Source organism: Elusimicrobiota bacterium (genome assembly GCA_016722575.1).
Taxonomy (GTDB): Bacteria; Elusimicrobiota; Elusimicrobia; order FEN-1173; family FEN-1173; genus JADKIY01.
In genome coordinates this window covers 230687-288357 of the sequence record JADKIY010000006.1, presented here as the reverse complement: position 1 = coordinate 288357, position 57671 = coordinate 230687, and the positions used below count along the sequence as shown (strand labels likewise).

Below are 57671 nucleotides of genomic sequence, written 5' to 3'. Positions count from 1 at the left end.
TGGATGGTTTTGGGCGACGTCGGCGTGGCCAGGGGTTGCGACAGATAGGACGACCAGAGGGCGTGGATGACGGGCTTGGGCGTGCCGTCCCGGTAGCGGAGGCCGGTGTTGCCGTTGATGCGCCAAAGAAATTCCACCACGGAACCGGCCGCTCCTCCACCTCCGCTTTGGTAGAAGGCGTCGGACCAGGAGCAGGTGGTGTCCCCGGCGTTGGCGCAGGGGCAGGCGCCGGCCAGGGTTTTGTCCAGCTGGTCCCGGTTGGACCACCAGACCACCGCCTCGAATTCCTTGGCCTGGGCTTGGGCGAGCAGTTGGGTCATGTGGTTGGCCAGGTTCGCCTCTCCCGCCAGGGCGGGCGATGGGATGACGTTGACGCCGCAGGAGGAGGCGGGCGTCGCGTGGGCGTAGGCGTCGTAGACGTCCACCCCGGGCCAGCCGGTTTCGGAAATCCAAATCTTTTTATGGGTCGTGCGCTTCACCCGGGCGAAGGCGTCCTCGTAGGGGACCGTGGTGCTGTAATTGTCGGGCAGGGTGGGCGTGTACTTCCACAAATAGGGGTAGATGGAAAAGGCCATGCGGTCCCCGGGCAGTTGCGCCGCCTCCTCCAGGCGCTGTTGGAAGCAGGCGGCGATGGAGGCGTCGGTCCGGGTGCCGCCGCACCAGGCGGCGGGTTCGGCCAGGCCGTACATGTGCTCGAACTGGTAGGTCGGGAAGATGATGAGTTTGGGATTGGCCTTCTTGAGGGCGGCGTACACGTCGGAATACCAATTTTTGAAGGCGGCTTTTTGCAGGGGGCATTTGGTGAACTGGACGCTCATTTCGATGGCGGGCGTGAAGTAGGTGGGCCGAACCCGGTCGATCACGTATTGGCAGTAGCGAAGGTAGGCCTGTTTGTTGGCCTCGGCGTCGGGGTCCGTGGCGAAGGGGTAACAGCCGTCCGCGTCCACGGGGGCCCAGCCGCCCTGGGTGGTGCCGTTGGAAAGCACCCGATCCGTCAGGGTTTTCCGCCCCGCGAGCGGCGAGACGGACAGGTAAAGGATTTTGCCCGAAGCCGCGGCGCTGCTGGCCAGGGCCTCCCACTGGGCGGCCCAGGCGGCCGGGGGCGGAGCGCCGGTTTTGAAGGCGTCCCAGGGGACGCCGAGGAAATCGTCCACGTGGATGGACAGGAAATCCTTGTCGCCCAAATTTTCAAATTTGTATTGGAAGAGGTCGGCGAAGACCGACGTGCCCATGAGGAAGGGCCGCCGCTCCGCCCGGAGGGGCCCGAGAGGGAGGAGGAAGAGAAAAGCCGGAAGGAGTTTTCGAATCGGCGTTTTCACGCCGGGACCCGGGCTATTCCGTGACGTGGGGGGCGGCGGGGGTTTCGGGACCCGTGGGACCGCCCGCCGTCCTCGAGCTCTGCGAAAGGGCGGCGGGGGTTTCGGGACCCGTGGGACCGCCCGCCGTCCTCGAGCTCTGCGAAAGGGCGGCGGCAGTTTCCGTTTCGTCCGCGTCGTCCAACTCGAAAAGCCCCATCTTGAGCTTGGCTTCGTCGGAGGCCATTTTGCGGGGGTCCCAGGGCGGGATCCAGGCCAGGTCGACTTTCACGTCGGAAACGCCCGTCATGGCGGAGAGTTCCGAGTGAACTTTGCTTAAGATGGCGGGGCCGTAGGGGCAGGCGGGGGTGGTGAGGGTCATTTTGACGTTGATGCGGTCGCCCTTGTCGCCGTCTTTTTCCACGGCGATGTCGTAGATCAGGCCCAGATCGATCACGCTCAAATGGATTTCGGGATCGTAAACGGTCTTTAGGACGGTGCGGATTTCGGGAAGGGTGGGCACGGGGCTCTCCTTAAATCAGGCTTTCTTTTCCTGGTAGTCGGTCAATCCCTGGAGCAGGGTGTTCCAGGCCAGGAGCGCGCATTTCACCCGCACGGGGTATTTTTGCACGCCTTCCAGGGCCGCCAGGTCTTCCAAATCCTCGGGCAGGTCGTCGGCGGAGCCGTTTTGAAGCATCATCTTCTTAAAGGCCTGGGCCAGGGACTGGGAGGTGGACAAATCTTTCCCCTTGAGCGCCTCGGTCATCATGGAGGCCGAAGACTGGGAAATGGAACAGCCGTTCCCGGTCATCTTGATGTCCTCGATTTTGCCTTCCCGGACGATGAAGGTCAGCTCCAGGTTGTCGCCGCAAAGGGGGTTCACGCCCTGGACTTTGACGTCGGGCTGCGCCAGCGCCCCCTGGTTGCGGGGGTGCCGGAAGTGGTCCAAAATCAAATCGCGGTAAAGGTCGTCGGTCATTTCGTCTCCAGCGGGGAGCCCAGGGCCAGGTGGCGCATGTCGGGCCCTTCAAACCCGGCCGTGTACACGTTCAAAAAAACGGCCAGGGTGTTTTTAAAAACGTAGACGTCCTGCACCCGGTACCCGCCGGGGCAGGCGCCGCGGCTTCGGGGCAGGGCGGCGTCCTTTTGAAGCACCCGGACGTTCCCCGACGGGGAACCGGTCAGGGTCACCGTCAACAGGGCCGCCGGCTGGCCCCGCTCTTCGCAGACGGCGTTTTTCACCGGGGTCTCCTCCAACCGAAGCTCGTAGGGCTCGGAGGCGGAAGGGAGCCGGAATTTGGCCGTTCGGTCCTCCACGCCCAGGTCCGTGGTGGGATGGGACAGCAGATGGTCGCCCGTGTTTCCGACTTGAATGCCGAATTTCTGGAGCGACGCTTCGGCCGCTTTCCGGGCCCGGGCCCGCACGGCCTCCAGGGAATCGCCCTTCTCGTCTTCGACCCCCTGCGGGGGACCGGCCCAGGCGTTTTTGGCCGCGTCGACGAAGAGAAATTGGGAGTAGCCGAACCCGGAGCCGTCCTGAACGCCGAACTGCTCGTAGGCGAAGCGGGCGCCGTCCTCGGAAAAACCGATGAAGTTCAGCTCGGCCTCGTCCCCCGCCCGGAGGCCGCCGGCGACAAAAACCATCGCCGCGGCGAAAACAAACCGTCTCACGCTCGGGCCTTCTGGGCGAAGAGCTCTTCCACTTTTTCCAGGGATTTCACCAGGGCGTCCACTTCCTCCCGGGTGTTGTAGATGTAGAAGCTGGCCCGGGCCGTGCCCGAGACACCGAATTTTTTCATGAGCACCTGACAGCAGTGGTGCCCGGCGCGGATGGCCACGCCTTCCCGGTCGACGATGGTCCCCACGTCGTGGGGGTGGATGCCGGGGAGCTCGAAGCTCACGACCCCGCCCCGCTGGGCCGCGTCCGACGGGCCGTGGAGGACGATCTTGGGGAACCGGGCTTTGAGCGCCTTCAAGGCGTAGCCCGTGAGGTCCATCTCGTGGGCGCGGATCGTGTCCATGCCCACCTGGGTTAAATAATCCACCGCCGCGCCGAAGGCGATGGCGCCGGTGATGTTGGGCGTGCCCGCTTCAAATTTGTAGGGCAGTTCGTTCCAGGTGGAGTGGTCCTTCCACACCTGGGCGATCATGTCCCCCCCGCCCAAAAACGGGTCCATGGATTCCAACAGTTCCCGGGGGGCCCAAAGGACGCCCAGTCCCGTCGGGCCCAGCATCTTGTGGGCGGAGAAAACGAAAAAGTCGCACCCAAGCTTTTGAACGTCGATGGGCAGGTGGGGCGCCGATTGGGCGCCGTCCACCAGCACCTTGGCTCCCACGGCGTGGGCCTTCCGGGCCAAATCTTCGACGGGGTTCAGGGTGCCCAGGACGTTCGACATGTGGGTCAAGGCCAGCAGTTTGGTCTTGGTCGTGAGCAAATCGGAAATTTTCGACAGATCCAAATACCCGTCCCAGCCGGTCACGGGAATGAATTTGAGCACCGCGCCCGTCGCCTGGGCCGCCAACTGCCAGGGCACCAGGTTGGAGTGGTGCTCCATTTCCGTCAGCAATATTTCGTCGCCGGGTTTCAGGTGTTTCCGGGCCCAGGAATAGGCCACCAGGTTGATGGACTCCGTGGCGTTCCGGGTGAAGATCACGGTCGCCGGGTCCGGGGCGTTGATGAACTTGGCCACTTTCACCCGGGAATCTTCCATGAGGGAGGTGGCTTCCTGGGACAGGGTGTGCACGCCCCGGTGGACGTTGGCGTTGGTGCGCTCGTAATAGGCCGTCATGGACATGATGACCGACATGGGCTTTTGCGTCGTGGCGGCGTTGTCCAGGTAAACCAGGGGGTGGCCGTTGATTTTGCGGGACAAAATGGGGAAGTCCAGGCGGAGCCGGGCGACGTCCAAAGCAACGGGGGATTTCACTGGGGCCACTCCACTTGAATGTTTTTGCCGTCCACCCGCACGCGGTAGACGTGGACGGGCGCCACCGCCGGCATGGACAGCGCCGCGCCGGTGCGCACGCTGAAACGCGCGCCGTGGCGGGGGCACTCCACCTCGTCGCCCTTCAAAGTGCCTTCGCCCAGGGGGCCGTCGTCGTGGGTGCAGACGTCGTCGATGGCGTAAAAGGAGCCCTCCACCTGGCTGATGGCGATGCGCTTGCCCCGCACCCGGAACACCCGCAGGGTGCCCGGGGCGACTTGATCCACCGTGGTGACGGTGTGGTAATTACCCACGGGGGGCCTCGAGCTTCGCGTCCAACACGGCCCGCAGGCGGTCCGACATGCCGGGGACGGGGATGCGCTGGAGCACGTCTTCGAAAAATCCCTCCACGATGGCCCGCTCGGCTTCTTCCCGGGCCAGGCCCCGGCTCATCAGGTAAAACCGCTGATCGTCGTCCAAACTGCCCACGGCCGCGCCGTGGCCGCACTTCACATCGTCGGCCAGGATTTCCAGCATGGGGATGGCGTTGGCCCGGGAGCCCTTGGAGAGCAAAACGTTTTTGGAGGCCTGGTAGGCGTTGGACTTCTGGGCTTCCTTGGCGATCTTGATCATCCCCGTGTAGATGGAGCGGGCGTTGTCCCGGAGGGCCGCTTTAAAGAGCAGGTCGCTCGTCGTGTGGGGAGCCCGGTGGTCCTGGTGGGTGTGGTGGGTGAAGCGCTGTTCCTCGTCGCCGAAGACCAGGCCGTAGAGGCGGCCCGAGGCGCCGGTCTCCAACAAATCCGAGCCGAAATCCGCCCGGCTGGTGCCGGCGCCCGTGGCGATGACCATGGAATTCATCTCGCCGTCCCGCCGGACCCAGGCGTTTTGTTTGGAGAAGTGCCACCAGTTCTTGGGCCAGCGTTGCAAATGGACGTAATTCAGTTTGGCCCCGGCGCCCACGACGAACTCCATCACGCCGTTGGAAAGGTTTTCCCCCTCGGCGGCGCGGGCGGTGTGGTCTTCGATGTAGGTGGCCTGGGCGCCCTCTTCCAGCACGACCAGCGTGCGCGGGAAAAAGGCCCGGCCCGTGGAGGACCCGAACCCGAAGGCCCCCAAAATCGGCTGGGACAGGACGACGCCCCGGGGCACGTAGAGGAAAATCCCGGAGGTGAATTGGGCGGCGTTCCAGGCGGCGAACTTGCCGGACTCCGGCGGGACCACCCGGCCCAGGTAGGGGAAAACCTTGTCGGGATAATGGGTCATGGCGGTGGCCAGGTCGCAGAAATGAACGCCCTGGGCCTCCAGCTCCTTGGACCAGCGGCGGAACATCCCGTTGCCGGAACAGATCATTTCCCCCAGGCGTTCCTCGGGGCGGTCGAAATCCAAAACGTCGGCGTGGTCGAAATCGGACAGTCCTTCCGGCGCGGCGGGGTCGAAACGGTCCGGGTCCAAAAAGCCCAGGTCGGTGCGGCGCCAGGCTTCGTCCTCGGTTTTGGGCCAGGGGAGGGCGGCGAAGAGCGTCGCCGCGCTCTCGCGCAGGGCGGTCAGGCCGGCCGATGTCGGTTCCAGGGCGGCGTTCACCCTAACCCACCGAACCTTCCATTTCGAGTTCGATCAGCCGGTTGAGCTCGACGGCGTACTCCATGGGGAGTTCCTTGACGAAGGGCTCGAAGAAACCGTTCACGATCATGAGCGTCGCCTCGGCCTCGGAGAGACCGCGGGACTGAAGATAGAAAAGCTGTTCCTCGCCGATTTTGGACACCGAGGCCTCGTGCCCGATGGAGGTGTCTTCCTCGTCGATCTCCATGGTGGGGTAGGTGTCGGACCGGGAGGCCGCGTCCATGATCAAGGCGTCGCAGCGGACGTTGGACTTGCACCCGACCGCGCCCTTGTGGACTTTGATCAGGCCGCGGTAGCTGGAGCGGCCGCCGTCCTTGGAAATGGACTTGGAGGTGACCACCGAGGTCGTGTGGGGCGCGGCGTGGACGATCTTGGCGCCGGCGTCCTGGTGCTGGTCCTTGCCGGAGAAGGCCACGGAGAGGATTTCCCCCCGGGCGCCCTCGCCCACCAGGTACACGGCGGGGTATTTCATGGTCAGCTTGGAGCCCAAATTGCCGTCGATCCACTCCACGGTGGCGTGGGCGTGGGCCACGGCCCGCTTGGTCACCAGGTTGTAGACGTTCTTGGACCAGTTCTGAATGGTGGTGTAGCGGATCTTGGCGTTGGGGAGCGCGATCAGCTCCACCACGGCCGAATGGAGCGAGTCCGAGGAATAGGTCGGCGCGGTGCAGCCTTCGATGTAGTGCACGAAGGAGCCCTCGTCGGCGATGATGAGCGTGCGCTCGAACTGGCCCATGTTCTCCGAGTTGATGCGGAAGTAGGCTTGGAGCGGGATGGGCACGTTCACGCCCTTGGGGACGTAGATGAAGGACCCGCCGGACCAGACGGCGGAGTTCAAGGCCGCGAATTTGTTGTCGGCGGGCGGGATGATGGTGCCGAAATATTTTTTAACGATCTCCGGATGGAGCTTCAACCCGTCGTCCATGCTGAGGAACAGCACGCCCAACTTTTCCAAGTCCTTCCGGATGGAGTGGTAGACCACTTCCGACTCGTACTGGGCGGTGACGCCGGCCAAGAATTTCCGCTCGGCTTCGGGGATGCCCAGGCGGTCGAAGGTGTTCTTGATGCCCTCGGGCACTTCTTCCCAGGTTTTGCCCTGTTTGTCCGTGGGCTTCATGTAGTAGTGGATGTTGTCGAACTGGATTTCGCCCAGGGCTTTGGTGTTGCCCCAGGTGGGCATGGGTTTCTTGTTGAAGATGTCCAGGGAGGACAGGCGGAATTCCCGCATCCAGGCGGGCTCCTTCTTCATGTCGGAAATGCGTTCGACGATGTCCCGGGTCAGCCCCCGGCCCGACTGGAAGGTGTAGCCCGCCGTCGAGTCGTGAAAGCCGTACTCGTAATCCTTGCCCAGCCCTTTGAGATCGGTTTTTGAGGACATGGTCCCCCCTTAGACGCGCACCGCGGCGGCTTCCGCCGTCGGGGCGATCCACTCGTACCCCTTCTTTTCCAGTTCCAGGGCCAACTCCGGCCCGCCGGAGCGGACGATGCGCCCGCCGGCCAGGACGTGCACGAAGCCGGGTTTCACGTAATCCAAAAGCCGTTGGTAGTGGGTGATGAGGACGATCCCGCGATCGGGGCTGGCCAAGCGGTTGATGCCGTCGGAGACGACCTTCAAGGCGTCGATGTCCAGGCCCGAATCCGTCTCGTCCAAAAAGGCCATGGAGGGTTTCAGGAGCGCCATCTGGAGAATTTCCAGCCGCTTCTTTTCGCCGCCGGAGAACCCGTCGTTCAAATAGCGGTTGGCGAAAGCCGTGTCCATCTGCAGGACCTTCATGTTTTCCTTGAGTTCTTTCCGGAAGGTCTTCAAATCGATGTCCTGTCCCCGCCGGTTCTTGAGGATGTTCCGCAAAAAGTTGACGACGCTGACCCCCGGGACGGCCACGGGGTACTGGAAGGCCAGAAAGAGGCCCTTCACCGCGCGCACGTTGACCGGCCAGGCCGCGATGTCCTCGCCGTTGTAGAGGACCTGGCCCGATTCGATTTTGTATTTGGGGTGCCCCATGACGGCGTAAGAAAGGGTGCTTTTGCCGGAGCCGTTGGGCCCCATGATGGCGTGGGTTTCCCCCGCGCGAACGGTCAGGGAGAGGCCGTTCAGGATTTGTTTCCCTTCGACGGAAACGTGGAGGTCTTTGATTTCGAATAACGGGGTGGCCATCGTAAACTCCTAGCGGGTCCTCAACGCCGCCGACAGGGACTGCGGCTTGGCGCCCAGCTTGTCCACGTCTTGGATGACGTGGGCTTCGTCCTGCAACAACTGTTCGAGGTTGATCTTTTCCAGAAATCCGTAGATGTAGCGGGTGAGCAGGCCCCAGATGGGGCGGATGCTGCAGTCCCCCTGGTGCACGCAGGCGGCGGAATCGCCGGTGAAGCGGGAGCAGAGGTTGTGGCTCAAATCCACCTGGCCCAGGGAGGAGAGCACGATGCCCACGCTGATCTCCCGGGAGGGCTTGGTGAGGGCGTAGCCGCCGTTGACGCCGCGCACGCTTTTGACCAGCCCGGCGCGGCGGAGGTTCACCAATATTTTCTCGACGTAAACGGGGGTGAGGCGCTCCCGTTTGGCGATCTCCCGGACGGCCAGGGGCACGTCCGAATTGTGGGTCGCCAACTGCAACATACAGCGCAGTCCGTATTCCTGCATGGCCGTGACTCGCATAAATCCCCCTAAGTTATTCCCGCGTCTGAATCTCGATCGAACGGAAAGTTCTTCGTCCGTCTCGAAACGGCCTCGTCCAGGGCCTCGTAAAATCGTTGAAATGGGTCGAGCGGAAGTGGGCCGGCCCATGGGCCGAGAAGACGGCCGGGTGGGCGCCGACCCTCGGTCATAATATGACTGTCTTGTCATATTTATTATACGATACCTTACAATTTTGTCAAGTATAGAAAGGCGCGACTTTTCACCAAAAATCGACCACGGAACGAATAACCCTTGAATTCTCCGGAGGGTTCGTCTATTCTATGGGATCAGGGGCGCCGCTGAACTTTGGCTGGATCGACGCGGCGGACGGGCAGAGGGGTTTTCCCCGGGGATCAACGATCCACTTTTCGATGGAGGAATTATGCCGGCACGCAACGCTCAAAATCCGATCAAAGCCGATAAAGGGTCCGCCGCCGCGAGCGGGGGCTGGAACGTGGAAGCCAAGGGTCCCGTGAAATCGGGCAGCAACGTCCTTCATTGTCCGTCCTGCGGCGCGGACGTTCCCCCCAAACCGGGGTTCCGCCCCAGCGCCCTCAAGTGCCCCAAGTGCGGGGCCGCCATGAAAAAATGATTTCGGCCCGCCTCACTTCCCCCGTTGGGGCAGGGCGGGTTTAAGCCGGCGGCTTTTCTCCAACAGGGCTTTCGATTCGGGCCCGTGGCCCTTGGCCATCTCGCAGTACCCCAGGCCCGCCAGGGCTTCGGGAAAATCTTTTTTCTCTTCCAACGCCTTTCGGAATTGCCCCTCGGCGTCCTCCGTCCGTCCCGTCCGCAACAGTAAAAATCCGTAGTTCACCCGGGCCTCCGCGAAATCCGGCGACCGCTCGATGGCCCGAAGGAACGATTTTTCCGCCGAGACCGGGTCCCCCAGGTTGGAATGGACGATGCCCAGGTCGTTGAAGGCGTGGGGATCGCCGGGGTTGGCCCGCACCGCCTGTAGGAGGGGCCCCCGGGCTTCGGCCCATTTTCCCTGAGCCATCAGCGTCACGCCCAGACGGCAGAGGATTTCGGCGTTCCCCTTCCGTAAATTCGCGGCGGCGCGGAACAGGGACTCCGCCCGGTACAGGTCCCCGGATTCCCGGTAGGCGTCGCCCAATTTCAAATAGGGCTCCGACCAACCGGGGTTGAGGGCCCGGGCCCTTTCGTAGAGCGGCGGCGTTTCGGACTTCCGCCCCAACAATTCCAAAGCTTCGCCTTCCTTTAAGTACCCCTCGGCGAACCGCGGGTTCAGCTCCACGCTCCGCTCGAAGCAGGGCAGGGCTTTTTCCGGTTGACCCCGCTGAATCCAATAGGACCCCAGGCCGGCCTGGGCGGTGTAGGATTCGGGCCGGGCCGCGACCGCCCAGGTCCAAAGAGATTCGCCGTCGGTCCAGGCCCGGGCGTAGCGGCTGGAAAGGGCCGTCAAAAGAAGCGCCGCAATTCCCAGGAGGGCCCACAGGATTTCCCGCCGTCGGCTTTCCCGGGCCGCCCACCGCCAGGCGCCGCCCGCCGCCAACAGCACCAGGGGCCAGGCGGACACGTACGTGTACCGATCGGCCACGAATTGAAACCCGCTTTGGAAAAAGCCCAAAACCGGCGCGACCAGCACGGCGTAGGCCGCCAGCCCCGCCGCCAAAAACGGACGCCGTCGGCGGGACCGCCACAGGAAAACCGAGAGAACGATCGCGCCCCCCAGCGCCGCCGCCCCCCTCCCCCAGGCGCCCCCCACGGGGAAATCGTTTACGGGGCTCAGGTTCAGGGGCCAAAGGTGGGCCAGGGGGTAATACCAGAGGCCCTGGGCGGCCTGCCAAACGGAGCGGAGGATCCCGCCCGCGGAAAACGCCGAACCCACGGCGTTGGAGGAGGATTGGGCCGCGGCCGCGAGAACGGCCCCGGCGGCCGCCAGGCCCCAGAGGGGTCCTTTTTTCTTCTCCCAGGCCCAGGACCAACGGTTTAATAGGAAACGATCAATAAGGATCAGGACCACGGGCAGGGTAATTCCCCAGGCTTTGCACAAAAGGGACAAGGCGAAGAGAGGCACGACCCGCCGCCCGAGTTTTTCCCCCCGGGGAGCCGCCTCCCAGTAGGCCAAAAGGGTCAGCAAAAGGAAAAACCCCGAAAGTACGTCCCGGCGCTCGGTGATCCAGACCACGGACTCCACCCGGAGCGGATGAACGGCATAGAGAAGAGCCGCCGACAGGGCGGGCCCGTCCCAACCGCCCGGGGCGGGCCGGGGTACGCCGGGAACGCGGTCAAAAACGCGACGGGCCAGAAGATAAAAAAGGGCGACGTTTAAAAAGTGGAAAAACAAATTGACGGCGTGGTAGCCGACGGGGTTCATTCCCCACAGCGCGTGGTCCAGGGCGTAGGACAGCCACGTCAGGGGCATGTAATGCCCCATGTGAAAGGTGGTGAACATCCAAAGGATCGACGCCCCGCCGAAACCCCGCCCATTGGGGTTTTCGACGAGAAGCGTGTTGTCGTCAAAATTTAGAAATCCCCCCCGAAGCCCCCCGGCGAAGGCCGCGACGGTGAATAAAAAAAGCACCGTCAGGGCCCCCCGGTGGGACTTCAGACGGTCCAAAAGAGGAAATTCTTTACAGTTTTTCATGAATCCGCTATCATATGAACTTTCCGGAATCCCTTTCCAGGAGTTCTGTCGTGAATCGCATAAAATCGATCAAAGATCTGGCCGTCAGCGGCAAACGTGTTTTGGTGCGCGTGGATTACAACGTCCCCATGGACAAGAACGCCGTGACGGACGACACCCGCGTGCGGGCCTCCCTGCCCACTTTAAACTATTTGATCCAAAACGGCGCCCGGGTGATCCTCATTTCCCACCTGGGCCGCCCCAAGGGCGCGCCGAACCCGAAATACAGCCTGGCCCCCGTGGCCCAGCACCTCAGCCAATTGATCAAGAAGCCCGTGGCCTTCGTGGCCGACTGTATCGGGGCCCAGGCCGAGGAAGCGGCCCGCACGCTCAAAAACGGCGACGTGTTGTTGCTGGAGAACCTTCGCTTTCACCCCGAAGAAGAGAAGAACGATCCCGCCTTCGCCCAGAAGCTGGCGGGCCTGGGCGAGCTGTTCGTCCAGGACGCCTTCGGGGCCGTCCACCGGGCCCACGCCAGCACGGCGGGCGTTCCGGCGCTCCTGCCCAGCGCGGCGGGCCTTCTGCTTTTGAAAGAATTGGAATATTTGGGCCGCATCAAGGAAAACCCCGCGAAGCCCTTCGTGGCCATCGTCGGCGGCGCCAAGGTGTCGGACAAAATCGACGTGTTGGACAAATTGATCGAGAAAGTGGACTCGCTGGTGATCGGCGGGGCCATGGCCTACACTTTTTTAAGGGCCCAGGGCGTGGCCACGGGCAAATCCCTGGTCGAGCCCGACAAAGTGGACCTGGCCAAAGACCTGTTGAAAAAAGCCGCCGCCCGGGGCGCGAACGTGTTGTTGCCCCTGGACCACGTGGCGGTCAAAAGCATCGACAACCCGGCCTCGGCCCACGACACGGCGGGCGCGGCCATCGCCGACGACGAATTGGGCGTGGACGTCGGCCCCAAAACCCTGCTGGCCGTGGCCGGCCCCATCGCCTCGGCCAAGACGATTTTCTGGAACGGCCCCATGGGCATTTTCGAAGTGGACCGTTACGCGGCGGGCACGCGCAAAGTCGCGGCCCTGGCGGCCGACGCGGCCACCAAAGGCTGCATCGTGGTGGTGGGCGGCGGCGACAGCGTGGCGGCCGTCCAGTCCACCGGGTTGGCGGACAAAATTTCGCACATTTCCACGGGCGGCGGCGCCTCCCTCGAATTCCTTGAAGGCAAGGAACTTCCGGGCGTGACCGCCTTGTCCCGGTAGGCCCAGGAGACCCCATGATTTACAGCATCGTCCTTTCGATCCACGTCGTCGTCTGCGTGTTGGTGATTTTGGTGGTCTTGCTCCAGTCCGGCAAGGGGGCGGGTTTCGCCGGCCTCATGGGCGGGGGCGGCGGCGACGCGCTCTTTTCCGCCCCGTCGGGTTCCTCCTTCATCCGCAAGGTGACGACGGGTTTCGCGGTGGCCTTTTTCACCACCTCGCTCCTTCTGACGTTTTACGCGGCCCGCCGCGGCACCCGCAGCGTGACCCAGAATTTGGTGTTGCCGCCCGTCGCGGCGCCCACGGCGGCCGAAGCCGCCCCGGCCCCGGCCGCCCCGGCGCCCGCTTCGACCAAGAAGTAAACCGATTTTTGTCTTGTGCCCACCGTGCGCGGGTGGTGAAATTGGCAGACACGTACGCTTGAGGTGCGTATGCCGAAAGGCATTGGGGGTTCAAGTCCCCCCCCGCGCACGGTGTGCATAAGGCAAATGATCGAAACCCCTCCCCCCAACGCTTCCCGTCTCCAGGGCCATTGACCGCGTGACGCTTCCGGTCAGCGAACCCCGCGTCGTTCACGACCAGCGCCCTTCGGGGCCCCCGTCGTTGTCCTTTCTGGTTCCCGCCTACAACGAAATCCGAAGCATTGAATCCGTGCTCGAGGCCTTGAACGGCTTCCCCGAACCCCACGAAATCATCGTCGTGGACGACGGTTCCACCGACGGCACCCGGGAAAAGCTGGAACACCTGCGCCCCGCGAACACCCTGGTTCTTTTTCACGCCGCCAACGCCGGCAAGGGCGCGGCCATTCGAACCGCCCTGGCCAAGGCTCGGGGCCGCTTCACGGCCATTCAAGACGCCGATTTGGAATACGACCCCTTGGATTACCGGGGCCTCTTGGACGTCGCCCGGCGGGACAACGCCCGGGCCGTTTTCGGCTCCCGCTTCCTCCGCCCCAACCCCAACCTCTACCGCCGTTTCCTCTGGGGCAACCGCCTCATCACCGCCTGGATCAACGGCCTGACCGGCGCCCGCTACACCGACACCTACACCTGCTACAAACTGATCGAAACGGACCTCTTCCGCGGGCTGGCCCTGGAAGCCCGGGGGTTCGAGATGGAAGCCGAGATCTGCGTGAAGCTGGCCGCCCGAGGCGTCTTCCCGACGGAAGTGCCCATCCACTACAAACCGCGCCGCGTGGAGGAAGGCAAGAAAATCGGCTGGCGCGATTTCTTCAAAGGCGTCTTCGCCGCCCTAAAACACCGCCGCCCGAAGTAGTTTATTGATCCGTAATCCTATCGCCTTTTCCCGTCTTTAAAATCCCCCGCCACTGCTGGTTTTAATATTTTCTATTAAGTGTTTCCGGGGCCCCCTTGCGGCGGTTTGAGCACGAACTTTTTGCCGCCGCGGTGGCCGAGGACTGTTTGAGCCCCGTCACTGGCCTTTGACGGGGCGAGTTCCGCAGGCCCGGCAAAAAGTTCGCGCGCAAGCCGTCGGGGGCGACTTTCTTTTGGATACTTTTCTTTGGGCGTCCAAAGAAAAGTATCCCGGGTCCAGGGCGGAGCGCCTGGGACTCATTGGGATTAATATTTAGGATTTAATGTTTTTTCCGAGAAACGATTTTCAAAAACATCTTCCCTAGGAAATTCACCGAACAACTTCGAAATCAGAATAAGGCCTTACGTCGCGGGCCTCCCCGGCCCGCCCCCGGGCAAGGGCCCTTTTTGGGCGCGCAATAAGGGCCCCTGCACCCCAAAATCGCGCCCCGGTCGGCCTGCGCGCGCCGTTTTGGCCGGCACCGCCTTACTTCGATATCAATTGTCGGTGCTGCCCCGACAATTTGGAACAAATAGTAAGGGCGGGGCGGTGGCCCTCACGTGGGCCACACCCCGGCCCCGGCACCGCCCTACTTTGATATCAATCGTCGGTGCTGCCCCGACTCCGGATATCTTAGTCGGGCGGGACGGTTCCCTGTCGGCTACCGCCGCCAAAACGGGACCGGCACGCCTCAAAAGCCTATCGGCGTTGCCGACGCGAATAAAGTCGAATTCTTCCTCAGGGCCGACGCCCGACTTGTGGGCGTCCCACAACGGACCGCACCACAGCCGCCAAAACGTCGTGCTCGAACCGCCTTAAGGGGCCCCGAACCCCCTAACGGCAGGCAAGAATACCGAAAAGGCCTTTGGGGGGCCGGGGGCGGCGGCCGCTGTTTGTTTTTTGGGGCCCCCCCCGCGGCGGGCCCCCCGGCCCCCCCCCCCCCCCCCCCCCCCCCCCCCCCCCCCCCCCCCCCCCCCCCCCCTTTTTCCGGAAAAAAGAAAACTAGGTTTGGCGGGCGGCGGTGAGGGCGGCGACCCAGCGGGCCCCCGCGCGGCGGAGGGCCGCCGCGGCGGCGTCCAGGGTGGCGCCGGTGGTGCAGACATCGTCGATCAATAAAATTTTCTTCCCCGCCACGGATTCGGGCAACACCACCCGAAAGGCCTGGGCGACGTTTTCCCGGCGGGCGTCCCGGCCCAGGCGCGTCTGGGGTTTGGTCCAACGGGCCCGGCGCAGGACCTCCAGGTAGGGCAACCCGGCGGCGGCGCAAAAGGACAGGGCCAACAGTTCCGATTGGTTGTAGCCCCGGGCGTGGCGGCGGAGGAAGTGCAGAGGCACCGCGGTCACCGCGTCCACTTTCCCCAATTCCGGCCGTTCCCGCCAACGAAGCGCCAGCCATTGACCCAGGGGCCGCCCCAACGCCTCCCGGGCGCCGTATTTGAACCGAAGCAAGGCGTCCCGCAACGGCCCGTCGTACAACCCCCCGCTCCGGCAAAACCGGAAGGACCGCCGCGACCGCCGGCACACGTCGCACCGGGCCCCGCCGTCCGGCAGGGGGATCCCGCAGACCCGGCAGGAAAAACCCTCCCATCGGGGGAAAGCGCCCACGCAGAGGGCGCACAGGGGATCGGCCTCCGAGGGCAAATCCCGCCCGCAGACCCCGCAGGTCCGGGGAAAGAGAAAGCCCAGCCCCCCCGCGACCGCCCGACGCGCGACGGCCGCCAGGGTCAGAATTGAATCACCAGCTGGCTGTTGAGTTCCAGGGTCATGAGCCCGTCCTCGGGTTTCGCCCGGTTGTTCACGACGGAGGTTTTGCCGCCGAAGGACAGCCGGAAGTTCCGGGAGATTTCCCACTCCCCGGTGGCCTCGGCCGAGTAGGTGTCCGTGTTGTCCCGCTCAAAATTGAGGCTCGAGGCGCGCCGCTCGAAGGTGGTTTTCACGTCCACGGTCAATCGATTGACGTTGCCGAAGACCTTCTTGGTGAAGGGGAAGCGGAACCCCGAGGGGTAGGACCGGTCGAAGCGGCCCAGGACGGAATAGGTCTGGGTGTCCAAATCCTGCAGGGCGCGACCGGTCCCGTCCACGGAATGATCCAACCGGAAGGTGGCGCTCGGCGTCACGCGCCAGGAACCGTATTTGGCCCCCACTTGATAAGAATGGTTCAACCCCAGGGTGTCGGTCTTGAGCACCCCCGTGCGGAGATCCCGGACGAAACTGTCGGTCCGGGAATAACTCAGGAAGCAGTCGTAGCGGGCGAACAGCGTCAGGCGGTAATCGCCGCCGTTGGTTTTGCTGTCGGACAATTCCTCGTTGAAGGTTTCCGACCGCTTCCGGTTGGACCGCAGATTGATCTGGGAGCCGCTCATCCATTTTTCCAGTCCCATGAATTTTTCCGTGTCCCGCAGGGTGACCAGGACGTCCGGCCAGCTGACCGTGTTCACGTCCCGCAGGGTTTCCGTGTTTTCCGTGTGCTCGTCGGTGTTGGTGTAGGTGCCCGTGAGGTTCAAGGTTTTAAGCGGCTGGAGGCGGAGCGGCGCCGGGATCCAGTCCAACGGCGTCCAGTTGGCGGAAAACCGGGAGGTGTTCCGGGCGGTCAGCTGTTTGCGCCGCGTCGACGCGTCGCTGAATTCCAGGGGGGTCAGGAGGCCGTACATGGCCCGGCCGTCTTTCCGGTTGATTTTCCCCAGCCGCAGGACCTGCAATTTCCGCCAGTCGCGGAAGGCGTTGGACACGTTTTCGTAGGTGTCGGCGCTTTCAATCCGGAAACTGTTGTCGATGTTCAGCGTGCGGAAGATCTTGGTGTTGGGCAGGAGGTCGCGCGGCGCCAGGGACACGAACAAATCCCCGGTGCCGGAGCGGTCCAGGGTTTTGGCGGCCGCCGCCGTCGGGGACGAGGCCGTGGGCAGTCCGTTGGTTTCCGTCCCGGTGAAATTGTAGGTCAGCCGCGGTTCCAGCCAACGGAACATGCGCCAGGAACCGGAAAGCCCGTGGGTTTGCGTGAAGGACTTGTTGTAATCCTTGGTGGCCGTGAAGAGCGGGGCGAAGGCCAGGTCGCCGTCGTCGAACCGCCGGTGCTCGGTCACCTGTTTTTGCCCGTAAGTCGGGGTCAAGGTCAGCCCGTCCCAGGGGGTGAACCCCAGGCGGCCCGTCCAATCGTCGGTGAATTCCGAGGTCCGGGCGTTGGAGAAAATCGCGCTTTGCTGGACGGTGGTGTCCGTGGAGGAGGTCACCTGGCGCTCTTTGCGCTCCGGGAAAAAGGACAAAAAGTAGTTGGTTCGCGTGTACTTCACGAAAACGGTTTCGGGCAGGGGCCGGAAGGCGAACTTTTGGCCGGGCACCAGGTCCGGCCGGATCGGCACCACGTAATCCACCGAACCGGAGTAGGTGTTCCGGTCCCGCCGCTCCTCCCGGTCCGTGGATTCGGTGATGCTCCGTTCCGCGCTGTAGGCGATGGCCGGCCAGGACGGGAACAAGAACTGCCCGTTGGCCTTGCTGTTGATCGTTTCCTCCCGGCCTTCGGACAACACGGACACCAGCGTGGAATCCCCGGTGCGGAGGGCCGCCGGCGTCAGGGTTTTGGACCGGGACACCGTGCCGCTCAAGGGCACGTATTTCCACCGCGTTAAATTGGCGTACGCCGAGCTTTCCTCCCGGTCCTGGTTGACGATGGGCGAGGTGAGCGTTTGAAAGTTCCGGTCCACGCTTCGGAACACGCCGCCGAAGTTTCCCCACCCCTCCCAATTGCCGTCGGCGGCGAAGCGCCGGGCGTCGCCGATTTTCTTCCGGGAGCCCGAAACGTGAATTTCGTTCACCCACACTTTGCTCGTGATCGATCCGCCGGTATTGTTCGCCACGCCGATTTTCAATTGCCCGATCCGGGCCAGGGAGGGCAGGCCCACGATGCTCACCTGGGCCCCGGGGGTGTCCGACTGGGGCAAATCGGGGGTGCCGTCGTTGTTCACGTCCACCAAGCGCAAACTTTCCATGGTCCAGCGGTTGACGTTCCCCGCGGACAAGGGCAGGGCCCACTGGAAGTAGTCGGTCTCCGACCCCATTTGCACCAACAGGGTTTCGCCGGTCGGCTGGCCCTGGGGCACCTGGTAAAAGAAATTCAAGGTCCGGTGGTGGGAGAAATCCCGGGCCAAGCCGTAGACCGACCGGGTCGTGGCGGTGGAGCCGGCGGGCAGGGTGAAGGACATTTGCAGGGCCTGTTCCCGGGTGCGGTTGGAGGCCTGGTCCCCGTAAATGTCGTTGTAGGACGGATCGCCGATCAGCGAATGATAATCCGGGTTGTCGAGATTGTTCACGGCGGCCACGTCCATGGTCGCCCCCCCCGCCACGGTCGCCGACTCCCAGGTGTTCCCCACGAAGGCGACCTTCCCGAAGCGCACCGTGCCGGCCCGGGCCACGCCGGGGGCCGATTCCAACCCCCGCAGGGTGAGGCGAACCTGACGGATGGAATGGAAATCGCCAAGCGTCGTGTTCAGGGGGATCCGCAAAAACCGCCAACCGGTGAATCCCAAATCGTTGATGGTCGAACTCACGCCGTTTCGGTCCACGGCCGCAATCCCGTTGGACAGTCGAAAGAGCGGACCCGCGAAGGGTTTGCGGTCGGTCGCCTGGAGCGCCCCGTCCCCGTCCAAGTCCTCGGAGTCCAGCCGTCCGTTCCCCCCGCCTTGACGGTAGGTCGTCGACTGAAAATCATAGGCGAACCCGATGTCCTCGCCGCTGTTCAAAGTGCCGTCGTCGTTCAAATCCTCCCGGTCGCGGGTGTTGTCCAAATCGGCGTCCTCGTTCAGGGACCCGGCGTCCACGTCCAAATCCACGTTGGTCCCCGCGGCCCCGGCGCCCTCCACCCACAAATCGATATACGCCTTCTTGGAGAAATCCCGTCCGGCTTTGGAGATGGATTGGATCAGGGAGGCCTCTTCCTCGTCGAAGGGCCCCCCGCCGGGTTTCCGCAACAGGTTGTAGTCCACGCGCAGGACGCGAAGGCTTTCGTTCTCCGGGATATCGACGGAGTTGTTCACGATGTCCCGCAGTTTGAACTGCTCGTCGCCCACCGACAGCGCGGTGGGCCGCGTGGCTTCGCCGTAAACGCCGCCGTTCAAGAGGGACGGCGGCGAGGCCAATTGCCAAAAGTCCAGATCCAGCACGGCGCCGTCCTCCTGCCGGATGCCCTCCATGGAATCCACCAGGGCCTTGCCGAAGAGGTTGGGGTTTTCCCGGGACTGGGCCGCCTCCCCCGCCAGGGTGAACTTGAGCGGCACGAAGGGCACCTCCACGTCCGTCACCCGGCCGTCCAATTCCAGCACCATCAGGCTGTTGGGCGTGGAGCGCACGTCGGGGATCAGATCCGTTTTGGGAGCGAAGGTGTACAGGAAGGTCGACCCGACTTTGAACCGCCCCGGAACGATGTCCAGCTCGGCCCGGGACCCGACCAGGGTCTGCCCGAGCTGGCCGCCGAAGGGGGCGTATTCGTAGGTGACTTCGATCTGGCTGGATTCGTCCAGTTCGTCCTCGTTGAAGAACTGTAACAATCCCGTGCCGTAGTCCATGAAATAGTCGATTTCGTTTTTCATGGGCCGCCCGTTCACCGTCACGCGCTCGCTGCCGAAGACGATGTTGGGGCGCACCTGGTAGTCCTTCAAGCGGTAGCGGTATTCGGACAGGAAGCTGAAATTGGAGGTCGGCGAGGGTCCGTAGAGCTGGGCGTCGAACACCACCGAGGACAAGGCCACGTTGAAAACGCCCAAATCGAAATCCACCTCCAAACTGCGGGGGTAGGTGAGCGTGCCGGCGTCGGCGACGGCGTTGACGGCCGTGCTGATCAGGACCACTTTGTCGTTCTGGTTCGCGTCCACGGTGCGGAGGATGAAATTGCCCCGGCCGTTGTCCCGGACGATTTTGATGTTGCCCAGGGAGTAAAAAGTTTTCAGTTCCCGTTGATAGCCGGTTTCCGCGGGGTCGATGGGGGAGATGATGGGCTGGTCCCCGGCGGTTTTGATGAGTTTCAGGCGGCCGGGGGTGTTCAGGTCCGACAGTTTCGTGCCGTCGGTGAAAGTGAAGTCCACGGCCAGGACCGCGTTGTCGTCGACCCGGCGCTTGAATTGAATCAGACCCCGCCGGTAGTCCACCGTGTAGTCGTCCCCGGGCTTCAACCGGTCGAATTGGCCCGTGAAATTGGCCAGGGGCACGACGGCGTCTTCCACGATGAGGGTCTGGGTGAGGGGCGGGTTGTCGTTGGAGGGGACGCGGTCGTCCCGCCACACTTCCTCGGATTGCGGCACGATGGTTCGGGTGGTGAAGGCGATGGAGTAATATTGCTTCTTGATGAAATCCACGTCGCGGATCAAGCGGCGCTCGAATTTGGTGGCGCCGTTGAACCGGCGGGTTTCGGTCGTGCCCTTGGTACGGCTGCCGATTGCCATGAGGGAGGCGTTCTTGTACTGCAACTTGGTCCGCACGCCGAAGAGCTGTTTGGAGTAGGACACGAATTCCGTGGAGGGAAGGGAGAGCGTGATGTCGCCGAAGGCCGCCTCCTGGACGAATTCCCCGGGGTCCCCCTGATAGACGACGGAAATGTCCCGCTTGTCGTCTTTGGTGTCGTCGAAATCCACGTTGACGGTGATCTTCCGCCCCACCTTGCCCTTGATGCGGACTTGCAGTTCCTGCTTCATTTCCACGTCGTTTTGGGCGGCGGGAACGCCCAGCTCCGCCGCCCGCTTGGCGCTTCGGCGGCGGGTCTGCTCCATGCGGAAGGCGATCAGTTTCCGGCCGGAAATGGACAGGCCCGATTCGTAGGGGAGATCGAAGGAGATGCCCGGGGCCGGCTCCGTGGTCGCCGCGGCGGGTTTGACCGGCGCGGCGGGGGCCGGGGGCTTTTCGGCGTCTTCAATGGCGGTTCGCGCCCGGTTCCACAGGTCGTTGCGGTAGGGAAGGGGGTCCGGGGTTTCCGGGAGGTCGGGTTCCTCGAGGGTCGGTTCGCCGCCCAGTTCTTCGGCGGGGTCTTTGTCGGTCAACCGAAAATCCGCCCACGCCGACGCGCCCAGCCCCAACGACAAGGCCCCGGCCAGCCAGAAAAATCGGGCGGCCCGGAACCCGGCGGTCCGAGAGATCGTGGTGCGCATGGGGATCATTCTATTTCTAAGCAACGTTTTAACCAAGACATTTCGAGCCCTACAAGCATAAACCGCCAAACGAGCGATTTCAATTGAAAAATCAACCTGTTCCGGTCGACTTCGGACGCCGAAATTATATAATCAACGGGTGATCCTGGCGCGCTATCTCACTGGCCAGTTCCTTCCCCCTTTCTTCTTTGGGCTGTCCATTTTTTCCGGCGTCCTTTTGTTGGATAAGCTTTTCGACCTCCTCGATCTGCTGATCAACAAAGGCGTTTCGCTTTGGACGTCGGCCCAAATCTTCTTACTCTTCTTCCCGACCATTCTGAGCTTGAGCGTGCCCATGGCCCTGTTGCTGGCCTGCCTTCTGACCTTCGGCCGCTTGTCGGAGGACAACGAAATCCTGGCCCTGCGGGCCTCGGGCCTCTCCTTCCGGCAAATCCTTTGGCCGCCCCTGGCGGTCGCGGCCCTGGTGTCCCTGGTGCTTTTGCCGTTCAACACCCACTTGACGCCGACGGCCATGGACCGGTTTCGAAGCCTCTACCACCGCATCGCCACAACGGACCCCTTGATCCAAATCGAACCCCGCCGGTTTCTGAGCGTCCAGAACGTACGCCTGTTTGCCGGAGACGTCTCCAAAGACCGAAAAAATCTGACCAACGTGTGGATTTACCGACTGTTCCCGGGCTATTCCCAACGCATTTACGCCGACCGAGGCACCGCGGAGGTCACCAACCGACAGCTCTCCCTCCGGCTGGAGGAAGGGCAAATCGAGCGCTTCTCCCGGGGCGAGGCCACGGATTTTTCCCACGTGGATTTCCAGCATTACACCGTGAACGTCCCTTTCCAGGGCGCCTTAAACACCCGGGACCGGGGTTGGCGGGAATACACGACGCCGGGCCTTTTAAAGGAAATTCAACGGCGCCGCGCCCGGCGCGTCGCCACCAGCGACATCGAAGCGGAAATGCACCTTCGCTACGCCCTGGCTTTCGCGCCCCTGTGCTTGGCGCTGGTGGGCATTCCCCTGGGCATGACCCTGGAGCGGGGCGGACGCGGCGTGGGGTTCGGGGCCGCCATGGGCGTCCTTTTCCTCTATTACCTTTTGTTGGTTATGGGTTTGAACGTGGCCGAAAAAGGCAAATGGCCCGCCGCGCCGGCCCTGTGGGTGGGCAACCTGACGGCCTTGGCGGTGGGGGCCGAGCTTTTCCGTCGGCGGTTGACCCGGTGACCCGCCTTCACCGATACGTCCTCTCGATGTTTTTGCGCCCCCTCCTCTTCAGCTACGGGGCGCTGACGATTCTGGTCCTCATGGCCGAAATGATGGAACGCCTGGACAAATTCATCGCCGGCAAGGCCACGGTGGGCGTGGTGGTTCAATATTTGATCGCCGTCTGGCCCCTGCGCAGCCAGGAACTCCTGCCCGTGTCGGCCCTCCTGGCGGCCCTCTTCGCCCTGGGGCAACTCTCCCGGCGGATGGAAATCACGGCCGCGCTCTCCGGGGGAATCCACCCCTGGCAACTCACCGCCCCCCTCCTGGTGACCGGCCTGGTGTTAAGCGTCTTCTCCTGGGGCGTGGGCGAAGCCGTCAACCCCTGGGCCAGCCGCCAAGCGAAGGCGCTTTGGAACGCCGACGTTCGCCATTTAACGTCCTTCCGACCGACGAAGTTCGAGGACGTCACCGTGGCGGGCAAAGGCGTTTTCTATTCCATCGGCCTCCTGGACACCGACCGCCAAACCCTGAAGGACGTGGTGGTGGACGTCACCCACGGCGATCAACCCCGCGTCCAATGGCAGGCGCGGAACGCGGTCTGGACCGACCGGGGATGGAAGTTGATCGACGGTTTCGAGCGCCGCTTCTCCCCCGACGGCCGGGCCCTCGAACGACAGAGCGTTTTTGCGACGCGCTGGATCGGCCGCCGGGAAAAAGCCTCGGACCTCGTGCCCCAGGAACCCGACACGGAAGAGATGAACCGGCACGACCTCAAGCAACACATCGATCGCCTGAAGGTTCTGGGAATTCCCACCCAAAAACTCCAGGTGGAACTGCACATGAAGACGGCTTTCCCCTGGGCCAATTTCATCGTCCTCTTGATCGGCATCCCGTTTTCGTTCAACAAGCGGGGCGGCAAGGTGCGGGCGGTCGCGCTGGCCTTGGCGGTGGCCTTCGGTTATTTCGGGCTCATGCAGGTGGGGCACGCTCTGGGGCAAAAAGACTGGTGCCCGCCCTTTCTGGGGGCCTGGCTGGCCAACCTGGTTTTCTTGACGGTGGGGCTTCGGTATTACTGGAAGATGAAGTCTTTGGATTAAGCTAAATATTTGACCGCTTCCCTTCGGGCGTTCTTAAAGCCTGAATGTTTTTCTCGTCGTCCCGGCGAAGGCCGGGACCCAGTCATTGGAACCGGCGCTCAAGGAACAATTTCAAACCCTGGACCCCGGCCTTCGCCGGGGCGACGATCCGATGCCAAATCCCATCGAGACCAACTTAAAACTTTCGTCGCTTCCCCTCGTCCGTTCTAAACGCTTGGCCGTTTCCCTCGTCGTCCCGGCGAAGGCCGGGACCCAGTCATTAAAATCGACGTTCCAGAAACGATTTCAAACCCTGGACCCCGGCCTTCGCCGGGGCGACGCAATTGCCACCGGGGAACAATCGAAACAGAGTTATTTAGCCCAATACCGGATCGCTGAATTATCCGGGTCAACGCTCGACGGCGAGCTTGCCGTTGACCGTGTGGCCGTCGGCGTCCAGGTGGATCAGATACACGCCGGACCCCACGTCGTCGCCGGATTCGTTTTTCCCGTCCCAATCAAACTCGTAAATCCAGTTAAAATTCTCGGAAATATCCTCCCGAAAACGAAATCCCGAACCGCCGATGGAACGCACGCGGCCGCCGTCCAGGGCATAAATGTCCAATTGCATGGCGCGGGCGGACACCGGCCGGGTGAGCTCGAAGCGAAGGGTCGCCAAGGTCCCCGCCGAAGAACCGGCGCGGGCGGGATAGCCGCCTCCGGCCGGGTTGGGATAGCCGCGCACTTTGCCCACCGAAACTTCCGACGCCGCCAGGAAAAAGGAAATCGTCGCCTGCACCGACCCGCCGCCCACGCCCGCGATGTTGGAAATCGCGAGGCTCGAGGCCTGGCCGTTAAACAGGTCCGTCTGGGGCGAGGTCGCCGTTTGGCCGTTGTCCCACGCGTTGTTGTTCCCCAAATCCCCGCCGTCGGGATTGGCCTCCACCCCGTCGGCTTCCACCAAATCCACGCCCCGGTGGCCGAAACCGTTTAAACCGGGGGCGTTAACGTTGTTGTTTGAAAGCACCGTTCCGTTCAAGGCCACGGCGTCGTCCACGTGCCAGAGAGCCAAGCCCCCCGCCGCCTGGGGCAAGGCCGCGTCGAAGGTGCCGGCTGTTTTCGATCGATATTCGGCGAGAAAATATTCCTGGCCCGTGGCGTAGAGTTCGTGAACCCCGGTGTTGTTCGTTTCCACTGGAAAAAAAGTCACGGTTCCCGTGGACGAAGGCTGAACCACCCCAAACCCCAGGAACTTTTTACACCAAGCGCCCAAATGCGGGGGATTCGATCCTTGCGGCGTCCCCGCCCAGGGATAGTCCATCAAATCCCAGGTCCCGATGGTGGCCAGCCCCGTGGAAGTGTCGTATAGATCGGGCAAACCGAGCTGGTGACCGTATTCGTGGCAGATGACGCCGAGGGGATCGGCGAGGCCGCTCTCCGATTCCGGCACCAGCGTGAATCCCTGAAAATTGTGCCCGTCGAGAACATTTGAATCGGGCATGTAAAGGGACCACAAATTCTGATCAAAGGATGGGTTGGATTCTTCTCCCGCCCCGGCGTGGTAAATCATGATGTGGTCGTAGGGACTGAAGTCGACGGCGGCGGCCGCCGTCGTGGCATCGGCGAACAGTTCCCCCACGCCGCAGGTCACGTCGTTGCCCCCCGAACACAGGGCGCCGCTGTTGGCCCCGTAATAGGCCATCGTGTGTCCCAGGGTGTAGACCACGGGGCTCACGGTGAAGGTGGGGACGAACACGCCGTAGGAGTTCTCCACGTAGTAGTCCTGAACTTGCTGAAAGAAGTTACGCGTCGTGGCCAGGGAAGCCGCCATGGCCGTACCGGAAAAATCCACCCGGAGGACGTAGACGCTGGGGTTCAGGGGGCTGGGCGGCGCCAGGGGCGCGGCGCCCCGGGCCTGGGCCCGAAGGGAGGCCACCCGGCTCCCAAGGGCTTCGCCGTTGACACGGCAGGTGGGCCGGTCCCCGGGCCGATGGCCCCCCGGGAGCGGCGGCACGGCCCCGGCGGAAACGGCCAAGCCCATCAGCGCCAGCCAAAAAAGAATCCTCAGCCCGAAGGCCGAGGATTCTTTTCCGTTCAATCGTGATATCGCGGTCTTATTCAGGTTTGGCCTGCTCGTCGGTCGCGGGGGCGGACGGCGCCGGGGTTTCGTCGGATTTTGGCGCCGGCTTGTGCGTCAGGCGTTCACGGCCTTCGGTCGAGCCCGTGCCGAAACGGAGGGCCAGGGAGAGGGTGTGGGCCGAGTGCTTCAAATTGCCCGCGAAGGCGCCGACTTCGTCGGAGTAATAGGCGTAGTCGATCTTGAGGAGCGGAAGGTCCAGCCCGCCGCCGACGGTCGAATAGCCCTGGTTGGCGCCGCCCCGGAGGCGGAGGAACCACCAGCGGTATTCGGCGCCGAAATGAATGTGTTTGCCCGCGCTGTCGGCGATCACGCCGCCGTCGAAGAAGGTTTTGCTGTCGGCGTTGGCGATGTCCCGGAAATCCACGGCCAGGAGCAAGCGATCGCCCGTGGGGATCCCGATGGGGCCGATGCCCAGGCGCGCGGGCGTCCAGGCCAAGCCCACGTTCAAACGCTGGCGGATGCCCGACACCCGGGCCGATTTCGCGGCGAAACCGTCCTTGGCGTCCAGGGAATCAAAATCCAACTGCGTGCCGCCCGCGTCCATCAAGGTCACGCCGAGATTCCAGCGGTCCGTTGGACGGTAGAGCAATCCCGCGTCCAAGCCCAGTCCGCTTCCCATTTGCAAAGGCGGCGCCTTGTAATCGTCCAACTGGAGGACCGAAACGTTGGGATCCGAAGCCGAACCGCGCCGGAGGTACTTCACGTTGACGCCCAGGCCGAGGCGGCCCGGGAGGAACAGCGCGCCGTCCCAGCCCTTGGCGATGTTGAGCATGGGCGCGACGTCCACGTTGATGTCGTAATAAAGGGAGGGCACCAGAACCGAGGGATTGAACCCCAGGCGGCCGCCGGCCTGGGCAAAGAGGCCCCAGCCCCAATGCCAGTGATTGGCGGTGGGGCCCGAAAGGTAGCTCGTGTTCGGAAGACCCAGCCCGAAGGTGGGCCGCAATTTAACCAGGGTGGTGTTGATTTTATTGGCCAATTCCGCCTGGCGGGCGGGCGGCAAGTCGGTGAAGTTCTTTAGATCCGTCTCGTTGTCGCTCACGAATTTTCCGAAGCGGACGAAATCCTCGCTCAACGTGACGGGAATATCCAGAAGCGTCGCCAAAGACCCCGTCCGCTGGACGGAACCGGCCGGGTTGTAGAAGAAGACGTTTTGATCGTCGGCCACCGCCGTGAAGGCGTCGCCCATGCCCAGGGCCCGGGCGCCGCGGATCTGGGTCGGTTGTTCCACCGCCCCGGCGGACAGCGCCGCCGCCAGCATCGCCACCGACAGGGAGAACTTTTTCATGGAGAGTCTCGCTTTCATGGGAGAGGCCTTAGAGGCAGTTGCCGGCGGAAACGGGGGCCGGAACCACGTCGGGGTTGTCGTTCAAGGAAGACAAGTCGCAGCCGGTCGTCGCGGCGATCGAATTTTTGTAGGTCGTGTAGAGGGATCGGACGTCCACTTTCAAGTCGAAGAGCGTGTCCCCGACCTGTTGATTCAGGACCTGAACCGAAGCGGTGTTCAAGGCCTGGTATCCCCACACCGCGTCCTGAAAGGAATTCAACAGGACGGCGCATTGACCCCCGCTGAACGGGGTTCCCGCGACCACGGCGTAGCCAAAATCCTGGCCGCTGTTGATCTTTTGAATATCCACCAGACCGTCTTTCAGCGGGCGCGTCGCGGCCCGCAGAAGTCGGCAAAGGCCCAGATTGACCAGGAGGTTCACGTCGTTGGGTGGAATTTTACCGTCGGAGTAACCCAGCTGGATGCGCTGGAGGTAGCAGATGGCGACTTCCAGAGCCGAATCCAAGGCGTTGATGTCGATGTTGGCGAGAATGCTCTGGCCGGGGGCGGGAGCCTGAGCGGGAGCGCCGCGGGCGGCCACGGCCAAGCCGTCGGAGAGGGCCGGCGCGCCGCCGGGGGTTCCCTGGGTGAGAAGATTCGCCAGCAATTGGCCGATGTCCAGGCCGCCGTTGCCCATGCGGGCCGCGGCCGCGCCGTAGAGGGCGTCGGAGTTGGAGGGGTCTTGAACCAGGGCGTCTTCAAAATAACGTTCGGCCGCCGCGTAGTCCCCCCGGGAGAGGGCCGCCACGCCGTCGGACACCAAACCGGCGGTGTCCCCGGTGCCTTGGCGGTGGAGCCCCGTGAACAGATTGTCGTTTTTGCAACCCGCGCCCGCGACCAGCAGCGCCAAGGGAACGGCGATGGACCATCGTCCTGGTTTCATAGACTTGTTTCCTCCCGGGGGAATTCCGGCGCGGGGCGACCCGGCCGGCCGATATCCGTCAAGGATATCGGAGACAATCGGTTAAATCAAGTGCCTTCTTGCCAGGAGGCCAGGTATTTCACCTGCTCCGGCGTCAGACGGTCGATGCGCACGCCCATGCCGGCCAGTTTCAAGCGGGCGATTTCCCGGTCGATCTCGACCGGCACGCTGTGGACTTTCTTGGCCAGCCCCTTGGCGTTTTTCACCATGTATTCGGCGCAGAGGGCCTGGTTGGCGAAGGACATGTCCATGACGCTGGCCGGGTGGCCTTCGGCGGCGGCGAGGTTGATCAAGCGGCCTTCGCCCAGGACGTGGATCCGGCGTCCGCCGGGCAGGGTGTATTCGTCCACAAAGGGACGGGCTTCCCGCTTCGTTTTGGCCATTTTGGCCAGGGCCGGGATGTCGATTTCCACGTTGAAGTGGCCGGAGTTGGCGAGAATGGCCCCGTCCTTCATTTTCTTGAAATGTTCCGCCCGAAGGACGCCGATGTCGCCGGTCACGGTGATGAACACGTCGCCCACGGCGGCGGCCTTGTCCATGGGCATCACGGCGAAGCCGTCCATCACGGCTTCCAAAGCGCGGAAGGGGTCCACTTCGGTCACGATCACGTGGCCGCCCAGGCCGTGGGCCCGGCTGGCCACGCCGCGGCCGCACCAGCCGTAGCCGGAGACGACGATGTTTTTGCCCGCGAAAAGCACGTTGGTGGCGCGCAAAATGCCGTCCAAGGTCGACTGGCCCGTGCCGTAGCGGTTGTCGAACATGTGCTTGGTCAAGGCGTCGTTGACGGCGACGATCGGGTATTCCAAGACGCCGTCTTTTTCCATGGCCCGCAGGCGGACGACGCCGGTGGTGGTCTCTTCGGTGCCGCCGATCACTTCGGGCAGTTGCTCGGGGCGCTCCTTGTGGAGCACGCCGACCACGTCGGCCCCGTCGTCCATGGTGATCTGGGGGCGGTGGTCCAGGGCGGCGTTGATGTGCTTGTAATAGGTTTTGTTGTCCTCGCCTTTGATGGCGTAGGTCCGGATGCCGTGCTTTTTAACCAGGGCGGCGGCCACGTCGTCCTGGGTCGAGAGCGGGTTGGAGGCGCAAAGAACCACGTCCGCGCCGCCTTCCTTTAAGGTGATCGCCAGGTTGGCGGTTTCGGTCGTGACGTGCAGGCAGGCCGAGAGCCGGACGCCCTTGAGCGGCCGTTCCTTCTTGAAGCGCGCCTTGATGAGGCGCAAGACGGGCATTTCCCGCTCGGCCCAGGTGATCCGGTTTTCGCCGTCCGCCGCGAGGCGGAGGTCTTTGACGTCGTGTTTCATGGAAGGGTCCTTGGTCAAGAGGAGATCAGACGCGTGCGAGCTTTTTGAGCTCGGCGGCTTTGTTGGTTTTTTCCCAATAGAAGTCCGCGTCGTTCCGGCCGAAATGGCCGTAGGAAGCGGTCTTGCGGTAGAAGGGGCGGCGCAGTTTCAAGTAATCGATGATGCCCCGGGGGGTGAGCGGGAAGACGTCCCGGGCGATTTCCACCAGGCGTTCCTCGGGCACCGCGCCCGTGCCGTGAGTGTCGATCATGACGCTGACCGGATCGGCCACGCCGATGGCGTAGGCCAGCTGAACGGTGCACTGCTGGGCCAGGCCCGCGGCCACGATGTTTTTGGCCACGTGGCGCGCCATGTAGCAGGCGGAGCGGTCCACTTTCGTCGGGTCTTTGCCGGAGAAGGCGCCGCCGCCGTGGGGCGCCCATCCGCCGTAGGTGTCCACGATGATTTTGCGGCCGGTGACGCCGGTGTCCCCTTCGGGACCGCCGACCACGAATTTGCCGGTGGGGTTCACGTAGAACTTGGTGTCCTTGTCCAACATGGCCTTGGGAAGGACCGGCAGGACGACCTTGTGGATGATTTCCTCCCGGGCTCGGCCGGTGATTTTTTTGCCGCTTTTGTCCAAAATGGATTCGTCGTGCTGGCTGGAGAGGACCACCGCGTCGATGCGCTTGGGCTGGCCGCCCTCGTATTCCACGGTCACCTGGGATTTCCCATCGGGGCCGAGGTAGGGCAGGACGCCTTTCTTGCGGACGTCCGCCAGGCGCCGCGTGAGCTTGTGCGCCAGGTGGATCGGGGTGGGCATGAGCTCCTCCGTCTCGTCGCAGGCGAAGCCGACCATGAGGCCCTGGTCGCCGGCGCCGCCGGTGTCGACGCCCTGGGCGATGTCGGGGCTCTGGCGGCCGATGGCGTTTAGGATGCCGCAGCTGGCGGCGTCAAAACCGAAGCGCTTGTCCGTGTAGCCGATGTCCGCCACGACGGAGCGGACCAGGGAGGGCACGTCCACCCAGGATTTGGTGGTGATTTCGCCGCCCACGACCACCAGGCCCGTGGTGCAGAAGGATTCGCACGCCACGCGCCCCATCGGGTCCTCGGCCAAGATGGCGTCCAACACCGCGTCGGAAATTTGATCGCAAACCTTGTCCGGATGTCCTTCGGTGACGGACTCGGAGGTGAAAACGTAACGGTCACGGCGCATACGATGGATTCTCCCTATCGGTGTTCGAAGTGTTGTTTAAAAAGAGGGTTAATTTTACCAATTTAAAAAATCAAATCACCGTTCGGGCGGTCAGGCCCGGAACGGATTGACTGTGGTCCGGCCACCGGGCGCCGTCGCCCAAAACGAGATCGGGCCCGACCCGGCAATCGGCCCCCACCCCCACCCCCGCGCCCAGGACGGCGTTGTCCACCCGGGAACGGTCCCCGATCACGGCCCCTTCCAAAACGATGCAATTCGTCAACCGGGCGCCCGCGCCCACCCGAACGTTGTCGCCCAGGGTGACGCACCCCTCCAAGACGGCGCCCCGATCCACGCGGGCGCCCCGTCCGATCACCGCCGTTCCCCGCTGAAGAGCCGTGCGATGCCAACGAACCCCCGGCCCCCGGACGAGCCCCCCCCGAACCCGGTAACCCGCCGGCCAGCGCCCCAGAAGGTGCAGATCGGCGTGGGTCCGCCAATAGGCCGCGAGGGTTCCCACGTCGGACCAATACCCCCGGTGGATCTCCGCCCGAAGGCGGTAGCCTTCGGCGATCAAGGCGGGAAAGATCTCCCGTTCGATGGAAACGGAGCGCCCCTCGGGAATGCGCTGGACGACCTCGGGTTCGAAAACATAAACGCCCGCGTTGATGGTCCGGCACGTCGTCTGTTCCGCCGACGGCTTTTCCAAAAATCCGATGACGCGGCCGGTCCGGTCGGTTTGAACCAGCCCGAAGGCCGACGGGTCTTTCACTTCCGTCAACGCCAGGGTGGCTTGGGCGTTGGCGCGGGCGTGGCGCGCGGTGAGTCCCCGCAAATCGATGTCGCTGATGATGTCCCCGTTCAGCACCATCGTCGTTCCCTCCAAATGGCCGAGGGCTTTCCGGATGGCGCCCCCGGTGCCCAGGGGTTCCCGCTCGATGGAATAGCGGAAGCGGACGCCCCACCGGCTTCCCCCGCCCAGCTTGGTTTTAAAATGCGCCGCCTTGTACCCGAGGGCCAGCACGACCTCGCGGACGCCCACCCGGCGCAGGGCGTCCAGCTGGTGGGCGATCAACGGCCGGTTGAGGACGGGCAGAAGCGGCTTGGGCCGGGTCAACGTCAGGGGCCGCAGGCGGGTGCCCAACCCCCCGAGGAGGATCAGCGCTTTCATGGCCGCGCGCGCCCCCCGGTCGAAAGGTGAAACCGCCAGGTTTCGGCCAACCCCTCCCGCAGGGAGACCCCCGGGCGCCAGCCCAAAGTCCGGGTCGCCAAACCGAAATCCAAGCAGCTGCGCTTCAATTCGCCCGGGCGCGCCGGACGGCGGACCACCGGGGACGACCGGCCGGACAACTCCCGCATCGCCCGAACCAGCTCGTTGACGGAGGTGGCCTTCCCCGACCCGATGTTGAAACAACCGCCCGAGCCCCGGGCCAGGGCCCGGCGATTGGCGTCCGCCACGTCCCCCACGAAAACATAGTCCCGTTCCTGGCGGCCGCTCCCGAAAACGGTCACGGGTTTCCCGGCGGAAAGCCGCTGGCAGAAAATGGCCACCACCCCCGCCTCGCCATGGGGATCCTGCCCCGGTCCGTACACGTTGGCGTAGCGGAGAACGGTGAAATCCAAACCGTGGAGGGCGCGGTAGGCCCGAAGGTAAAACTCGCTCGACAATTTCGACACGCCGTAGGGCGACAGGGGACGCGGGGGATCGCTTTCCCGGGCCGGCCGGCCGCATTCGCCGTAATAGGTTCCGCCGGAAGCGGCGAAAATAAATTTGCGGACTTTGTGGGAACGGGATTTTTCCAACAATTGGAGGAGCCCCCGGAGATTGATGTCGGCGTCCTCCAAGGGATCGGCGACCGAGCGGCGAACGTCGATTTGCGCGGCGTGATGATTGACCACGTCGAACCGCCCGCGCGCGAACACCCGGTCGAGTCCCGGTCCCCGGACATCGGCCTTCACGAATCGAGCCCCCGGAGGCGCCGCCCGCCGTCGGCCGTGCGACAGGTTGTCCAAGACGGTCACCGCGTGCCCCGCCCGAAGATAGGCCGCCGCCACGTGCGACCCGATGAAGCCCGCCCCGCCCGTCACCAAAATTTTCACGATCCCTCCCCCCGCTGTTCCCGCCGAGCGATCCAATCCACCGCGCCGATCACGTCGTCCGCCACGGCCACATCGGCGGAGAGCCCGGGACGCACGGCGTCCCCGTAACCCGTCCGCACCAAAATGGGAACCGCCCCGGCCGCCCGGGCGGCGTCCACGTCGGCCATCTTATCACCGATTAAATAGGAGCGGGCCAAATCGATATTCAGTTCCTTCGCGGCCCGGACCAGCATCCCGGGGGCCGGTTTTCGACAATCGCACCGGTCGGCCTCCAGGTGCGGGCAGTAATAGAAGCCCCCCACGGCGACGCCCCGCTCGGCCAACGCGCCGGCCACCCAGGCGTGAAGCGACTCCACGGCCCCTCGATCATAGTATCCGCGCCCAACGCCGGACTGGTTCGTCACGATCACCGTCCGGAAACCCAGGGCCGCCGCGCGCGACAGGGCCTCGACCGCGCCGGGGATCCACTCCCACTCCCGGGGCGTGTGCACGTAATTTCTCTCAACGTTCAGAGTCCCGTCCCGGTCAAAAAAAATCGCGCGGGCGGGGGCCCCGAGGGGATCGGGGGGGCGGGTCATCGTCCGCCGGCCGCTTTGGATTCGACGGAGGGTTTCGAGCCGGCACAAATAACAGAGGCTCCTCCCGCCGTAAAAATCGCGAACAACACAAAAGGAAAGGGGGCCAACGAGGCCGCCACGAACATGCCGGACAATCCCGTCGTTAAAGTGGAGCCGACAAACAATGTCCATCCAACGACCGATTTAAACCCGGAGCCGCTCAGTAGAATCAACGCCAGGACATAAAGCGTTCCCTGCCCCAAAGCGGCCAGGAATACCCCCGCCCAACCAAAATCATGAAAAGCCGCCCCGGACAACGTCAAGCCCCCCCGCCCAAACACGCGGGGTTTCTCGCCCGGTTCCGGCCCCGGATTTATACGAAGGAGCCGTGCCCAATGTTGGAGGCAAGCGAACAATTGCCCCGGCCCGCGATCTCGGAGGCTCAAAACATACGCGAAATTGAACACGCCGTGGTTTAGATAAAGCATTACCGAATTGGCGCGCGGCGTCCAGCGACGAACCGCCCAGCGAACCGCGCCGGGGCTCTCCAACCGCCTCACGGGGATTTCATCAAAAAAACCGTTTTCGTATTCCCGATAGGACGCGCTGGGAGCCTCCGAGGAAGTCCGCTGACCGCTGGCGGCCTGGCCAAAAAGGAACAGAACCAACAGGACCGTGACCAACCCAAAGGTTCCGACAACCGTCGCCCCGCGAACGAGAAAAAGGCGCCACGGCAGTTCCTTCCCCACGTAAGCGATGGACACGCCCGCCGCAAGCACGATCAAATCCACGAGCATAAAACTGCGGGACACAATGGCCAGGGCGTAAAGAAGGGCCAAAACGGAGAAACCCAATAGTCCGGCGGCGGCCCCGCGTTGGGGGCCCCGGCTTGTCCATATCCACGCGGAATAAAAAAGGCCCGCGTGGGCGGCGCTGGACATGAGATGCCCCAAAACGCTTTCCAGGCGATGCCACCAGGGCAGGACCACGGACGGATGGATCCAGACATCGCGCAAGCGGGCCCACGTGGTGAAGGACTCACCGTTCAAACAACGCCATTTGGCGTCCCAATGCAAAAGAACACCAACGAGCGAAACCAAGAACAACCCCTTTAAAATACGCTCCCATCGAACGGGGTCGATCTCGGGGCCGTCGCCGGCATCGCCCGGGCGTATCCCAGAGCGGCCCAAGCCAGAATCGGGAACGCGCTCACCCCGGCGTAGACTCCCATGGCCGCAAACGCTTTACCGGTGAATGCCGTAACGCTCACCAAATCCGAAAGTTGAAGGGAAAGACCATGCAGGATCAAGACCCCGGCGCTTGAAACCAGATGGAACACGATTCCACGACGAAGGAGGGGCGAAACCCCGCCCGGAACGCGGGGATGGGTCGGGAGGGGCGCCGGAGGGGAGCCGACCGGGAAGGGGACAGCGGAAGAACCCTTGCTCATGGCGTCGACCTCGACTCGGCACGGGTCTCCAGGCGAATCACCGAGCCGACAATTCGGCCCACCACCGTCCGCTCCACCGGCCCCAGTCCCCAGCGGTAAATCAAGGCCCAGTACGCGGCCGACCACAGGGCGAAAGCGGTGAGCAACTCAACGGGACCCCGGAGCCAGCCCCCCCACCGGGCCCCCAGGACCGCCGCGGCCAACGGCAACCCCAGGGCCAGGAGGCGCGCGACCGCTCCGGCCACCGACCGCGCCGGAAGTCTCTGCTCCCGGGCCAAAAGACGAAAGACGAATGGAAACACGGCGACCATCGCGACGACTTGACCAAAGATGAACGCCCGCTCCTTGAGGAAATGAACCAGGACGAGGGAAAGCGCCATTTGGCCGACCGCCTGGGCCACCAGCAGGCGGTTGTTCGCCCGAAGGAACGACAGGCGAACCTGCATGAGCGTTTGGCCGTAACTCAAAAGGAGGTTGAGCATTGGGACCACGAACATCAGGGAGAACCAGGGCCAGAGCGGGACCACCGAAGGACCCACCCAGTCCCGCAGGAATTCCGGCGCGAACACGGCCCCCGCCAGCAGGGGAGGAAAGGCCAGCGCCGGCATCAACCAGAATCCGGCGCGCCCCAACTCCTTCAATTTTTCGTGGTCCCGGCCCGCCTCCAACCGCGCGGACACCGGAAGCAGGGCGGAGATCAGCAACGACAAAACGGATTTGGCGAAGCGCGGCAGGCGAACCAGGATGTCGTAAACGCCGACGCCCGCCGGTCCGACCAAGGCGCCGATCAAAAGCGGGGGCGATTGAAATTGAACGACGCCCAGGACCCGGCTCTGAAACATGAGCGCGCTCCGTTGGCGGACTTCCTGGAGCATGGGGCCGTCCCACCGGGCCAGACGCAGGGGAGTGGAACGCAGCAGGGGGATCATGGAAAAAAGGAGGACGATCCCCCGCCCCACCTGGCTGAACAGGAAGGCCAAGGCCACCGCGTGTCCCGGGCGATGGCCGCGGATCAGGACCCAGGCGGCCCCCGCAAAGGCCAGGGCCGCCAGCACTTCCAAAAATCGAAGCAAGTCGTACCGCTCAAACCCTTTGGTCATTCCTTCGACGATGAGGCCCGTGAACAAGAGCGGCGAGGCCCAGCCCGTGGCTTGGATCACCCGGGAAAAACCGGCCCGCTGGGCGGGGTCGATGTCCACCAAGCGGTGGGCCCAAGGCCCCCCGACCACCAACACCGCGCCAATGAGCGCCCCCACCGCGAGGGCCGTCAGCAACAACAAGGTGGTTTGGCCCGAGGCCCGCGCCCAGGAACCGTCCGCCCGGGCCCGGGCCACGGCCTGGGTGGTTGTTTCGGAAACACCGAAATCCAAAATCGACAGCGGCCCCGTGGGCAGGACCACCCGGGCGAGGACGATCAACCCGAACCCGGCCATGCCGTAGGCGCGGACAAGAAAGGGCACGATGAAAAAACCGATCAGTCCCACGGCCAGATGGGCCATCCCGGTGAACATGGTGTTTCGAACGAGGGGCTTAAGCACGACCGACCGCTTCAACCAAAATCGATTGGCCGCTGAGGCCGGGGCCCACGAGCGAGGAGACCGCGGGGGCCCTTTCGCCGGCGGCCGCGGAAAGGCGCGCCAGGGTTTGCCGAACGGTTTCAACCTCGAACCGCTTGGCGGTCCGGGCGGATTCCCGGGCGGGGGAGGAAAACCAACGGCGGATTTTCTCGGACCGGGCCACCCCCAGGGCGCGCCGGGCGGCGTGGACCGCGCGGGTTCGAAGGGAGGGACCGGCCCCGCGGAAAACGTTTTCCGCCGGCCGCGACAAAACGTCTTCCACGGCCTCGGCCACCCGTTGGGACGCGCGGCCGTCGGCGGGGCCGAAAAGGCCTTCCACGAACTCCCGGCGGGCCGAAACCTGATCGGCCGTCAAGGGCGCGGGGCGCCCGGCCAACAGGGATTCCACGATGGTTTCAAGCTCCGCGGGGCTGTTGGCGTTTCGGCTCACGCGATGGGGACCGGGGACCATCAACGCGGGGGTGTTGAACCATTCCAGGGACACCGGTTCGCGGCCCATCATCACCGCCTCGATCGCGGTGGAGCAATTCTGGTGAATCAACATTTTGGCGGACCGAATCCACTGAAGGGAGGTGCCCTCCTGACGGAGACGCACGTTGGGGCGGGAGAGCAAGGCGTTGTAGGCGGCGATGTTTTCAAAGGGATGGGGGCGAAGGATGAAATGTTCCCCCGGCCAGCGGGCGGCCAGACGGTCCACCGTCTCGATCACGCGGGCCAGGGAGCGGCCGGCGTCCGCGATGAATCGGTCGGCGAAGGCCGCGTCGAAGCCGACCTGACGCATGGCGCGGGCTTCCCGGCGGGACCCCGCCGAGAAACGGGGATTCGCGGTGGGAAAGTTGGTGTTGACCAAAATGTAGTCCGCCGGACCCTCCACGGGCAAAAGGGCCTCCCGCCAGGGGGGCGCGCAGAAATCAAAGCGCGGGCACCCCGTCGCGCGCAACGCCGACGCCGGGACCGATCCTTCCCGAACCATCGCGGCCCGTTGGTTTTCCCCCCACAGGCAATAAAGATCGACCAAGCCGCCCAGGGGAAGGCGCGTCGCCAAACGCGCGTGGTCCTCCGCGCTTTTCCCCCCGGCGCCTTCGGTGTCCAACACCCCGATGCGGACGCCGGCGTTTCGATATAGACGCAACAGATCGAAGTTGTTGGGCCGAACATAATTGGCCAGAACCAGGGCCGGACGCAGCGGAATCACGTCAAACCCCTGGGCGTACATCGGGACCAACACCGCGTCGAAACCCCGCCGGGCCAAACGATCGGCGAGCAGGACCAATCCGTCCAAGTCCCGAAGCGGATTATCGACGATCAGGCAAACGCGGGCGGGGGGCACGGGGTCGGTTTTACCCGATCAAATCCCAGGACGCGGGCGTCCCGCGGGCCACGGCCCGGGTCACCCGCTTGCCGAGAAGGGCTTCGTAGTGTTTCGGCGAAAGCCCCCGGCCGGGGCGGAGCGAGCGCAAATTCTCGGGAGTGAAAACCTCCCCCGCCTTCATGTCCCGGGCGACGTAGAGCGAACGGCGGAATTGGCCGGAAGCCGACTCCCCCGCCAAGGGACCGTAGGTCACGCGGCCCAACGACCGCCAGGCCCGCTCCGTTTCCACGACAAGCGCTTTCAATTCGGCCGGTTCCAGGGAAAAAGCGCTGTCCACGCCCCCCGCCGATCGGTCCAGCGTGAAATGCTTCTCGATCACGGTGGCCCCCAGGGCCACGGCGGCCACGGGCACGCCGAGGCCCGGCGTGTGGTCGGACAACCCGACCTCGACCCCGAACAGATCGCGCAGGTGGGGGATCGTTCGAACGTGGCTGTCCTCGGCGGTGGCGGGGTATTCGCTGGTGCATTTCAGGAGAATCAGTTCCCGGGCGCCGGCGCCCCGGGCCGCCCGAACGGCGTCGTCGATTTCCGCCAAGGTGGCCATCCCGGTGGAAAGGAGGAGCGGCTTCCCCGTGGCCGCCACCCGACGAATCAAGGGCAGGTCCACGATCTCAAAGGAAGCGATTTTATAGCAGGGGACTTTGAGTTTCTCCAAATAATCAACGGCCGTGGCGTCGAACGGGGAACTGAACCCGATGAGCCCCCGCTCGGCGCACCGCCGGAAGATGGGCGCGTGCCACTCCCAGGGGGTGTGGGCCTCGCGGTACAAATCGAAAAGGGATTTCCCCGCCCACAGGCTCTTGGGGTCCGTGATGGCGAATTCGCCCCGGTTCAAGTCCAGCGTCATCGTCTCGGCGGTGTAGGTTTGGATTTTGAGCGCGTGGGCCCCGGCCGCGGCCGCCGCGTCGACGATGGCCAAGGCCCGGTCCAGGGATTGGTTGTGGTTCCCCGACATTTCGGCGATGACAAAGGGCGCGTGGTCCCGCCCGATGGGCCGCCCGGCAATGGCCAATTCCGTCATGGTTGTTCTCCCCGAATTTTCTCCAGTCGAAGCGCGTAGCGGTGTCCGCGCCAATCAAAAAAAGCCGGAAACCGGGTCCCGTCGCAAACCCGCAGCAAATCGAATTGCGCCGCGATGGTTTTTTCCGGATCGAGCCGGCTGTCGGCCGGGGTTCGCCGGCGGTATTGCGTGATCCCCTTCGAAAGGTCCTGGGGCCGGGGTCGGATCGATTCGAATTGATCGACGGCCAGGTCCATCAGCTCCAATTCCAAATCGAAAAGCCGGGCGGCGATTTCATGGAACAACTCGTGGCCCTCCAGCGACAGGTCCCGCTGAGCCCAGATCGCCCCGCTGTCCACGGCGTCCTCCGCTTCCAGAAGCGTCACGGGAATCCGGTTCTTCCCTTCCAACACCTGCCACACATACGGGGACCAGCCGCGGCCCCGGGGCAAATCGCTCGCGTGGATCACGAGGGTTTTCCGGTACCGAGCCCGAACGGACGCCGGAACGATTTCGTTGCACGAAATCAAAAAAAGGATGTCCCCGCCCGCGGCGTCGGCCCGGGAGGCGACGAAGCCGACGACGTGATTCCCCCGTCGGTCCGCGGCCCATTTCTCAAGCCGGGGAAACACCGGGTGGGCGCGGTCGGAACACCAAATCGAAATTTTCAATCAACCCTCCTTCATCGCCGCGACCACCCGGGCCGCGCCGTCGCCGTCCGTCAATTCGCCGGCGCACCGCGACATTTCCGCGAGGCGTTCGGGCGACGCCGCCAGGGCCTCGATGGCTTTTCGGTAATCCGCGGAAGACAAGCCGTCGTGGTCGCCCAAATTGATGACGGCCCCGCGTAGGGCCACCGCCGCCGCGATCGGCGCCTGGTTCGGCGCGACCACCGCGACCACGGCCGGCAGGTACAACGCGCCACGTTCCCAGGTGGAGCCGCCGGCGGCACCCACGGCGAGATCGGCGCCGCTCATCCGCTCGGCCATATTGTCCACCCGGACAAAGAATCGACTGTCTTTCAAATCCGCGGTCTCCCGGGCCAAGAGCCGCGAACGATCGTCTTCAAATCCGACCACGACGTCCACCGAAAACGGCCGCGGCCCCAGGCCGCGCAAAGCGTCCAACACTTTGGCCGTTTCGTTCGTCGGATCGCTGCCGCCGAAGGACACCAGAAGCCGCCTTAACGGACCGGCGCGGGGACCGGTCCGGCGGCGCCATTCGCCGAATTCCTCGCGCAAGAGGGCAAAGCGCGGCCCCAGCAGTCGGCGGCAGGCGGTCGGAAGCTTGCCGGCGTAGGCGGCGGCGCGGTCCCCGTCGTTTTGATCCAACAACACGTCGCCATCGTGAGGGCGGTCCGCCAGATCGTCCACAATCAAAATTCGTTTGGCGAACACCCGGAGCGGGGATTCCCAGCGGGCGTCCAACCCGTAGTGATCGACCACCAACCAATCCCAGACGCTCCGGGATTTAAACGCCGAGGCCATAAAATCCAAATCGGATTTCCAATCGGCGAAGCCCCCCGGCAGTCGAACAACCTCAAACCCCCGGGCGGCGACGGCGTCGCAAAGATCGCCGTCGGCCGTCCGGCAGTAAAACGTGACGGACGCCCCGGCGCCCGCGAGCTTTTTGGCCAACGCGAGGCAGCGCTGAACGTGCCCGGCGCCCAGGGCCGTGGAAGCGTCGGCGCGCACCGCCACCCTCACGGCGTCATCGCCCCAAGGGTTTTTGTTCGATTCCGGCGTTCAGCGCCACCCAGTCGGGGTGCCGGCGCAACACGTCCAGGACCGCGTCGGTGGAAAATCGACCCTCCCCGGTCCCCAAGTCCTCCACCACGCGTCGGATCAACTCCCAATCCTCCGGCGTGTCCAAGGTCCACCGGTGGGCGGACAAATCCGGAACCCGGGCGTATTGGTCGATGGCGAAACGGTCCGGGTGTTGATAGAGAAAGGGCGTGACGTGCTCCCGCTCGTGGGGCGCGGTCGCTTCCCGGGCGGCGCGGTCGAGGGCGGCGCGGGTGAAAATTTCGGCGTCCAATCCCCGGGGAAAGGTCCGAACGACGGTGTTGCTCAAGTAGTCCAACGGCCGTCGGGCCGCGTGGGAGGCGTGAAAAGCCCCCAGCATGGCCGCCAGGAGCGCTGGGTCCAACAAGGGGCAATCGGAGGTGACGCGCACCACGACGTCCGCGCCGGCGCCCGCGGCCGCCAGGGCGTAACGGGAAAGGACGTCGGCCTCGTCCCCGCGAAAAACGCGGACGCCGCACCGCCCCGCCTCGGCGGCCACCGCCGCGTCCCCGGGAGCGGTTGTCGTCGCGACGACCGTTTCATCCACGCCCGCCGCGGCCCGGACCCGATCCAAAACGTGGCTCAACACCGTCCGACCCCCGAGATCCCGAAGAATTTTTCCGGGCAACCGGGTGGAGCCGACCCGGGCCTGAACGATGGCGACGGTTTTCACGCCAGGGCGCGCCGCAAGGCGTCCACCACGCGGTCCTGGTCGGCGTCGGTCAATCCCGGGAACATCGGCAAACTGATGGCCCCGTCGTAATACCGTTCGGCCGCGGGGCAGTGGCCGGGTTTAAAACCGAGGCGGCGGTAATGGGGTTGAAGGGGAACGGGAATGTAGTGGACGTTGGCGGCGATGCCGGCGGCCCGGAGGGCGTCAAAAACGCGGCGGCGTTCCTGGGCCCGCGGCTCCCGGGCGACGACCACCGGGTAGAGGTGGAGGGCGGAGCGATCGCCGGCCGGGCGGAGCGGCAATTCCAAGGGCAAACCGGCCAGGGCGCGATCGTAGCGATCGGCCACGCGATGGCGACGTTCGATGAACGCCTCCAGGCGGTCCATCTGGCTCGCGCCCAGGGCCGATTGAATGTCCGTCAGCCGGTAATTCAATCCCAAATCCACTTGTTCGTAATACCAAGGGCCTTCGTCGGCTTTTTCCATTCGCGACGGGTCCCGGGTGATCCCGTGGCTGCGCAACAGGCGAACGGCCGCGGCCAGGTCGTCCCGGTTGGTGACGACCATTCCCCCTTCCCCGGTCGTGATGATCTTCACGGGGTGGAAGCTAAAAACGGTCAGGTCCGATTGGGTTCCAGCGCCGACGGGAGCGCCCCGATAACGGGCCCCGATGGCGTGGGAAGCGTCTTCCACCACCCGGAACCCGAATTCCCGGGCCAGCGCGCCGATGGCTTCCATGTCGCAGGGTTGTCCGGCGAAATGAACGGGAACGACCGCTTTCGGAAGGCGTCCGTCTTTTTTCGCGGCGACCAGGCGGTCGCGCAAGGCGTCGGGCGAGAGGTTTTTCGTCCGGGGATCGATGTCGATGAAGTCCACCGACGCGCCGCACAGGAGCGCCGCGTTGGCCGTGGCCACAAAGGTGTTGGGGGAGGTCCACAGAAGGTCGCCCGGGCCGAGGCCCAGGGCGCGGTAGGCGAGGTGCAGGGCCGCCGTGGCGCTTGAGACCGCCACGCCGTGGCGCGCCCCGACGTAATCCGCCACCCGTCGCTCGAAACGCTCCACCGCGGGCCCCTGGGTGAGAAAATCGGACCGCAGAACCTCCTCGACGGCTTTCAGATCCGCCGGGGAAACGTCCTGTCGGGCGTAAGGGATCAGGCCCCGGCCTCGTTCATCGACCGTATCTCCTCGTCGTTCAAAAACCGGGGGTTGGTGGCCGAATTGTATTCAAACCCCTCGGGCACCGGCTGCCCCTTTTCGCCGAGCGAGTTCCGGACGTAATCCACGGCGTGATGGAAAACGATGGAGGGGCGAATAACGTAATGATCGGGAAATTCCAGGGTCAAATGGGAATCGTCCCCGGGGCACATGACCTCGTGAAGTTTTTCGCCGGGCCGAATACCGATGACGTTGGCCGTCGCGCGGGGGGCCATGGCCCGCATCAAATCGGTGATTCGGACGGAGGGGATTTTGGGGACGAAGATTTCCCCGCCGTGCATCCGTTCGAAATTCTTAAGAACAAAATCCACCCCTTGTTGAAGCGTGATCCAAAAACGCGTCATCCGCGGGTCGGTCACCGGCAATTCCGTTTTGCCTTCCGCCAACAACCGGCGGAAAAAAGGCACCACGGATCCCCGGGACCCCACCACGTTCCCGTAGCGCACGACCGAAAAACAAGTCCGGTGGCCTCCCGCGATGTTGTTGGCGGCGACAAAAAGCTTGTCCGAGACCAATTTGGTCGCGCCGTAAAGGTTCACCGGGCTGGCCGCCTTGTCGGTGGACAGCGCGATCACTTTTCCCACTTCGTTCTCCAACGCCGCGGCGATGACGTTCTCGGCGCCGTGCACGTTGGTTTTGATGCACTCCATGGGGTTGTATTCGGCGGCGGGCACTTGTTTTAGCGCGGCGGCGTGGATCACGAAGTCGATCCCCCGCATGGCCTGGCGCAGGCGCTCCCCATCCCGCACGTCCCCGATAAAATACCGAAGGGCGGGGGACGACACTTCCTGCTGCATCTCGTACTGCTTGAGCTCGTCCCGGGAATAGACCACGAGGCGCTTCGGCTTGAACCGGGCCAGGATGGTTTTAACGTAACGACGACCGAAGGATCCGGTGCCGCCCGTGATTAAAATCGATTTGTCGTTGAACATGTCGCCCGTCCTCGTTGTGGGAAGCCCGAACTAAAAATGATTTTCCAACCGTTCCAAGGCGGTCCAAAACCCGGCGCCGCCGTTTTTGTGGCCCTGCCAAATTTCCGGAATGAACCCCACGCCCGGGGCGGACCGATCCAACGCCGCGCCCATGGCCCGGAAATCCACTTCCCCTTCCCCGATTTGGAGCCCTTCGCCGTCGACCCCCTGGGCGTCCACGATGTGCAGGTGGGCCGTGTGGGGTCCGACCGCGTCCAAAAATTCCTGAAACGACGCCTTGGCGTGGGTGCAGGCCAGTTTGGAATGGGAAACGTCCAGGCACACCCGGACGCCGTGCTTTTTGCAGAAAGCGACGATGTCCCCCGCGTCCATGAACAGGTTGTGGTAACGCTGGCCGCCGAAGTGCCACGGGAAGGGCGGCATGGTTTGGGGGATGATCTCGACGCCCTTGGCGTCCAGGCGGCTCAGACTCTCGGCGATGCGGTCGTACAGCGGGGCTCGGGCCGCGACCGAGAGCGGCGCGTCCAGGGTGAATCCGCCGGCGTTGATGATGATCAGGGGGCGCTGGGCTTTCTTGAAGGACGGTTTCAAGCGGCGGGTCACGTCGATCACCCGCTGAAGTTCCTGTTCCGACCGGCGCCGGTAGTCGGCGTTGGCGGAGGAGAGATCCATGAGATGGTCCCCGGCGAACAACTCGGGGCTGTGGACCACCAAATTCAGGTCGTAGCCCTCCGTCGACAGGAATTTGGACGGATCCAGGTCCAAATCCTTGTAGCTGAGATGAAATTCCATCAAATCGAAATTGGAACGACCGGCCATCTCGTTTAAATCGTGATAACGGATCGGAATGCCGAAGGGACGGCGAAATCGGTAGGAGCGGGGCTCCGCCGCCGGGGCCTCGACGTCGGTGGGGTAGAAAAAATCCCCCGCGGTGAAATCCCGCCGGGCCGCCCGGCCCACCAGTTCGGTCTTTCGGTACGGCGCCAAACCGCGGCCCGGGCTGCGAACCTCGATCATGTCCGCGGTGATGGATTCGCCTTTCCGGAGGGCGCGGTTGATCACCAGGCTTTTGGCCAGAACCTCGCGGTTCATCATTTCGCCCTGGGTCACTTTGCGGGGTTCCGAGCCGCCGAAGGACTGCTCGATTTCCCGAAGGCCTTCGACCATGCGCTTGAATTCGTCGGGCAGGAGGCTCACCCGGTGGTCGTTCCCCTCCATGTCCCGGTCCAGGGTGAAATGTTTTTCCACCACGCGGGCGCCCTTGGCCACCGCCGCCAGAACCACCGAATACCCACGCTCGTGGCCGGAATACCCCACCGGGCAGTCGCCCAGCCGATGGAGGCGGTCGAGGTAATTTAGATTGATGTCTTTGAACGGCGCGGGGTACGTCGAATTGCAGTGCAGGAGGGCGAAGGGGACGCCCCGGGATTTCAACAGGCGAACCGCGTCGACGATCTCGGACTCGGAGGACATCCCGGTGGAGCAAAGAAGCGGCTTCCGGGTGGCCGCCAGGGCCTCCATCAAATCGTGGTTCGTGAGATCGGCGGAGGCCACTTTGTAGCCGAGCATGCCGTAGCGCTCCAGGGCTTTCAGACTCTCCCGGTCCCAAGGGGTGCACAGGGGCAGGATCCCCTTTTTCTTGCAGTGATCGAAGACCTTAAACAGAGAATCCACGTCCAGCTGGAATTTGGCGAGCAAATCCAGGGTGTATTCCGCCCCCAAATCCTCCCCGGCGCCTTTCCCGTTTTTTCGATAGAGGGTGTCCATGGATCGCAATTGAAACTTCGCGCAGTTCGCGCCCGCCGCCACGGCCTCGTCCACCAACCGCAGGGCCAAATCCATCCGGCCGTTGTGGTTGTTGCCGATTTCGGCGATCACGAACGTCGGCGAATCGTCGGCGATGACGAAGTCCCCGAGGCGCACTTCGGCGGCCTTCCGGCTGGCCACGCCCACGAGGCGCCCCTGGCGGTCCAGCACCGGCACGTACCGGATCCGGTCGGTGAGGCGTTCCTCGATTTTGTCGGCGGTGTCCGATTCCGGCGCGGACACGAATTGCCGGTTGGCCACGGTCGACACGGGGGCGTCCATGTCGATGTTCTTTTGGGCCACCAGCCAGCGGCGAACGTCGCCGTCGGTCAAAACCCCTTCGACGATGCCCGTTTCCGTGAGGGCGAAAACGAAGCCCGCTTTATTTTCGCTGATGCGCCGAAGGGCGTTGACGAGCGAATCGTCCGAAAAGATGACGTATTTGGCGACGTTGCGTTCGATGATCACGACGGTCTCTCTCGTTCCAAAAGTTTTTCGACGATGGCGAAATCGGCTTCGGAGTCGATTTCGACGCTCTCCTCTTCGCTCACGGGCAACATCGCGATCCGCCCGCCCAACCGATTGTTTTCACGCAGCAGAACATCGGTGCGGGTCACGTAGATCGACCCGTTTTCCCGGTACCAACGATCGGCCGGCGGAATGTCCTGCCGGCGGGGCCGGTGCCGGAAATCGTAAAGGGCCTCGGGCGCCGCCGGGTTTTTCCAAAAGAACGCGTGGCTTTCGCAGACCGTCAGCAGGGAATCGGCCCCGTTCTTCTCAAAAAGGTCGAGGGCTTTGTCCAAGGTTCCCGCCCGGCGAAGGGGCGACGTCGGCTGAAGCAAGACCAAAGCGTCCGGCCGCCGACCGACGCTTTCCAGCCATTGGACCGCGTGAACCAGGGTGGGCTCCGTGCCCGCCGCGTCCGTGGCCAAGGCCGCCGGCCGCCGAAGGGCTTCGGCTCCCCCGCGCCGGGCCGCCTCCAAGATGTCGTCCCCGTCGGAGGAAACCACGACGGCGTCCATTCGACGGCAGGCCAGCGCCGATTCGACGCTCCAAACGATCAGGGGCTTGCCGGCGATCGCTTTGAGATTTTTCCCGGGGATCCCCTTGGAACCGGCCCGGGCCGGAATAATGGCCGCGTAACGGGTCACGGGAAGAGAAGCGTGATCGGTGAACTATTCATGGGGCTTCGAACATATTGTCCAATATTCGGCGCGGTGAATCCACCGGATCGACGCCTTTAAAATGGATTGATTTATAAAGGTTTCGGTGGAAAAAACTCGTGATATCAGCGGGCGGCGGGCCGGGGAGCGGGAACCGCGGTCGGAGCCATGGAAGGGGGCGCGTATTCCGGCACCAGCCGCTTCATTTCGGCTTTGACCTCCGCGTCGGCCACCCGCGCGTCGGAATCCACCCAACCCACGACGTAATCCAACCAACCGGCCGGCACGGCCCGGGCCTGGGCCACGCGCACCTTGGGGTGGGGCGTGGGCAACGTATGTTCCTGGTCCGCTAAAAGCTCCTCAAACAATTTTTCACCGGGACGAAGACCGGTAAAAACGATTTTAATCTCATCGTGGTTGAACCCCGAAAGCCGGATCATGTCCCGGGCCAAATCCAGAATGCGGACCGGCGATCCCATCTCCAATACGCAAATTTCACCGCCCTGGGCCATGAACCCGGCTTGGAGAACCAACTGAGCGGCCTCCGGAATCAACATGAAGAAGCGGGTCATGTCCGGGTCGGTGACGGTGACGGGACCGCCCTTGGCGATTTGGTCCCGAAATTTGGGGATGACGCTGCCGGTGCTGCCGAGAACGTTCCCGAAACGGACGACCACAAACCGCGTTCCGCTCCCGGGGGTTTGCAGTCCTTGGCAGACCATTTCGGCCATCCGTTTGGTGGCCCCCATGACGTTGGTGGGGTTGACGGCCTTATCGGACGAAATCAAAACGAATTTCCGAACGCCCGATTGGATCGACGCGCGCGCGATCCGATAGGTGCCCAGCACGTTGTTCCGAACGGCTTCCCAGCAATTGTCGTTTTCCATGAGCGGCACGTGTTTGTAGGCCGCCGCGTGAAAGACGACGTCGGGCCGGTGGCGTTGGAACACCTCCTCCAATCGGCCGGCGTCCCGGACGTCGCCCGCCAACGCGGCCACGGGAGTTCCCGGGAACCGTTCCCCGAACTCCTGCTCGACTTGGTAGAGCGCGTATTCGTTCGCTTCGTAAAGCACCAGCAAGCGCGGCGAAAAACGGGCGATCTGGCGGCACAGTTCGGACCCGATGGACCCGCCCGCGCCGGTCACCAACACCGTGCGATCGGTCAGCAATTCGTGGAGCCCGGCGTCGTTTAATTTGACCCGTCCGCGGCCCAGCAAATCTTCCAATTCGACCCGGCGAACGCGGGACACCGAAATGCGCCCCGTGAGCAAATCGTCCAGCGTCGGCACGGTGAGGACCGTCAGCCCGAGGCCCGCCGCCGTTTCCACCAGGGCCCGCCGACGGGCGGGCGACGCCGAGGGAATGGCCAAGATCACTTGTTGCACCCCGCGTTCCCGGGCGTGCCGTTCCAATTCGGAGATGGGGCCCAACACGGGAACGCCGGAAAGCAAACGCCCCTTCTTGGTGACGTCGTCGTCCATCAGTCCGACCACCCGCCACTGGCCGTCCTGGGCCAATTCGCGCAACAACATGGACGCCACGCGACCCGCGCCCAAAACCAACACCGGGGTGGTGGCCAGTTTGCGGAAGGGGATCAAATGCCCGTCCTTCCACGATCGGTAGAGGAACCGACTGGCGCCCATGACGAACACCAGGAGAATGGGGTCGAGAACCAGAACGGAGCGGGGAACTTGGTCCAGCCGGCGGTAGAGAAACAAAGCGGTGGCCGATGCCCCGGCGGAAACGAAGACGGCCACGACGATGCGCCGAAGATCCGGCAAGCTGGCGAACCGCCAGAGGCTCCGGTAGAGTCCATACCACCAGAAAACAAGGCCTTGAAGGGGAACAACAATGGCCATCGACCAGAGCAAACTTTCCACGTTGGCCGGCGGAACGGAAAAATTGAACCGAAGGAGGAACGCCACATACCAGGCAACGGCCGACGCCGCCACGTCGTGAACAAAGACGAGGATTTTTTTGAAATTCATCGGGAAGCCCCGGCGGCGGCCCGGCGGCGCCAACTTCGATCCACGTCGGCCATCAGGACCCCCGCGCCCACGGCCCCGCAGGCCAAGGAGGCCCGCTGGGCAAAGGCGGTCGCGCGCAAAAGCACCAGTCCGCCGACCCCGCAGATCGCCATGAGCCCATACGCCACCAACGCCATTTTTCGATGCCCCCATCCCATTTGAATTAATCGCTGATAATAGTGCGTTCGGTGGGCCCGCCACACCGGTTCCCCCCGCAAGATCCGACGAACCAGCGTCACCGTCGCGTCCACCCAGAAGGGAGCGAACACCAGCGCCGGGAACCAGGCCGGCCACCGCCCCTTCGCCCAGCCCTCCACGCCCAACGACACCGCGAGGAATCCCAGGGGAATGGATCCCGCGTCGCCGAGGAACACCCGGGCGGGCGGAAAATTAAAAAGGAGAAACCCGGCCGATCCCGCGGCGACCCCCCACGCCAAGGCCCCGGCCGCGCCGTCCGCCCGAAAGGCCGCCGCGCCGTAGGCCGCAAACCCAAAAAACGCCATCCCTCCCGCCAACCCATCCGAGCCGTCCATGAAATTAAAAAGGTTGGTCCCCCAAACGATCAACAGCGTCAAGGCGATGCCCCGTCGAGGGTCGCCCCAAAACCCGCCGATCCCGACGAAAACCGCCGCCGCCCCAAGATGGGCCACCAGACGCAAGACCACGGGCAACCCGAAACGGTCGTCCAAAAAAGAGAACAAGCAAAGGGCCGCGGCGAGTCCCAGCGGGACGGACATTCCCCGACCCAGGGCGCCGACGCCCAGAAGCAGGCCGGGGATCAACGCCAAGCCGCCGACACGCGGGGTTGGCGTCGAGTGAAGGGAGCGGTCGTTGGGGTGGTCGAGGGGAAGGTGCTTCCGCCATCGCAACAACAAAATGTGGAACAACACGACGGCGAGAAAAACCGCCGCGGTGGTCGATGCCGTTCCGCCTAAGTCAAACCCCATGGATGTGGGCCCCCCGATTCGCCGGCGCGCGCGCGGCGCTCCTCCGATAACCCGGCTCCCATTATACCAAGGGGCGTCGTTCCCCGGCGGATCAATTCCCACCGCCGGAAACGGTCCCCAGGGACCGGGAAAGCCCCTCCCGGACCGTCCACGGGGGGCGCCAGGCCAACACCCGGCGGATGGACCCGATGTCCAACGCGAACGGGTCCGCCAATTTGTCGAATTCCGCGGACCGCCCGGCCCAGCGGGCCAGAATCCGAAGCGCCCCCACCGGGAACGGCGTCAGCCGCATCGGCAACCCCGCCGCCCGAAGACCCCGCAAAAGTTCCCCGGTGGAGAGGTCCTCGCCGTCGCTCACCAAAAATGAACGCCCCGCGGCCCCGGGATGATTCAGCGCTCGAACCAACGCCGAAGCCAAATTGCCGACGTAAACGAAGGACCGGCGGGCCCTCAAGGAGCCCAACGGAACCGGGAGGCCCGAACGGGCCCAGCGAAGAAGACGGGCGAAATTGCCGGGGGCCCCGGGCCCGTACACCAACGGGGGTCGGAGGACGACCCATTCCATGCCCGCCGCCCGGGCGATGTCGCGAAGAGATTCCTCCGCGGAGCGTTTGGATTGGGCGTAGGGACCGACCGGGGACAGGGGGCTGTCTTCGGTCAACGGTCGGTCCCCGGGGGAGCGGAGGCCATGAACGCCGACGGTGCTCAGAAAAACGAATCGGCGCACGCCGGCCTCGGCGGCCGCGCGGGCCAGCGCCGCGGTCCCCCCCGCGTTCACGCGATCAAAGGCGCCGTCGTCCCCGGGCGCCATCACGTGGGCCCGACCCGCCAGGTGAATCACCGCGCCCACGCCCGCCAACGCCGCCCGCCAATCGGTGGCGGGGCCCACGTCCCCGACGGCGACGAATTCCGCCCCCGCGGGGCGACGATCCGCCGTCCGAACGGCCGCGCGAACGGATACGCCGTCGGACCGAAGGGCCTCCAGCAACGCGCCGCCCACAAAGCCGTTGGCGCCGGTCACCAGCACCCGTCCGATGTTCAAGGCGCCCTCAAAACCGCCGGTATTTCCAAAGGGCCCGCAGGGCGTATTGGACAAAACAGACCACCGCCGTGGGCCAGGACAATTTCTCCACCCCCCGGTAGGTGCGCCACACCCACAACGCGGATCGAAATTTATTGCGGGAAACCGATTGCCCGACCACCCGATAGCGCATCAGGTCCTCGGAGAAACCCTGCGCGTCCACCCCCCGTTTCAATAAATCGAGCCACAGGGCGAAATCGTCGTAATAGGTCGGCGTCATTCGAAAGGGCCCCGTGCGGGTCCGGTCGACGATCACCGTCGAGGTGGCGAGCGCCGTGTTGGAAAGGAGCTGCCGGTAATTGAGGCGCCGGGGAATGGCCACCGGGTCGCCCACGCGCGTCCCGTCGCGATCGACCCGGCGAAACGACGTAAAGGACACGGCGGCCTCGTTGGCCGCCATGAACGCGAGCTGTTTTTCGAGTTTGGCGGGCAACCAGGTGTCGTCGCTGTCCAGGAAGGCCACGTAGCGTCCCCGGGCGGCTTGAACCGCCGCGTCCCGGGCCAGGGCGGGACCGCCATTTCGGGGTTGCCGAATCAACCGCACCCGCGGATCCCGGGCCGCGATCGCCGACACCCGGGCGGCCGTGTCGTCTTTGGAGCGGTCGTCCACGACCCACATCTCCCAATCCGGGAACGTTTGAGCCCGAACCGAGGCGATGGTTTCTTCGATGAAGGGAGCGGCGTTGTACGCCGGGGTGACGATGGAAACGGTCGGGGCCGGCATCGGGTTAGGGCCTTCCCGCGGCGCGGGACCCGACCCGGGGGAAGAGCGGGGCGGTCACGCGGGGATAACGGCGGTCCGGTCGTTCGTGGACAGCGCCTGTCGAAGGGAATCGGCGAACCGCTGGGCGGCGTCGGGAGTCGGTTGGTAGAGCTCTCCCGGCCAGGTGGCGTCCCAGACCTCTTGAAAAAAACGTTCCACGGCGCGGGCGTCCGGAGCGGTCCCCGGGGACTGAACAAACGCCCGGAGGGCCCCCGGCAATTGGGAAAGGTGGTCCACGCGGCGGACCGACGGGGCGAAACGGTAAAACGCGTCGCCCAAAACGAACACCGGCTTTCCCAACAACAGGGCCTCCGCGCCCGACTTGGAATTCACCGTGATGACCGCGTCGGCCGCCTTCAGCACCTCGTAGTTGTTCGTTTGCGGCGGCAGAAGGGCCACGTTGTCGTGCCGACGCAGGAGCGCGCGAATTCGTCCGGCGTCCAAGGCGCCGATCATGGCCGGGTGTTCTTTGAACGCCACCCGGTGGGACGCGGGCGCGGTTCGGGCCACATAGTCGATCAAGGCCAGCTGATCAAAATATTCCGGGGCCCTCAAGGTCAGCGCCACATCGCCGGGCACGTGCAGGGGGTAATAAAGAAAACGGCCCAGGGATTCCAGGGACGTGTACGATCCCTTCAAACGCCACCCGTTGACGACCATGCGCAGGTGGCCCGCGACGTGGGCCCCCAAATAACCGAATTCCTGGCGTTTCCCCGATCGTTGATCCCACCATTTTTGCAGGAGCCGTTTGACGTTGCGCGCGTTGAATATTTTCCGCTCGGGGGCGGCGTAATGGTGCTTGTCTTTGACCGGAATCACCAACGACTGGCTGGCTCGGGTTTTTTCCAGAACCCGACGGACCTCGGGATGAAGGTCGACCGTGGGGTTGGCGCTCAATTTCTTGGCCGCGTAGGTGTTCTTGAGGAAAAGGAAACGGCCCTTGAAAAAAGACGGCTCAATAAAATAATGATCCAACCCGCGCGCCCGGGCCGCAAAAAAGGTCCCGACGACGGACAAAAACCCCCCCAATTCCTGAACGACCACGGGGAAGCGGCCGCCGGCGCACAAGGGCCCCAGGGCCGCTTCGGCGGCCGCGGCCGCGGCGCAAAATTTACGGCGCAATTCCCCGCCGTCCCGAAGCCCGAAAGCCACCCGTTCGTGGCTCATCCACAAATTCGGATCGGCCACCCCCAGGCGATGCGTCCATTCCTCAAAAGACGCCGCCGTCGCGGCGGAACCGGCCGCGCGGGCCGCGTCGAAGGCGTTCACCGACGGGAGACCCGCCGCGGTCAACCGTTCGTGGCTCCGATCGTCGAAGGAAAGGAAATGGACGTCCACCCCCCGCTCGCGCAGAAACTGGCCGACGGGCAGCCAAAAAGCCGTTTGATATTCGGCGAGGGTGGTAATCAACAAAGGAGGCGAAGGGGGGGCGGAGGTCATGGGAATCTCGTCGATGTCCCCCGGAGGGGAACCGTTCCTTGGAAATTTGAAGCGTTGCGCCACGGCCCCCGGGAGAGCGGCCGTTCCCGGCATTGTATCAAATCCGTTGTCCGACGAAAAATCGCCCTTCGACCAGGGCTCCGGCCCGGCCTCTCCCCCCCGGGGCGGACCATTGGCCGGCCCCCGAGGCCGGAAGAAAAAGCCCCCGACCCAAGGGCAATGGATAGGCCGATCCATCGATTTCAATCGTCAGAGGCCGAACGGTGGGGATCAAAAGCGCGGGCCCCCGCCAGGCCAGCGGATGGGAGCGCCCGGCCGCGGCCACGGCCACGGTCGATACGCGAAAATCGTTTGAAGAAAAAGGCGCGGCCCCCGCGGCCACGCGCCGGGGCCGCGCCCCCATGGAAAGCGCCGATCGAGCCTCCGCCGGGCGGCGGGCTTTGTCGGTCAACCCCAGACGCAGAACGTTGTCCGAGGACCGCATCACTTCGAGGCCCGCGCCCGCCAAATAGGTGTGCGCGACCCCGGGGGGCACAAAAAACCCGTCGCCCGGCTTTAGCCGGTGGTACCCCATAAAAGGGACCAGCAACGCGGCCGGATCGCCGCGGGTTTCCCCGTGCTCCCGCCAAATTCGTTCGAGCCACCCGGCCCTCCCGGCGGAGGACCGCGCGGCGGACGAAAAAACCCGGCGACCCAATCGACGGACCTCCTCGGGCCCCCACCCGGTCACGGCCCGAACCAGCGCCCGAATCCCGGCCGTCGACGGTACGGCCCCCCCCGCCAAAACGGCGCGGCAAAATCGGTCCGTTCGCCATTGGGCGCGGGGGCGCCAATCGGCGAACAACTCAAAGGCGGTGAGGGCCACCAGGTATTCGGGTTTGGCGTTGGGGTCCCGGTAGGAACGGTCGGCGGAGTCCCGGGAGACCCCGGCGCGGTTTTCCCGGTCAAACCCCCGCCGGGCGCGGCGGGCGGCGGGGTGGACCTGCAAGGACAGGGGCCGGCGAACCTCGATGATTTTGGCCATGAAGGAAAGCGGGGATTGTCCGGCGGGCGTGCGGGGAACCCGCCGTCGGAGAACGTCGTAGAGCGTTTGCCGGGACCCGGCCACCGCGGAAGCGCCCAGGGGGTGGGCGCCGAACCACGCCTCGGCCAGGGGAACCGCGCTCTGGGAGCGACCCAGAAATCGGCGGAGGAAAGAGGCGGGCCCCCGGCCGCCCCAGGCGTAATGGCGGGGATGCGGAATCAAGACCAGCGGCTCGGTCGGCCGGGGGGGCCGGGAGAGGTTCGGGTTCATCGAGGGACCGGATCGGTTCGAGGCTCCCGAAGCACCCGAAGGACGAACCGGGGCAATTCGGCCATGCGCCCCGCCCGCCGAGGCTCCCGCAGGAGGCGGAACAACCATTCCAAGCGCGCCCGCCGCATCCACCCCGGGGCCCGGGGCACGCGACCGGAAAAAACGTCGAAACTGCCGCCGACCCCCATGGTCACCCCGGCGTGAAATCGGCCCAAATGCCGGTGAATCCAAGCGTCCTGGCGGGGCGTGTCGAGGGCCACGAACAAAAAGTCCGGCGCCGTTTGGGCGACTCGTTCGATGACGCGGGGCTCTTCCTCGGCGTTAAAATAGCCGTGGTCCACGCCGGACACCCGCAAACGGGGAAATCGTTTTTGAAGCGCCGCGGCGGCCGCCGCCGCGACGCCCGGGGCGGCGCCCAACAGATAGACCGTCCAGCCGCGCCCGGCGGCTTCGCCGCAAATTTTTTCCATCAATTCCACGCCCGGGGTTTGAACCAGCCGCGCGCCCCGTCGGGCCGCGGCCCACACCACCCCCGCGGAATCCGGGACCACCAAGTCCGCGGCGCCCAGGGCCCGGGCCAGGCCGGGATGACGCTCGGCGGCCAGAATCATGAGGGCGTTGGCGGTGGCGATTTGGCGGGGGCGGGGATCGGAAAGAAATTCCCCCACCCGGCGAAGGACATCGTCGGAGGACACGGCGTCCACGCGGACGCCCAGGACGTCGACGCGGGGAAAAGTAAGCGGGCGCGGGGAGCGGGGAGCCGCCGCCGGCACGGTCAGCCGGCGGCGCCGGGGGAAGCCAGGACCGCTTCGGGGCTTTGGGCGGTTCGCCGGTCTTCCAACGTCTTAAGACGGGCCGACAGAAGTCGCGACACCCCCTGCACCTCCATGGTCACGCCGTACAGCGTGTCGGCGGTTTCCATGGTGCGCTTGTTGTGGGTGATCACGATGAACTGGGCGTGCTCCGTGAAGGCCTTGATGAGCGTGACGAACCGCGTCACGTTGGCTTCGTCCAGGGGCGCGTCGACTTCGTCCAAAATGGCGAAGGGCGCGGGCCGCACCATGTAGAAGGCGAAGAGCAGGGAGAGCGCCGTGAGGGCTTTTTCGCCGCCGGAGAGCAGGGTGATGTTCTGCAGCTTTTTCCCCGGGGGCTGGGCGTAGATTTCCACCCCGGCGTTCAGCACGTCGCTTTCGTCGGTCAGGCGCACGTCCGCCTCGCCGCCCGGGAACAACTGGCTGTAGATGGTTTTGAAGTTTTCCCGAACCTTGTCGAAGGTTTCTTTCAGGTTCACGCGGGTCGAAGCGTTGATCTTTTGAATGGTGGTGAGCAGATCTTCCTTGGCTTTCACCAGGTCCTGCTGCTGGGAAAGCAGGAAGCTGTAGCGCTCCTCCAACTGGGCGTGTTCTTCGGGCGCGGCCAAGTTCACCGGCCCCAGGCCCTCCACCCGGCGTCGGAGTTTTTCCAACTCCGTGGTCGGGACGGCCTCGGTGGGCGCGGGGTGGCCTTCCCGGGCTTCCGCGATCGTCAATTGGTAACGGTCCTTGAGATGGGTTTCCAGGGCCTCGAGGCGGAACTGGGCGTGTCCGTGCTGGAGCTTTTTCTCGTGGAGTTGCTGTTGCATCTCCTCGTTGGCCCGGCGCAGCTCGGCGAGGTTTTTTTCCACCGATTGGATTTTTTCGGCCAAGGTCCGGCGCTGGCCCTGAATCGCTTCCAGGGCTTCGTCGGCGCCTTTCCGCTCCGTCAACAGCTCCGAAATGCGGGCTTCGGATTCCCGTTCAATGCGCTTTTGCTCCTCCACTTTGGCGGACGACCCCGACCGCTCCTGGGTCTTGGATTCCACGGCGACGGACAAGGTTTGGCGTTCCGCGGCCACGTCGGACAGCTGTTTTTCCTTCCAACGGAGGCGCTCCTCGTGCCCGTGGGCCCGTTCGCGGGCCACGGCCAGTTCGGAGGACGCGGTGAAGTTGTCGGCCTGGCGTTCCTGCAAAGACGTCTGAAGATTGGCCCACTCCCCGCGCAGACGGGCTTCCTCGGTTTTGAGGTCCTCCAACCGGACTTCCAAGGCCGCGGCGGAGGACTGGGCCTGGGACTCCTCGGCGCGGGCCCGGGCCATTTCGGCGGTGATCAAATCCCGTTCGCGCTCGGCCAGGGCGATTTGCTTCTCGACCCGCTCGCGCTCTTCCAGCCGGACCGCTTGGCGGGCCCGGGTTTCCTCGAGGGACCGCCGGGCCGCGTCGAGCTCCCCGGCGGCTCCGCGCCGGGCGTCCTCCAACGCCGCCTTGGACCGCTGAAGGTCGTTCAGGGCGGCGGTGTGGCCGGCGATTTCCTTCTGCAAGTTCTCCCGCCGCAGGGCGTCAAACACGGGCCCCGTCGCGTTCTCGCTCCCCCCCTCCAAGACGCCGTCGCCGAAGAGGGCGCCGTCGGAGGAGAACCAACCGCTCAAAAGATGCCGGACCACGGGCTCAAAACGGGCGTCGGCCCGGGCCATGTCCAGGAGGGACTTCTGGCCCACGGGCGCGGCCACCGCGGGCGGCGCGACCGGGAGGCGGTCCAAAACGAGGAAACGGGCCCGGCCGTGGGAGCCTTCCGCCAAATACCGGATGGCGGACCGGGCGTCGTCCAGGGTGTCCGCGACCAAATCGTTGACGTGGACCCCGAGGGCGCGCCGTACGGACACTTCGTCCGCCGTCGACACCGAAATCAATTTGCCGACGGGACCGTGGACCCCGGGCAGGCCGGCGGACAACACGGACTGGACGCCCCGGGCGTAGACGTCGGAGGCTTCCCATTCTTCCTGAGCGTCCAATTGGGCTTGGGCCCGGAACAATTCTTCCTGGGTTCGGGATTGGCGCTGTTGCGCCTCGGCGACGGCCCGCTCCCCGGCGTCCAGAGCGGCGTGGGCCGATTGGACCCGGGCTTCCCCCCCCGCCAGCCCCTCGCCGTCCACCAGGGACAGGCGGTGGGCTTCCGTCACGGCGGCCCGTTCCTGGGCCATCCGTTCCTCGGCCTTGGTCAATTCCTTCGCGAACTGGGCCAATTGCATTTCCAAGCGGGTTTCCAGGGAACGCTGGGCGACGATGTCGTTGTTGAGGCGCGTCCGCTCCTGGGTGTTTTTCCAAAGGGCTTCCTGGACCTGCTTGGCCACGTTTTGAACGTCGGCCAAGAGGGAGGCCTTTTCGGCGGCCAGTTTCTCGGTGCGCTCCAAAATCTCCGACGACTGGCGGGCGGTGTCCCGTTCGGCGGCGAGGCCGGCTTCGATGTCGGCGGCCAACCGGGCCAGTTCGGCCAGGCGCGTCTGGCCCTGGGCGATCTCCCCGTCCAACACCAAATCCCGGTATTGGATTTCGGCCTGGCGCTCCCGGGCGGTGGTTTGACGCTGCTCGGCCAACCCCATGGCCCCGTCGAGTTCGGACAACCGGCGGTTGCCTTCCACGAGTTTTTCGCCCCACTGGGTTTCCTCCCAGTGGAGTTGGGTGCGCTCGGCTTCCCGGGCGGCGGCTTCGGCCGTCCGTTGCTGCAAATCCTTCTCCATGACGGTCTGGGCCGACCGCATGGCTTCCATCTGTTCTTCCAATTGCTTGGATTCGAACAGGGCGTGGGAAATTTCCAGGGACTTCAGGTTTTCCTGAATCTTTTGGTACTGGCGGGCCTTGCGCACGGCGGCCTCGATTTTGTCCATCTGCTCCTTGGTCAAGGCGATGACGTCCGAGAGGCGGTCCAAGTCGAGCTGGGTGCGCTCCAACCGCCGAAGGGCTTCTTCCCGGCGCGCTTTATACTTCGAAACCCCGGCCGCTTCTTCGAACAACTCCCGCCGTTCCTCGGGTTTGGCCGAAAGCACGTATTCAACCTTGCCCTGTTCCATGATGGAATAGCCGTCTTCGCCCAGGCCCGTGTCCAACAGCATCTCGCGGATGTCTTTCAGGCGGCACTGGGTTTTGTTCAAAAAGTATTCGGACTCCCCGGAACGGAACAGGCGCCGGGTGATGGTGACTTCGGTGTAATCGATGGGGAGCCGGTTTTGGGAGTTGTCAAAGGTGATGGAGACTTCGGACAGGTTCGACGGGGCGCGGTTGGCCGAACCGTTAAAAATGACGTCCACGAGCACTTTGGAACGAAGGGATTTGGCGCTCATTTCGCCCAGGCACCAGCGAACGGCGTCCACCACGTTGGACTTGCCGCAGCCGTTGGGGCCGACAATGGCGGTGACGCCGGGCTCAAATTCCAGGCGGGTGCGTTCGGCGAAGGATTTGAAGCCGACCATCTCAAGGCGCTTTAAGTACATCTTTTACCATCCTTTTGCAGCAGGATACCGTCCACTGCCATTCGGCATATTCTACCTAAAGTCGGGGGGATGTCAAGTCGGCACTTTCCGACGACAAAAAAGCAAAGCCCCCGGCTCGGCGCGGGGCCGAACCGGGGGCTTTGAAAAGTCGAAAAACCGACTATTGCGGGGCGGCGGGAGAGGCGGCCGCGGCGGCGGCGACCGTAAAGTCGATCGACTTCAGCACCGTGCCGGCGTCGTCTTTGACCTCCACCTTCCAGGCGCC

Annotated in this window: 47 protein-coding genes and 1 tRNA gene (2 of these 48 running past the window's edge); 7 read left to right on the top strand and 41 right to left on the bottom strand. The window is 64.3% G+C overall.

Annotated elements, in window-relative coordinates; translation table 11 throughout:
• The 10 genes in view from IPP68_11160 to IPP68_11115 are tightly spaced (at most 15 nt apart) and all read right to left on the bottom strand, a layout consistent with a single transcriptional unit that may run on beyond the window.
• Positions 1–1319: the 5' portion of a T9SS type A sorting domain-containing protein gene (locus IPP68_11160; GenBank protein ID MBL0350914.1), read on the bottom strand. The gene continues 253 nt to the left of window position 1, outside the view; only the first 1319 of its 1572 coding nucleotides appear in the window; the start codon lies at positions 1317–1319; its stop codon lies beyond the left edge, outside the window.
• Positions 1320–1332: 13 nt separating this feature from the next.
• The gene (locus IPP68_11155; GenBank protein ID MBL0350913.1) at positions 1333–1818 is read right to left on the bottom strand and encodes a DUF59 domain-containing protein; all 486 of its coding nucleotides are present in this window, start codon (positions 1816–1818) and stop codon (positions 1333–1335) included.
• A gap of 15 nt (positions 1819–1833) precedes the next feature.
• Positions 1834–2274 (bottom strand): SUF system NifU family Fe-S cluster assembly protein, encoded by a 441-nt coding sequence (locus IPP68_11150; GenBank protein MBL0350912.1) that lies wholly within the window; start codon positions 2272–2274, stop codon positions 1834–1836.
• The gene (locus tag IPP68_11145) at positions 2271–2966 is read right to left on the bottom strand and encodes a DUF2259 domain-containing protein (protein MBL0350911.1); all 696 of its coding nucleotides are present in this window, start codon (positions 2964–2966) and stop codon (positions 2271–2273) included. Before IPP68_11145 ends, IPP68_11150 begins: the two co-directional genes overlap by 4 nt.
• A complete protein-coding gene (locus IPP68_11140) occupies positions 2963–4204 on the bottom strand; it encodes a cysteine desulfurase (protein ID MBL0350910.1) in 1242 nt (413 codons plus the stop codon). The genes IPP68_11145 and IPP68_11140 overlap by 4 nt, the downstream gene beginning before the upstream one ends.
• A 14-nt stretch (positions 4205–4218) precedes the next feature.
• Positions 4219–4533, bottom strand: coding sequence for a non-heme iron oxygenase ferredoxin subunit (locus tag IPP68_11135; GenBank protein ID MBL0350909.1), 315 nt, complete (start codon positions 4531–4533; stop codon positions 4219–4221).
• Positions 4526–5800: a Fe-S cluster assembly protein SufD gene (gene sufD, locus IPP68_11130; GenBank protein MBL0350908.1), complete on the bottom strand. Its 1275-nt coding sequence runs from the start codon at positions 5798–5800 to the stop codon at positions 4526–4528. The genes IPP68_11135 and sufD overlap by 8 nt, the downstream gene beginning before the upstream one ends.
• 1 nt (position 5801) lies before the next feature.
• On the bottom strand, positions 5802–7217 hold the full coding sequence (gene sufB, locus IPP68_11125; protein MBL0350907.1) for a Fe-S cluster assembly protein SufB: 1416 nt from the start codon (positions 7215–7217) through the stop codon (positions 5802–5804).
• Between the two features lie 9 nt (positions 7218–7226).
• On the bottom strand, positions 7227–7994 hold the full coding sequence (gene sufC / locus IPP68_11120) for a Fe-S cluster assembly ATPase SufC (protein ID MBL0350906.1): 768 nt from the start codon (positions 7992–7994) through the stop codon (positions 7227–7229).
• A 9-nt stretch (positions 7995–8003) separates the two neighbouring features.
• Positions 8004–8492 (bottom strand): Rrf2 family transcriptional regulator, encoded by a 489-nt coding sequence (locus IPP68_11115; protein ID MBL0350905.1) that lies wholly within the window; start codon positions 8490–8492, stop codon positions 8004–8006.
• A 403-nt stretch (positions 8493–8895) separates the two neighbouring features.
• Here IPP68_11115 and IPP68_11110 point away from each other — a divergent pair, with 403 nt between their 5' ends.
• Positions 8896–9105 (top strand): hypothetical protein, encoded by a 210-nt coding sequence (locus tag IPP68_11110; GenBank protein MBL0350904.1) that lies wholly within the window; start codon positions 8896–8898, stop codon positions 9103–9105.
• 12 nt (positions 9106–9117) lie between these two features.
• Here IPP68_11110 and IPP68_11105 read toward each other — a convergent pair whose 3' ends face one another.
• Positions 9118–11121, bottom strand: coding sequence for a tetratricopeptide repeat protein (locus IPP68_11105; GenBank protein MBL0350903.1), 2004 nt, complete (start codon positions 11119–11121; stop codon positions 9118–9120).
• Between the two features lie 50 nt (positions 11122–11171).
• Between IPP68_11105 and IPP68_11100 the strand changes: the two genes are divergently transcribed.
• The 4 genes from IPP68_11100 (at position 11172) to IPP68_11085 (ending at position 13634) form a co-directional block, all read left to right on the top strand.
• Positions 11172–12362, top strand: a complete 1191-nt coding sequence (locus tag IPP68_11100; protein ID MBL0350902.1) for a phosphoglycerate kinase — start codon at positions 11172–11174, stop codon at positions 12360–12362.
• Between the two features lie 14 nt (positions 12363–12376).
• Entirely contained in the window at positions 12377–12721 is a 345-nt protein-coding gene (gene secG / locus IPP68_11095; GenBank protein ID MBL0350901.1) for a preprotein translocase subunit SecG, read from the top strand.
• A gap of 26 nt (positions 12722–12747) precedes the next feature.
• Positions 12748–12830, top strand: a tRNA-Leu gene (locus IPP68_11090).
• A gap of 69 nt (positions 12831–12899) precedes the next feature.
• Positions 12900–13634: a glycosyltransferase family 2 protein gene (locus IPP68_11085; protein ID MBL0350900.1), complete on the top strand. Its 735-nt coding sequence runs from the start codon at positions 12900–12902 to the stop codon at positions 13632–13634.
• A gap of 1041 nt (positions 13635–14675) precedes the next feature.
• Here IPP68_11085 and IPP68_11080 read toward each other — a convergent pair.
• Together IPP68_11080 and IPP68_11075 are read right to left on the bottom strand one after the other, a co-directional pair.
• Entirely contained in the window at positions 14676–15314 is a 639-nt protein-coding gene (locus IPP68_11080) for a ComF family protein (protein MBL0350899.1), read from the bottom strand.
• A gap of 83 nt (positions 15315–15397) precedes the next feature.
• On the bottom strand, positions 15398–20800 hold the full coding sequence (locus tag IPP68_11075; GenBank protein ID MBL0350898.1) for a hypothetical protein: 5403 nt from the start codon (positions 20798–20800) through the stop codon (positions 15398–15400).
• A 139-nt stretch (positions 20801–20939) separates the two neighbouring features.
• Here IPP68_11075 and IPP68_11070 point away from each other — a divergent pair, with 139 nt between their 5' ends.
• Together IPP68_11070 and IPP68_11065 are read left to right on the top strand one after the other, a co-directional pair.
• Complete coding sequence (locus IPP68_11070) at positions 20940–22019, top strand: LptF/LptG family permease (GenBank protein ID MBL0350897.1); 1080 nt, start codon at positions 20940–20942, stop codon at positions 22017–22019.
• Positions 22016–23098, top strand: a complete 1083-nt coding sequence (locus tag IPP68_11065) for an LptF/LptG family permease (GenBank protein MBL0350896.1) — start codon at positions 22016–22018, stop codon at positions 23096–23098. The genes IPP68_11070 and IPP68_11065 overlap by 4 nt, the downstream gene beginning before the upstream one ends.
• Before the next feature lie 388 nt (positions 23099–23486).
• On the opposite strand, the gene IPP68_11060 is transcribed toward IPP68_11065, so the two are convergent.
• The 28 genes from IPP68_11060 to IPP68_10925 form a co-directional block, all read right to left on the bottom strand.
• Positions 23487–25175 carry a M6 family metalloprotease domain-containing protein gene (locus tag IPP68_11060; GenBank protein MBL0350895.1) on the bottom strand — a complete coding sequence of 563 codons (1689 nt, stop codon included), beginning with the start codon at positions 25173–25175 and terminating at the stop codon, positions 23487–23489.
• 16 nt (positions 25176–25191) lie between these two features.
• Positions 25192–26505, bottom strand: a complete 1314-nt coding sequence (locus tag IPP68_11055; protein MBL0350894.1) for a hypothetical protein — start codon at positions 26503–26505, stop codon at positions 25192–25194.
• A gap of 28 nt (positions 26506–26533) precedes the next feature.
• Complete coding sequence (locus tag IPP68_11050) at positions 26534–27427, bottom strand: hypothetical protein (GenBank protein MBL0350893.1); 894 nt, start codon at positions 27425–27427, stop codon at positions 26534–26536.
• An 86-nt stretch (positions 27428–27513) separates the two neighbouring features.
• Positions 27514–28770, bottom strand: a complete 1257-nt coding sequence (locus IPP68_11045; GenBank protein MBL0350892.1) for an adenosylhomocysteinase — start codon at positions 28768–28770, stop codon at positions 27514–27516.
• 25 nt (positions 28771–28795) lie between these two features.
• Positions 28796–29965, bottom strand: coding sequence for a methionine adenosyltransferase (locus IPP68_11040; protein ID MBL0350891.1), 1170 nt, complete (start codon positions 29963–29965; stop codon positions 28796–28798).
• A gap of 70 nt (positions 29966–30035) precedes the next feature.
• Positions 30036–31115: an NDP-sugar synthase gene (locus IPP68_11035; GenBank protein ID MBL0350890.1), complete on the bottom strand. Its 1080-nt coding sequence runs from the start codon at positions 31113–31115 to the stop codon at positions 30036–30038.
• Positions 31112–32044 (bottom strand): NAD-dependent epimerase/dehydratase family protein, encoded by a 933-nt coding sequence (locus tag IPP68_11030; protein ID MBL0350889.1) that lies wholly within the window; start codon positions 32042–32044, stop codon positions 31112–31114. Before IPP68_11030 ends, IPP68_11035 begins: the two co-directional genes overlap by 4 nt.
• Positions 32041–32622 carry a D-glycero-beta-D-manno-heptose 1,7-bisphosphate 7-phosphatase gene (gmhB, locus tag IPP68_11025; GenBank protein ID MBL0350888.1) on the bottom strand — a complete coding sequence of 194 codons (582 nt, stop codon included), beginning with the start codon at positions 32620–32622 and terminating at the stop codon, positions 32041–32043. Before gmhB ends, IPP68_11030 begins: the two co-directional genes overlap by 4 nt.
• The gene (locus IPP68_11020) at positions 32619–33650 is read right to left on the bottom strand and encodes a hypothetical protein (GenBank protein MBL0350887.1); all 1032 of its coding nucleotides are present in this window, start codon (positions 33648–33650) and stop codon (positions 32619–32621) included. Before IPP68_11020 ends, gmhB begins: the two co-directional genes overlap by 4 nt.
• Positions 33651–34047: 397 nt before the next feature.
• Complete coding sequence (locus IPP68_11015) at positions 34048–35589, bottom strand: lipopolysaccharide biosynthesis protein (protein MBL0350886.1); 1542 nt, start codon at positions 35587–35589, stop codon at positions 34048–34050.
• Positions 35582–36958, bottom strand: coding sequence for a hypothetical protein (locus IPP68_11010; GenBank protein ID MBL0350885.1), 1377 nt, complete (start codon positions 36956–36958; stop codon positions 35582–35584). Before IPP68_11010 ends, IPP68_11015 begins: the two co-directional genes overlap by 8 nt.
• 10 nt (positions 36959–36968) lie before the next feature.
• Positions 36969–38021 (bottom strand): pseudaminic acid synthase, encoded by a 1053-nt coding sequence (gene pseI, locus IPP68_11005; protein MBL0350884.1) that lies wholly within the window; start codon positions 38019–38021, stop codon positions 36969–36971.
• The gene (locus IPP68_11000) at positions 38018–38671 is read right to left on the bottom strand and encodes a UDP-glucuronic acid dehydrogenase (GenBank protein ID MBL0350883.1); all 654 of its coding nucleotides are present in this window, start codon (positions 38669–38671) and stop codon (positions 38018–38020) included. The genes pseI and IPP68_11000 overlap by 4 nt, the downstream gene beginning before the upstream one ends.
• The gene (gene pseG / locus IPP68_10995) at positions 38672–39694 is read right to left on the bottom strand and encodes a UDP-2,4-diacetamido-2,4,6-trideoxy-beta-L-altropyranose hydrolase (GenBank protein ID MBL0350882.1); all 1023 of its coding nucleotides are present in this window, start codon (positions 39692–39694) and stop codon (positions 38672–38674) included.
• 16 nt (positions 39695–39710) lie between these two features.
• Positions 39711–40457 (bottom strand): glycosyltransferase family protein, encoded by a 747-nt coding sequence (locus IPP68_10990; protein ID MBL0350881.1) that lies wholly within the window; start codon positions 40455–40457, stop codon positions 39711–39713.
• Positions 40454–41611 (bottom strand): UDP-4-amino-4,6-dideoxy-N-acetyl-beta-L-altrosamine transaminase, encoded by a 1158-nt coding sequence (gene pseC / locus IPP68_10985; protein MBL0350880.1) that lies wholly within the window; start codon positions 41609–41611, stop codon positions 40454–40456. The genes IPP68_10990 and pseC overlap by 4 nt, the downstream gene beginning before the upstream one ends.
• Entirely contained in the window at positions 41608–42603 is a 996-nt protein-coding gene (pseB, locus tag IPP68_10980; protein ID MBL0350879.1) for a UDP-N-acetylglucosamine 4,6-dehydratase (inverting), read from the bottom strand. The genes pseC and pseB overlap by 4 nt, the downstream gene beginning before the upstream one ends.
• Positions 42604–42633: 30 nt before the next feature.
• A complete protein-coding gene (locus IPP68_10975; GenBank protein ID MBL0350878.1) occupies positions 42634–44877 on the bottom strand; it encodes an N-acetylneuraminate synthase family protein in 2244 nt (747 codons plus the stop codon).
• Positions 44874–45560, bottom strand: coding sequence for an acylneuraminate cytidylyltransferase family protein (locus tag IPP68_10970; GenBank protein ID MBL0350877.1), 687 nt, complete (start codon positions 45558–45560; stop codon positions 44874–44876). The genes IPP68_10975 and IPP68_10970 overlap by 4 nt, the downstream gene beginning before the upstream one ends.
• A 137-nt stretch (positions 45561–45697) precedes the next feature.
• The gene (locus IPP68_10965; protein ID MBL0350876.1) at positions 45698–47560 is read right to left on the bottom strand and encodes a polysaccharide biosynthesis protein; all 1863 of its coding nucleotides are present in this window, start codon (positions 47558–47560) and stop codon (positions 45698–45700) included.
• Positions 47557–48546: a glycosyltransferase family 4 protein gene (locus IPP68_10960; protein ID MBL0350875.1), complete on the bottom strand. Its 990-nt coding sequence runs from the start codon at positions 48544–48546 to the stop codon at positions 47557–47559. The genes IPP68_10965 and IPP68_10960 overlap by 4 nt, the downstream gene beginning before the upstream one ends.
• 91 nt (positions 48547–48637) lie before the next feature.
• Positions 48638–49582 carry an NAD-dependent epimerase/dehydratase family protein gene (locus tag IPP68_10955; protein ID MBL0350874.1) on the bottom strand — a complete coding sequence of 315 codons (945 nt, stop codon included), beginning with the start codon at positions 49580–49582 and terminating at the stop codon, positions 48638–48640.
• Positions 49583–49595: 13 nt separating this feature from the next.
• Positions 49596–50351, bottom strand: coding sequence for a glycosyltransferase family 2 protein (locus IPP68_10950; protein ID MBL0350873.1), 756 nt, complete (start codon positions 50349–50351; stop codon positions 49596–49598).
• Positions 50352–50405: 54 nt separating this feature from the next.
• Entirely contained in the window at positions 50406–51830 is a 1425-nt protein-coding gene (locus IPP68_10945) for a capsule biosynthesis protein (protein MBL0350872.1), read from the bottom strand.
• 97 nt (positions 51831–51927) lie between these two features.
• On the bottom strand, positions 51928–53124 hold the full coding sequence (locus IPP68_10940) for a class I mannose-6-phosphate isomerase (GenBank protein MBL0350871.1): 1197 nt from the start codon (positions 53122–53124) through the stop codon (positions 51928–51930).
• The gene (locus IPP68_10935; GenBank protein MBL0350870.1) at positions 53121–53828 is read right to left on the bottom strand and encodes a WecB/TagA/CpsF family glycosyltransferase; all 708 of its coding nucleotides are present in this window, start codon (positions 53826–53828) and stop codon (positions 53121–53123) included. Before IPP68_10935 ends, IPP68_10940 begins: the two co-directional genes overlap by 4 nt.
• Before the next feature lie 71 nt (positions 53829–53899).
• Positions 53900–57406: an AAA family ATPase gene (locus IPP68_10930; GenBank protein MBL0350869.1), complete on the bottom strand. Its 3507-nt coding sequence runs from the start codon at positions 57404–57406 to the stop codon at positions 53900–53902.
• 160 nt (positions 57407–57566) lie between these two features.
• Positions 57567–57671, bottom strand: the 3' portion of a protein-coding gene (locus IPP68_10925; GenBank protein MBL0350868.1) for a DUF2914 domain-containing protein. The gene runs 336 nt beyond the window's last position; 105 of the gene's 441 nt are visible here — the last part of the coding sequence; the start codon falls outside the window, past its right edge; it ends in the stop codon at positions 57567–57569.

Excerpts from the sequence above, each read along its gene's own strand:
- IPP68_11150 (MBL0350912.1), bottom strand. The coding sequence starts at position 2,274 with ATGACCGACGACCTTTACCGCGATTTGATTTTGGACCACTTCCGGCAC.
- sufB (MBL0350907.1), bottom strand. The coding sequence starts at position 7,217 with ATGTCCTCAAAAACCGATCTCAAAGGGCTGGGCAAGGATTACGAGTAC.
- sufC (MBL0350906.1), bottom strand. The coding sequence starts at position 7,994 with ATGGCCACCCCGTTATTCGAAATCAAAGACCTCCACGTTTCCGTCGAA.
- IPP68_11115 (MBL0350905.1), bottom strand. The coding sequence starts at position 8,492 with ATGCGAGTCACGGCCATGCAGGAATACGGACTGCGCTGTATGTTGCAG.
- IPP68_11110 (MBL0350904.1), top strand. The coding sequence starts at position 8,896 with ATGCCGGCACGCAACGCTCAAAATCCGATCAAAGCCGATAAAGGGTCC.
- IPP68_11105 (MBL0350903.1), bottom strand. The coding sequence starts at position 11,121 with ATGAAAAACTGTAAAGAATTTCCTCTTTTGGACCGTCTGAAGTCCCAC.
- secG (MBL0350901.1), top strand. The coding sequence starts at position 12,377 with ATGATTTACAGCATCGTCCTTTCGATCCACGTCGTCGTCTGCGTGTTG.
- IPP68_11075 (MBL0350898.1), bottom strand. The coding sequence starts at position 20,800 with ATGCGCACCACGATCTCTCGGACCGCCGGGTTCCGGGCCGCCCGATTT.
- IPP68_11055 (MBL0350894.1), bottom strand. The coding sequence starts at position 26,505 with ATGAAAAAGTTCTCCCTGTCGGTGGCGATGCTGGCGGCGGCGCTGTCC.
- IPP68_11050 (MBL0350893.1), bottom strand. The coding sequence starts at position 27,427 with ATGAAACCAGGACGATGGTCCATCGCCGTTCCCTTGGCGCTGCTGGTC.
- IPP68_11045 (MBL0350892.1), bottom strand. The coding sequence starts at position 28,770 with ATGAAACACGACGTCAAAGACCTCCGCCTCGCGGCGGACGGCGAAAAC.
- IPP68_11040 (MBL0350891.1), bottom strand. The coding sequence starts at position 29,965 with ATGCGCCGTGACCGTTACGTTTTCACCTCCGAGTCCGTCACCGAAGGA.
- IPP68_11035 (MBL0350890.1), bottom strand. The coding sequence starts at position 31,115 with ATGAAAGCGCTGATCCTCCTCGGGGGGTTGGGCACCCGCCTGCGGCCC.
- gmhB (MBL0350888.1), bottom strand. The coding sequence starts at position 32,622 with ATGACCCGCCCCCCCGATCCCCTCGGGGCCCCCGCCCGCGCGATTTTT.
- pseI (MBL0350884.1), bottom strand. The coding sequence starts at position 38,021 with ATGACGGAATTGGCCATTGCCGGGCGGCCCATCGGGCGGGACCACGCG.
- pseB (MBL0350879.1), bottom strand. The coding sequence starts at position 42,603 with ATGTTCAACGACAAATCGATTTTAATCACGGGCGGCACCGGATCCTTC.
- IPP68_10965 (MBL0350876.1), bottom strand. The coding sequence starts at position 47,560 with ATGAATTTCAAAAAAATCCTCGTCTTTGTTCACGACGTGGCGGCGTCG.
- IPP68_10960 (MBL0350875.1), bottom strand. The coding sequence starts at position 48,546 with ATGGGGTTTGACTTAGGCGGAACGGCATCGACCACCGCGGCGGTTTTT.
- IPP68_10950 (MBL0350873.1), bottom strand. The coding sequence starts at position 50,351 with ATGCCGGCCCCGACCGTTTCCATCGTCACCCCGGCGTACAACGCCGCT.
- IPP68_10945 (MBL0350872.1), bottom strand. The coding sequence starts at position 51,830 with ATGACCTCCGCCCCCCCTTCGCCTCCTTTGTTGATTACCACCCTCGCC.
- IPP68_10940 (MBL0350871.1), bottom strand. The coding sequence starts at position 53,124 with ATGAACCCGAACCTCTCCCGGCCCCCCCGGCCGACCGAGCCGCTGGTC.
- IPP68_10930 (MBL0350869.1), bottom strand. The coding sequence starts at position 57,406 with ATGTACTTAAAGCGCCTTGAGATGGTCGGCTTCAAATCCTTCGCCGAA.